Below are 57,671 nucleotides of genomic sequence, written 5' to 3' on the forward strand. Positions count from 1 at the left end.
CTCGCCGATAAGCACGGGGTTGTTCTTGGTGCGGCGGCTCAGCACCTGGATGGTGCGGCGAATCTCCTCAACGCGGCCGATGACCGGGTCAAGCTTGCCCTGACGGGCGAGGTCCGTGATGTTGCGGCCGTACTTGGAGAGGGCCTCAAACTCCGGCTTGGAGTCCTGGCTGGTCACGCGCTCGTCGCCGCGCAGGGCCTCGTAGGCCTCCTGCACGCGCTTGCCCGTGACGCCGGCGGACTTGAGGATGCTGCCGGCCTCGGAGCGATCATCCGCGAGCGCGCACAGCAGGTGCTCGCTCGTGACGTAGGAGTCGCCCATCTTGGTTGCGAGCTTCTCGGCGGCGTCCGCCACGCGCACGAAGTTGGTGCCAGCGCCCATCTGCGAGTTGTCACCCGTGACCTTGGGCGCGTTGGCGATGGCGCGGTCTACCTGCGACTCTATTGCGGCCGGGTCCGCGCCCACGCGCTCCACGATTGCCTTGATGTTCTGCTCACCGGAGCTGAGAAGGGCCTTGAGCAGGTGGACTGGCTCCACCTGGCCCGCCTCGGCATCCGTCGCGATGCCGACGGCAGACTGCAGCGCCTCCTGGGCGGTGACTGCCCACTTATCAATTCTCATATGCATCACTCCCTATGGTCCGCACGGCCTGAGGGGCGGCGGAATCTGTTTATCGTGAATGAGTATTCCCCCTTGAGAGGCGATATATACAGAATCTAAGTGTTCTTGTAGCAGATTTTCGTATGTGATGGCACGTAGGATTTGCTGCCGAGAAGAACCGGGGTCTTGCTTGCGGCTCTACCCTCTCGGCAGCCACACCCGCCAGCCCCTCTCGGCGGCCAGCCCTTCTCGGCGGCCAGCCCCTCTCGGCGGCCAAAGCTCAAAAGTGAACACGAAATCAATCCGAGGAAATGCGCAACAACGTTATCCAATATAACGTTTTAGCCCAACCGTTTTCGTGTTCACTTTTCAGGCGACGAGCGCGGCGAGAGACAGTCGCGAGGCCCGGAAGCGCACGGGGGCCTTGGCTCTCGCGAAAGCGTCCACCAAAAGCGAACACGAAATCAATCGCGGATGCCGTGCGGCCTCATTTTCACAGGAATCATTTAGCGGTCATTGTTTTCGTGTTCACTTTTCAGGCGACGAGCGCGGCGCGAGACAAGCGCGAGGCCCGCTAGGGTACTGGGCATCGCCCCGTTGCTGCGTCCTCGCACCCCCCGCGTCCTCGCGTCCTCGCACCCTCAAAAGTGAACACGAAATCAATCCGAGGAAATGCGCAACAACGTTATTCCATATAACGATTTAACCCGACCGTTTTCGTGTTCACTTTTGCAGCGTGGGTCGAGTCGATGTCGAGTGGAGGGGCGTGCCGGAGCACGCAGCGCCCGGCGGGGATACGCCGCCACCAGACGCGCGGCGCCCGGCGGACATGCGGCGGAGTTTATCGCTATTTTTAAACGACGATTGCGTTTGCCCAGGTCGCCGCAGCGAAAGTTAAAAAATAGCGATATTCTCTGCGGTTGGCGCAGAGGGATTGGGGGCTGCCGCTGGAACGCCGAGGCCGTCGGGACCGCCAGCACCGTCGGGACCGCCAGCACCGTCGGGACCGTCGGCGCCAGCGTCGGCCCAGAGGTCCGTCGGCCTCGCGCCCCAACGCTCGCCAAGCCACCATACCAGCGCGCAGCCAGCGACCAGCACGACCGCCGCCATCGCCGACCCCTCGATCCCAAAACCGGGGTCGTATGCAAATCTCGCCACGGGCGTGGTTCCCGGAGTCACGCCAAAGATCGCAAACGGCGTGGTGCCGCCGCTATTGGGCAGCCCAAACAGTACGGCCTGTGTGAAATTCCAACTTGCGTGCAGCCCAAACGCCATCCAAGGGCTATCGAGCTTCCACACGGCCAGGCCAAACAGGACCCCGCAGAGCGCCAGGTTAACGAGGGCAAGCGCCGTCAACACGCTGTTTGCCAGATGCAGCAGCGTGAAGAACACCGTGCTCAGCGCAATCGCAAACACATGGCTTCCCGTAACGCGAAACGTTCGCTCGTAGAGATAGCACCGGCAGACAAGCTCCTCGGCAGAGGACTGCACAAAGACGGCGAGAAAGACCGCGATGATGCCCGCCACGTTCACGCCAACAAGCGAGAGGGAAAAGCTGCCCTCAAGCACCGCGACCAGCACGCACGCGCCGTTGAGCACAAATCCCAGGAGCAGCCCCAGGCCAAGCCGCGCCGGAGTGTTTCCGTGACTGCACCCAGGATGGGCCTTACGCGCTTGCTTGCGCGCAGGTAGATGAGAAACACGATCCAAATGCCAATGAAGCTCAGGTAGAACGCCATCGTGTAAATCGCGGAGGCCGCGGAAGTAGAGTATTCGCCCTCCGCAAGCCCAAGCATTCCCAGACCGCCCTGGAGCGCAAGGACATTCACCATGTCCTGCACGCCCTCGCCCGAGGTCACAGCCCCGTAGGCAAACGCCGCAATGGAAATCGCAACAGCCCCGCCCACGACAGACCCCAGAACAAGCAACGCAAATGCCAGAGCATAGCTGCCAACCAGGCCAAGCACGCTCTTGGGGGTCGGACGTTCTCCTGCCATCACAGCCTCCGTTTCGGAGACGCCCCAGGCGAGAAGCACTAGCCCCTCTCGCCCGCGCCGCCACGCTCGCCCGCGCCGTCGTTGCTCTTGTCGCCCGCGCCGCCACGCTCGCCCGCGCCATCACGGTCCGGAAGCCTCCCGGCGCGCCGGAGCGCGTCTCGCAAAACCCACTCCACCTGTGCGTTGGCGCTGCGCATGTCGTCCTCGGCCCAGCGCTCGACCGCGGCCCAGATCTCCGGGTCGATGCGCAGGGGATATTGCTTGCGACGTGTCATGCGCAGATGCCTCCGCGGGCCTTAGTACAGCGACCCGGTGTTGAGCACCGGCTGCGCCTCGGACTCGCCGCAGAGAACCACCATGAGGTTGGACGCCATGGTTGCTTTGCGGTCCTCGTCAAAGTCGACGATTCCGCCGTCCGAGAGCTCGGAGAGCGCCATGTCAACCATCGAGACGGCACCCTCGACAATTTTCTTACGAGCGGCAATAATGGCCTCAGCCTGCTGGCGGCGAAGCATCGCGGGCGCAATCTCGGGCGCGTAGGCAAGGTGCGTAAGGCGCGCGTCGTCGACCTCCACGCCCGCGGGCGCCAGGCGCAGGCCCAGCTCCTCCTTCAGGCTGTTCGAGACCTCCTCGATGTTGGAGCGCAGCGTGATGCTGGTATTGGCCGCGTCGTCGTCCTCCATGTGGTCATAGGCGTAGATGCTTGCCACGTGGCGCAGCGCGGTCTCGGTCTGCATGGCGACGTAGGAGATATAGTTGTCCACGTCAAAGAGGGCCTTGGCGGTGTCGGACACGCGCCACACCACAACCGTAGCAATCTCGATGGGGTTGCCCTGCTTATCGTTGACCTTGATGCGCTCGCCGTTGTGCGTGCGCGCGCGGAGCGACACCTTGGTCGAGATGCCCGTTGCCGCCTTGACCGCGAGGCCACCCTTCTTGCCGCCCTCCTCGGCGACCTCCTCGTTCGGGCCGGACTCGCTCATCTTGCGGCTGTAGAAAGGGTTCGCCCAGTAGAAGCCCGACTCGCGGATGGTGCCAATGTAGTTGCCAAAGAGAAGGCAGACCTTCGCCTCGCCCGGCTGGAGGGCGATAAACCCAGAGCTTAGGACAAAGCCCAGCGCAAGCAGCAGGAAGCCGGCGAGCATCATGGGGCCGGCGTACGGCGGCTCCGGCAGCCCCGCGTCATCCGCCGTGGCGAGAAGCATGATGGACCACACCAAGCCCGCGCAGCTTGCCGCAAAGACAAGCACGGTGATAACGAGCATTGCCCAACCCGACTTAGCCTTGATGAGTTTCTCGGACGTCATCTCTGCCCCTTTCCGCTTCGGCCTCCATCATACGTGCCGGGCCGATTGGCCTCAATGTGATATCACAATAATATCCACATTGGACACATAGCACAATATCTGTTGGGGTAATGGGTTTGTAAGGACTATGCGAGAGCAGCCGCGCCCGGCGAGCATCTCACCCATTCGGCGTATTGAGTAAATTTACTCAGTATATTGAGTATAATTACTCAATAGCTACAAACTCTAACAGAAAGCGCAGGATGCACCGTGTTCCAACGCCACCAGGTCAAAACTATTGCCTCACGCATGGTGGAGGCCAACAACCCCCTCATCCAGGTTGTTGTTGGTCCGCGTCAGACCGGCAAAAGCACCGTGCTCGCCCAGGCCCTCGAAGCCGTGAACCTTGAGCGCTCGTTCGTCAGCGCCGACGACGCAATAACCCCCAACCCAGAGTGGCTCCAGACAGAATGGCAGCAGGCTCGCAACATGACAAGAAACGGCTTGCAACCTGTCATATTTGTCGTCGACGAGGTGCAGAAGGTTCCGCACTGGCCAACTGTCGTCAAATCTCTGTACGACGCGGATCGACGCACAAACACACCCGTTCGCGTTGTTCTCAGCGGTTCATCCGCCCTTCTTCTTCACAAGGGGTTGGAGGACTCCCTCATGGGGCGCTTCGAGCTCATACGTTCGCCGCACTGGAGTCTCGAGGAGTGCTCACAAGCATTTGGCTACAGCCTCGACGACTACCTCTACCTCGGAGGATACCCTGGTGCAGCACGCTTCGCGAATGACGAGAAGCGCTGGGGCGCCTATGTGCGCGACGCTATAGTGGAGCCCACCATCTCTCAAGACGTTCTGGCGCTCGACCAGGTAAGAAAGCCCGCCCTCATGAGAGCGCTCTTCAAGCTTGGGGCGTCCTACTCTGCACAGGAGCTCTCGTACACAAAGATGCTCGGACAGCTCCAGGACGCGGGGAACACCACAACGCTCGCACACTACCTCGACCTTCTCGACAAAGCGGGCATGCTGTGCGGGCTGCCTAAGTACGACCCCAAGCCAGTCACCCGACGCAAGAGCTCTCCGCGCCTCATGGTGTTTGACACGTCTCTCATGACCGCGACGAGCGGCATCGGGCGCATAGTGTACGAGTCGGATCCGGCGCGCAGGGGCCACCTCATTGAATCCGCCGTTGGTGCGCGCCTTCTCGCAAGGGCCCCCGAAGAGGGCTTCGAGCTCTTCTGGTGGCGAGAGGGGACAAGCGAAGTCGACTTCGTTGCTTCCCGCAACGGTTCGCTCTCGGCTATCGAGGTCAAAGGCGGCGGAGAAGCTCGACGGAGCGGCATGGCGGAGTTCCTCTCCCGGCATCCCGAAGCAAAACGCATTGTGGTTGGTGGAAGCTCCGCGGGAGCATGCAGCTTGGATGACTTCCTCCGCGACCGCGCCCCGCTGTTCTTCTAGCCCCAGCAGGCCGCATTTCTCGCCGCCGCCCCCACACAAAAAACGACCCCGCCTACTCGACGGGGTCGTTGCTGCCGTTACCGAGAAGCCCTCGCATGACCTGCTCGGGACTTTGCCCGTCGTAGCGGGCAAGCGCCGTGATCCTCTCGCGCATGTGGTACTCGTGGACCTCGTCCTCGAGCTCGCGCACGCGTGCGCGCAGGCGGTCGATCTCCTCGTCCCGCTCGCGGGCTCGCTCGCGCATGTCCATGATGCGCACCACGCCGGCCAGGTTGATTCCCTCGTCAGTGAGCTTGGAGATGAGGTTGAGCCGGTCGATGTCGGCTTGCGAGTACAGGCGCGTGTTGCCGCGCGAGCGGCCGGGCGTGACCAGGCCCTTCTGCTCGTACACGCGAAGGGTCTGGGGATGCATGCCCGTGAGCTCCGCGGCCACGCTGATCATGTACAGGGGCTTGTCCCTGTCGCGCGCGTCGCGACCCTCGGATGCGCCATCGCTACGACCCATAGCGCTCGACGTCCTTCCTGTAGTCTCGCTTGTCGGCATCCATCAGGGCGCCAAGACTGTCGCGCTCCTTCTTTGAAAGCGACGTAGGCACCTTTACGCGGATGGTCACGTAGAGCGCGCCACGCGTGCCCTTGCGCTTGACATTGGGCGCGCCCAGGTCGCGGAAGCGGAAGCGCTTGCCGTCCTGCGTCCCGGCGGGCACCTTGAGACGAACCTCGGTACCGTTTGGCGTAGGAACGTCGACCGTCGCGCCAAGCGCGGCCTCGTACATGCTTATCGGCAGCTCCATGCGGATGTCGGCACCGTCGCGCTTGAAGAGCGGGTGCTCCTCCACGTGCGTGGTGATCACGAGGTCGCCGCGCTGGCCGCCGTTCGCGCCGTACTCGCCGCGACCGCGGTAGCGCAGCTTGCCGCCATCCACGGCACCAGCCGGGATCTTGACGGTAAGCGTCTGCTCCTCGCCTGTTGACGGTACACGGTATGACACCTTGCGTGTTGCGCCGTTGAGCGCCTCGTCAAAGGTGACATCGATGCGCATGGTGAGGTCCCCGCCCTTGGCGGGCCGCTGGGCCTGCTGGCGAGCAGCGCCGCCAAAAATGGACGAGAAGTCAAAGCCACCAAAGTCGCCGCCCATGCCATTGAAGATGTCGGACCAGTCGCCGTTGCCACCAACGTTGGTGTAGGTGTACGTGCGCCTGGGACCACCGGAGCCGCCGAAGTCTGCGCCGGGAATGCCGCCAAACATGAGCAGCTGGTCGTACTCCTTGCGCTTCTTCTCGTCCGACAGCGTGGTATAGGCCTCGGAGATCTCCTTGAACTTCTTCTCGTCGCCACCGGCATCGGGGTGGTACTTGGCCGCAAGCTTGCGGAATGCCTTCCGGATCTCATCCTGGGTGGCGTCGCGCTTCACGCCCAAGATGTCGTAGTACGTTTTCTTACCATTGGCCATGGTTTCGCACGAGCCCCCTCTCATATCAATGCGCCCGGACCGAGCGGCCCGGGCGCCGTTATACTACTTTTCCTTTGCGGCGTCATTGCCCGAGCCAGGGCCCTTGTCGCCGCTGTCCTTAGCGTTGGCGTCCTTGTCGGCCGCGGCGTCCGCGGGACGCTTGGGTCCGCCGTAGGTCACGGTCACCATAGCGGTGCGGATGACCTTCTTGCCCATGCGGTAGCCCTTCTGGTAGACCTGGTCGACCGTCTCGTCGTAGGCGTCCTTGTCCTCGCGGCGGCCAACGGCCTGGTGCTCAAGCGGGTTGAACGGCTCGCCGGCGGGGTTGATCTCTTCGACGCCCTCCTTGGAGAGCACGCCCACCATCTTGTCGTGGACGGCCGAGACGCCATCGACGAACTGCTTGAACTGCTCGGACGTGGCGTCCTTCTCAACGCCAGAGGCGTGCTCGAGCGCGCGCTCCATGTCGTCGATAACGGGCAGCAGGTTCACCACGAGCTTCTCGGCTGCGCGCTCGCGCTCGTCCAGACGCTCCTGGGCCGTGCGACGGCGGTAGTTGTCCCAGTCCGCCTGGAGACGGACCAGGCGATCGGTGGACTCGGCGGCCTCCTTCTTGGCCTTCTCGATGTCCTCCGTCATGTCGCTAAGCTTCTTCTGCAGCTCATCGCGCTCGGAGCGAAACTTCTTCGCGTCCTCGACGGCCTCCTGCTCAAGCACCTCGTCGGCAGCCTTCATGGCAGCGGCGCGCATTGCCGCGTCATCGTCCGGGTCGATGTCACCGGGGGCAGAGCTGGCGGCGGCTGTGGCCGCGCCCACCGTGGCTGCCGAAGCGCCTGCGGGCGAGGGCTCGGCCTCGCTCGACTGCGCGGTGCCAGGCTTCTTCTCGTCTGCATCCTCGTTTGGCACTTTCACGTCACCCTCCTCATGCGTACCAGAGGGAGCGGCCTTCTCGGCCGCCCCCTAGACAGGTTATCTTGGAGATGCGGCGCCGCAGCGTGGCCGCGGCGCCAATCTCTGGGCTAGTCCTTCTTCTTGTCGTCGTCGACGACCTCGTAGTCGGCGTCGACCACGTCATCGGCAGAGCCGGAGCCAGCGTTGGACGCGCCCGCGTTGCCGCCTGCCGTCTGCTCCTGCGTGTTGGAGTACACGACCTCCGCCAGCTTGTGGCTGGCCTCCTGGAGCTTCTCGCCAGCGGCCTTAATGGCGTCGATATCCGTGCCTTCGAGTGCCTTCTTGGCAGCGTCAACGGCGTCCTGGACGTTCTTGCGCTGGTCCTCGGGCACCTTGTCACCAAGGTCCTTCAGGGTCTGCTCGGTGGAGTAGCAGAGGGAGTCGGTCTGGTTGCGGACCTCGATCTCGTCCTTGTGCTTCTTGTCCTCCTCGGCGTGGGACTCGGCGTCCTTGACCATGCGGTCGACCTCGTCGTCAGAGAGCGCGGTGGAGCCGGAGATGGTGATCTGCTGGGACTTGCCGGTGGCCTTGTCCTTAGCGGTGACCTTCACGATGCCGTTGGCGTCGATGTCGAAGGTGACCTCAATCTGAGGCACGCCACGCGGCGCGGCGGGGATGCCGGTGAGGGTGAACTTGCCGAGCGACTTGTTGTCGGCGGCCATCTCGCGCTCGCCCTGCAGGACGTTGATCTCGACGGACGTCTGGTTGTCGGCGGCCGTAGAGTAGACCTCGGTCTTGCTCGTGGGGATCGTGGTGTTGCGGTCGATCATCTTGGTCATGACACCGCCCATGGTCTCGACGCCGAGCGACAGCGGCGTGACGTCGAGAAGCAGGATGCCGGAGACGTCGCCGGTAAGGACGCCGCCCTGGACGGCCGCGCCGTCAGCAACGACCTCGTCGGGGTTCACGGACATGTTAGGCTGCTTACCGGTCATCTGCTTGACGAGCTCCTGCACGGCGGGCATACGGCTGGAGCCGCCCACGAGGATGACCTCGTCAACGTCGGAGATCTGCATGTTGGCGTCGCGAAGCGCCTTGGTCACAGGGGCCTTGCAGCGGTCGAGAAGGTCACGCGTGATGCGCTCGAACTCGGCGCGGGTCAGCGTGTAGTTGAGGTGCTTGGGGCCGGTTGCGTCAGCGGTGATGAAGGGCAGGTTGATGTCAGCCTGCTGCGCGGCGGAGAGCTCCTTCTTGGCGTTCTCGGCGGCCTCCTTCAGGCGCTGGAGCGCCATGGGGTCCTTACGCAGGTCGATTCCGTTCTCCTGCTGGAACTTGTCAGCGGCCCAATCGATCACGCGCTGGTCCCAGTCGTCGCCGCCCAGGTGGTTATCGCCGTTGGTGGCGAGAACCTCAACCACGCCGTCCGCGAGGTCGAGCAGAGAGACGTCGAAGGTGCCGCCGCCCAGGTCGAAGACGAGGACCTTCTGCTCGGCGCCCTTCTTGTCCAGGCCGTAGGCAAGGGCCGCGGCCGTAGGCTCGTTGACGATACGCTTGACGTCGAGACCAGCGATCTTGCCAGCGTCCTTGGTGGCCTGACGCTGGGCGTCGTTAAAGTACGCCGGGACGGTGATGACAGCCTCGGTGACGGGCTCGCCGAGGTACTTCTCGGCGTCGGCCTTCATCTTGCCAAGGATCATGGCGCTAATCTGCTCGGGCGTGAAGTCCTCGCCGTCGATCTCGACAACGGCGCGGTTGCCGGTGCCGCTCTTGACGGTGTACGGGACGGTCTTGAGCTCGGAGCCAACCTCGTCGTAGCGACGACCCATGAAACGCTTGATCGAGAAGACCGTGTTCTTGGGGTTGGTGACTGCCTGGTTCTTGGCGGCCTTGCCCACGATACGGTCGCCGTCGGCACGGAAGCCAACGACGGACGGAGTGGTGCGGTCGCCCTCGGCGTTCACGATGATGGTGGGCTCGCCGCCCTCGAGGACTGCCATTGCAGAGTTGGTTGTACCAAGGTCAATACCGAGAATCTTGCCCATGGTGTGCGTTCCTTTCCTTTTGCGCCGCCGCGGCATTTGCCGTGCTCAGCGCTTTGTTCGCTCTTGTACGTTATGTCTTATGCCCCCTGTGGTTTGACTTTATACATTATCTAAGTCTCAATACATGAGATTTTTTGACGTTGCGCGGCGCAAGGGGTGGGCGTGGGGCCGAGCGACATCCCGCAACCGCTCGGGCAGCCACCCCCGCCAGTGCTGCTGAGAAGGAATCGGACAAAATCCAGGCCGAGAGGGGCGAGAAACGTCGGGATCCTTCTCAACGGCACGTGAGAGCCGTCCACCTCCCCACCGGCGGCGGGCGGACTTCCGGTTGGCAGCAGTTTTGGTGAGAATCCTTATGTGGCCGCGGCGCAGGGGCAATTCGCTGACCTGCGGTTCATCAGCCCTCGAACCGCTTTGTACTTGGGGTACCCCTGGAAAACCATAGCCCAACCGTCGATCTCTGCCACCGGGCGCGCAGGGGGTGGAAGGGCCTACTGCCCGGGGCGACCCCAGGGCCCGACAGGTGTCCAAACTACGCACGGTGGGTGCCGAGAGATACAAAAGCCCAGGCCAACGCAAACCTTAACCGCAGCCGTGCGTAGTTCGGGGCAGATACAGGGCGCGAGAAGAGCCATCGGCACCACAGCGAGAAGAGCGGCCGCGCGCCCAAAGGCGCACGGCCGCAAGGAAAAAATCTGTTTCGGCAGGAGCAGCTAGTCCTTCTCGCCCGCATCCTTCTCGGCACGTTTGCGGTCGAGCTTTGCCTGCTTGCGCTTGCTGCGCCTGTAGAGCTCGGGGTGCTCGCGCTCGGCCTTGGTGCGCCGCGCGATAAGCGCCACGCCACCGGCAACCAGCGCCGCGGCAACAACATCTACGCCGCGGATGATCCCCCACCACGGAGACTCCGCCGTCTTCTGCACCGCACCGGGCACCATGCCCTGCATGGCGGAGGAGTTCGTCACCGTGTACGCCAGGTTGTGGATAGCCCTCCGCATGCAGGCACGCGCGGTGGGGCTGTCGTAATCCGAGATGGACCACATCGCGGGCACGCTCATGCACAGGTAGGTGTCACAGCCGGCGCGCATGGCCAGGTCACGATGGTTGTTGCCATTCCAGACCCAGTAGTCCGAGATAACCATGCCCTCAAAGCCCCACTCCTCGCGCAGGATGTCATGGAGCAGCGCGTAGCTGCAGTGGCCGATCATGGTGCCAACGCAGGTCTGGGATGCCATGACCGCCGTCCCTGCACGCATGACCTTCTCGGCAACGGCACCGGAGTCATCGGACGTGTAGCGCACGGTCTTGCGGGCTTCCTTGAGCGCAATCTCGAAGGGCCTGAAGTACAGTTCGCGCATGGTCTGCTCGTCAGCCCACGTGCAGATGAGCTGGGCGCGGCCAGTGTCGGTCTCGTTGAGCGCAAAGTGCTTGAGGTAGCAGTACATACCCTGGTCGCCCGCGCCGGAAACCACGCGCTCCGCCAGCTTGCCCGTAAGCATGGGGTCTTCCGAGTAGTACTCAAAGACGCGGCCAGAGAAGAACGAGCGATGCAGGTTGAGGCCAGGCGAGTACCAGCCCGAGATTCCGTGCGCCAGACCCTCGGTGCCGATAGCCTCGCCCATCTGGTAGAGAAGGTCCTTGCTCCACGTAGCCGCAGCCAGGGGCTCGTACCCGTAGGAGCAGCTCTTTGTCATGTCATAGCCGTTGTCGGAACCCTGGACCTTGAGGCCGTTGGCGCCATCCATGTCGATGGTCGCCGGAAGACCAATGGAGTCGATGGCTGCGGTCACATACGCGTCACCAGAGAAGTTCCGCACGATGCCAGACTTGTCTGCGACCCAGTCAATCTGGTCGAGAAGCGCGTCCCACCTGGGATCGTCGTACGCGGCGCCGCGCAGGTCGGAGGCCACGAGACCGTTCTTGGCGCCGGACGTGGGCTCGTCCGCGGCGTAGACCAGGCTTCCCTCGACGTTGCCGAGGCGTGCGTCCGTCGCGGGGTCGAACGTCACGAAGAGGTCGTGGCCCTCGGCGAACTCGTCGTCGATTGACTTGGTGGCCTCGTAGACGGGCTTGGTCCCCGCCCAGTCAGCGCGCGAGAGGATGCGCGACTGCGCGCGCATGTAGTCGCTGCTCGCCTGGAAGCGGTTGCTCGCGGCGACGTACGCCTGGCCGGCGTCCTCCACGGGGTTGCCCTGGTCGTCCAGGGCGGACTGCGCGTCGCGCTCGGAGCGGCGTGTGTGCTCGGCGTCGGATCCGTCAAACCAGAGGGTCTCGTCCTGCGTGACGGTCCCCCGGGCGATCACCGCGTGGCTGTTCTCGCGGAGGCTCACCTCGTAGTCCCCTGCCTCGAGCACGTAGCAGCCAACGGTCCCGTTGGGGTTCTCGCGCGTGTAGCAGTAGGAGGCCATGTCCTCGCGGTCGAAGGAGAGCTCGAGGGTCTGCGACTGCCCGGGGGCGAGAAGATCGGTCTTTGCGAAGTCCACCAGCTGGCACGCGGGCTTCTCGATGCCCTCTGCCTGGTCCATCTCGGTGTAGGGCGAGGCCGCGTAGAGCTGGACGACGTCCTTGCCGCTGACGTCGCCCGCGTTCGTCACCGTGACACGCGCAGTCACGTCCACCCCGTCATCCACGACGGAGTCGAGCGACTGCGTGAAGCTCGTGTACGAGAGGCCAAAGCCAAACGGGAACACCACCGCGTCGTCGTACGAGAAGGACGGGTCGACCAGCGCCGCCGTCTCGTAGTAGCGGTACCCCATGTACACGCCTTCCTGGTACTCGTTGAAGGTGCGCATAAATTCCCCGCCATCGGTCAGACTCCCGGACGTGATGGGGAGGTTGTCGTAGGTGTGCAGCCCCACGCTCACGTAGGAGGGGTCCGCCGTGAAGTCGCGCGACCAGGTGTCGACGGTGCGGCCGCTGGGGTTGACGTCGCCGTCGAGCAGCGCGGAGAGCTCCGAGAAGCCGCGCTCGCTGGGGTGGCCGTAGTGGATTATTGCATCAACCTCGAGGCTTCCGGACGTCAGGTCGCCAACCTCCATGGGGGCGGAGCCAACGATCACCACCACGACTGCGCCGCAGATGCGCTTGGCCGCCGTGATGGCACCCCGCTCGCTCTTGGAGAGCGCAAGGTAGTGGGGCGTGCCGTCGGAGTAGGCGTCCATCTTCTGGTCCTGCCCCTCCTGTCCGGAGCGCGTGACAAAGACGATGCCCGTTGCCTCGGGGCTCTCGGCGATGCCGTCGTAGATGGAGGGGTCGTACTCGTAGATGCGGCAGTCGCCGCCAAGCATGGAACCGGCCTTGCCTGCGGCGGAGGTGCCCTCCGCCTCCTCGAGAGCCTCGGGGTCGCCTGCCGTACGCATGGCGTCGACGGCGGATCCGTCGATCGAGAAGGCCGAAAGGCCCTGCTCGGGCGTCACCGGGTCAACCGACCACTTTGCCGAGCCGCCCGAGGTGAGCTGCCCGTAGATGGGGTCGAGGTATGCGCGGCCAAACGGCATGACCACAGAACCCTTGACGAGCGGCAGCACACCGGAGTTCTTGAGGAGCACCGTGCCCTCGTCCTGGATCCGGGCCGCGACCTTATAGGCAGCCTCCTTGGCCTGATCGGGGTCGGGGATCTGCGGGGTGGTTCTCGTCATTTCCACTCCCGTACCGGAGCAGCCGCTCAGGGCAGTTGCAGCCACGGCCCCAGCGGCAACAGAGCCAGCCGTGCCAAAGAGCTGGCGCCTGGTCATAGTTGTCTCTCGCATGGCTACTCCTCCCCCTGCGTGACCTGCACGTCGTAGTAGCTGGAGTCCCAGGACGTCTTATCACTTGGAGTCTCCACGTATGTCTCGCCCCTGCCTAGATAGGTGTCGAGCGTGGAGCCCAGCAGGTTTCCTGCCACGGTGGCGAGAATGGCAACAAGCGCCACAATCACCATCGGAATGATGAGCAGGACCCTGAACTTGGTGTTGGACATCTTGAGCTTTGCGGACCCCTTGTCCGCAGGCGTCATCTGCGCCTTTCTCGCACGTGGCATCGTGCCTTCCCTTCCCCATCTCGCCCATTTGGGCGGTACCTGACAAGCGCAGGGTATTGCGATCTGCACGACCGCGCGAGAAGCGTCACGTTTGGTGCACGAGACGACAAAACCGGGGAACCCGCACCGGTGGCGGGGGCTTGGTATTGCGCCAGCGCGACAACCGGTAATATGCCCATAGGGAGGGGCGCATGCATCGAATACTCATCGTCGAGGACGAGCCGGGCGCCGCGATGGCGTTACGCGATGCCATCGCGCGCTACGGCGCCGAGCACTCGGAGCAGTTCCAGGTTGGCTGGATGAGAAACACTATCGACCTCGATGGCCCCGCCTTCGACCTCATCTTCATGGACATTGACCTGGGCATCGAGAATGGCATGGATGCCGCTCGCGAGATTCGGGAGTTCGACCGGTCGACGCCCATCATCTTTGTCACCAACCTCGCACAATACGCCGTGCAGGGCTACGAGGTAAATGCCCTGGACTTTATCGTGAAGCCCTTCACGTATGGGAGCTTCGCCTTGCGCATGGACCGGGCGATGGAGGTCCTGCGCAGGCAGGAGGGCCGTTCGATCTCAATCCAGACACGAGACGGGCTGCGTATCTTTCCTGCCTCGAGTCTGGTACGCGTCTGGATGCATGGCCACGATGTCAACTATGGGCTCTCGGATGGCAGCGTAGTCGTGGCGAGGGGCAGCCTAAAAGAGACCGAGGCGATGCTCGGAGGGACCCCGTTTCTCAGGATTTCCTCCGGTTGCATCATCAACATGTCGCATGTTCGCGGCGTGAGGGATGCGGCCATCACACTCTCCGACGGGAGCGTGTGCTACATAAGCCGAGCCAATAAGCGTCGCTGCCTGGAGGAAATCTCACGCTACCTAGGCGGAGGCAGCGCATGATTCCCCAGGATTTCGCAACAATCGCAACGTCGCTGAGTGTCATACTCGTTCCGGTTGCAGAGACCCTTATGCCGGTTCTCATGCTTGCTGCGGCACGGCCGAGAAGGGAACCGTTCCCCCTTCGCGCAGCGGTGGTCTTTGGCATCGTCGCCGCGGTTACGCTCGTGGTGTCTCCTCTTGCTTACTTTGTCATCATGAACTCGGCAGATCCCGATGGGTACAACCGCGCCTATTCTCTCGTGAGCTCTGTGGTCATTCTGGTGGCCCTGGTCCCCGTTACCATGTCTCTCTACGAGACCTCCGTGTGGCAAGCGCTGTTCTGCGCTGGAGCGGGTTACACCATCCAAAACCTTGCGAGCGGGACAGGGGAGTTTCTTAAGCTGCTCCTCTCGCACTATATGGGCATCAGCGCGGGCTTCTCAATGAGGACGGGCATGAATGTGGAGAGCGTACCCGCTACCGTCTTCGTGACATTTTTTCCTCTGGCCCTTGTCTATACCGCTGCCTACCTCGCGTTTATTCGCCCTGCGCGACGAGAAGGCCTAGGTGACGTAGAGGATCACGGGATGCTTGCCGTTCTCATCCTGGTGGTTCTGGTTGTCATCTCGTTTGACGTGCTTATCAAGAGCCTGGTTGGCGTCGCCGGGTTTCTTGCGCTTGCCGCGCTACGCGGCGTGCATGGCGTTGTGTGCTGCTTTGTCCTGTTCGTTCAATTCGAGATCCTAAGCCGGCGCAGCCTTGAGCTTGAGCTGGCACAGAGCCAGCGCATTGCCTCCGAGCGCGAGCGGCAGTACCAGCTATCTCGCGCAAACATCGACGCCATCAACGTGAAGTGCCATGACATAAGGCACCAAATCCACCAGGCTGTCAGCGGTGGGAGCACCATCGATCCGGAGTTCCTCGCAAGCGTCGAGCGCGAGGTTGCGGTGTACGACTCTCAGGCAAAGACCGGCAACGAGGCCCTGGATACAATACTCACCGAGAAGAGCCTGCTCTGCGAGCGGGAGGGAATATCTCTCAGCGTTATTGCTGACGGAGGGGCGCTTGTGGCGCTCAGTCCTTCGGAGGTCTATTCGTTCTTTGGGAACGCGCTGGACAATGCCATCGAAGCCGTACGCGAGCTGCCCGACCCCAGCCAGCGCAGCGTCTCTCTAACCGTGAGGCGCGTTGGCAGCCTGGCGGTAGTGCACATAGAGAACTACTTCACCGGAGAGGCACGCCTCTCGGATGGAATGCCCCGGACGAGCAAGGCGGACACTCAGCGCCACGGCTTTGGGACACGCTCGATGCGCGAGATTGTAGAGCGGCATGATGGAACGCTTACGTTTGGTCAACGTGAGTGCACTTTCACCGTTGACGCAATGATTCCCGTGCCGTAGATCCGGTTCCCAAGGAGCGGCTGGCCCACGCCGCCATCCGCCGGACTGGCGCCGGTACTGTTGAGAAGGAATTGGACAAAAACCAGGCCGAGAAGACCGCGAAACGTCGGAATCCTTCTCAGCAGCGCCCGGTGACGATGAGGGCGCCCGCCGGCGGCCCCCCAACGGCCCAGCACGAGACGAAACTACGCACGGCAGAGGCAGAGACGGACAAAACCCCAGGTCGACACAAACCTTAATCGCGACCGTGCGTAATTCACGGGGCGGCGGCAAGGGGGCAGCCGCTCCTGTGCGCCGCGTCTACAATGAGATGAGACACGACCACGGGAGGTACCCATGAAGCTCCTCATCGCATCCGACATCCACGGCGCAGCCGATTGGTGCGCGCGACTCATGGACGCCATTGACGCCGAGAACCCCGACCGCGTGGTTCTTCTCGGCGATTTGCTCTACCACGGACCGAGAAACGACCTTCCCGAGGACTACGCGCCCAAGAAGGTCATCGGTATGCTCAACGGCATTGCCGAGAAGGTCATCGCCGTGCGCGGCAACTGCGAAGCCGAGGTCGATCAGATGGTGCTCGACTTCCCCTGCATGGCGGAGTACAACATCCTGCTTGATCCGGAGGCCAACAGCGGAGCAGGAATGACCATCTTCCTCACGCACGGCCACGTGTGGGGACCGGGGATTCACAACTCGGTTGACGTGTGGCCCGAGCTGCCACAGGGCTCGGCGCTGGTATACGGGCACACGCATAAGAAGGTTAACCAGATGAGCGACTCGCACCCCGGGATTACCGTGTTCAACCCGGGTTCGGTTGGCATTCCCAAGGACGGGACTCACAGCTATGGTATCTACGAGGACGGCCACTTTGAGTTCCGCGTGTGGGACGAGTAGTACGGACGCATACCCGCAAACGCAACGGCGCCCAGAGCGGATTCGCTCTGGGCGCCGTTTTCGATCGAGCTTCTATAGTCCTCTTCCTCTATGCTTGCGCTTTCTTGAGCTGAGAGTAGCCAACAAAGCACAGAATCATTTCGGCAATAACGAAGAAGAAGTACGGGATGAAGAGCACCATGGCCACTGCATATAGAATGCCAGCCGTAAGCGCAAAGGCCGACTTCTTCAAAAACGTCGCGAGAGCATTGAACACCACAGCAAGAGCAACCAATACCAGGTGCGGCATGACCATAGCTGTTGCAACTGCGGCTCCAAGCTGTTCAGACGAGGTTCCCGACCCAGCATTTGCCCCTGACCAGTAAACCAGGCTATACACCAGATACGCTGCTCCAATAATCAGGGCGATAAGCAGAGGCTTGTTGATCTTCTTCATGTGAACTCCAATCGTAGCTTGTTACAGATTGTCGACGGCGTACTGAGCCTCATCGGCAGTGAACTGCTCACCATACTCAGAGGTCAGCTGGTCGTAGATCGCACTTGGTGACATGTGCATATCATCCTGGTAGGACTTTGCCTTTGCCAGGGCGTTCGCATTCCAATCTGCCTGCACGTTGTCGACGGCGTACTGAGCCTCATCGGCAGTGAACTGCTCACCATACTCAGAGGTAAGCTGGTCAAAAATTCCCTGCTTAGACATGTGCATGCTGTCGGAATAGCTCTCCGCCTTGGCAAGCGCGTTGGCGTTCCAATCCGTCTGCACGTTATCNTAAGCTGGTCAAAAATTCCCTGCTTAGACATGTGCATGCTGTCGGAATAGCTCTCCGCCTTGGCAAGCGCGTTGGCGTTCCAATCCGTCTGCACGTTATCGATTGCGTACTGAGCAGCCTCAGCGGAGAACTGGCCACCGTATTCGGAGGTCAGCTGGTCGTAGACCCCCTGCTTGGACATGTGCATGGTGTTGGCATAGGAGTTTGCCTGCGCAAGAGCGGACGCATACTCCGCTGGCACATCATCCTTTGGAGCCGCTTCGGAAGTAGTCGCCTGAGACTCAGTAGTCGACGAGTCATCCGTACTAGACGTCTGTGACTCCGCATTCGCTGTCTCCTCCTGCGTCGTCTGCGAGGTAGATACAGACGAGCTACTGGTCGAAGACCCCTTTGAGCCCCCGCAGCCAGCGGTAGAAAAAGCTACCAGCGCAACCGCAACCATCAGAACGACCTTGACCTTGCCCTTCTTCTTTCCCTCTGCCATGGCTACTCCTGCCCACGAGTGACAACCTTCAATAACGCTGAACCGATGCTATGGCTGACTGGCAAAGCCTTCATTAGCTCCCAGCTAAATCACTGCGGACGGTCTTGCGAATGGCGGTCGCCACGGGGCTTCCCGGGCATGATGGTCCGCTCGCCGTGCTCCCAGAGGAGGTCGTCACACTGCTCGACGCCCATGCCGTGATGAAGCGCATACGCAACAATGAGGTCTCGGCGGCAATCCGGCCGCAAGCGGCACACGCCTCCGCGTTCAAGCAGCTCAGAGGTATCGGGGATATCCAGCCGCATCCCAAACGCAAGCTGAATTAGTTTGTCGCGCGAGGCGTGCCTGGTTCCCGCAAGAATCTGATATGCAAAGGTCTGGTTGAGTCGGCTGCGATGGATGGCTTCGTTTCTCGGCATGTCCTCCGCCGCCATACGCTCCGACGCCCAAGGGGCAAGGCCCCGCTCGTCAAGGGGCGCACGTGACAGCACCTTATCAAGGTCTGCACCGCGCATTAGCTCATGCAAGGAATCTTCCACGTCCGCCTCCATCCGCAATGGATGGTGGCAAAACGCTGCGTCGCTTTCATTAGCTTGCCGCTAAAAGACGAGACGACCGCGGGCAAGAAACCCCGCCTAGCCTCCGGGGGTCAGCGCCACGCAAGTGGCGAGAGCAGCAACAAACACAAAGAGCACGCCCAGCGCCATGAGCAGTCGCTTTGCCAGGAGAATCATCCGGGCAGAACGTTGTCTGTACTTCATCGCGGCATACGGACCCGCTCCTAGCATTGCCGCCGGAATCTCCTCGACCAGAAGAAGGACAAGGTAGACGCTAGCGCCTAGAACCACCAGAAGCGATTCCACCGGATGGTCGCCAACCATCGCGTTGGTGGTATAGACCGCAGCCGAGCCAAAGAGAATGCCTACGAAAACGCCGAGAACCACCAGGGCAACGGTAAGCACCTGTATCCACGGCTTGGCCTCGGGAAACGCCGCCACCAGTTGACCGGGCCTTGCCAGCGTACGGGGAATCTTCTCGCGCTTGCCGGTCTTTGCGTCCGCAGCCTTGTCGACGTTTGCAGCAGCCGCGTCCGGCACCGCCTGCAGCACGGCATCGCGCAGCGCACCCGCGCTCTGGTAGCGTTCGCTCGGCTCGAAACTGCAGGCCTTCTCGACAATGCGCCGCAGTTCAGGGCGCACGGCCGCCGAATCTGCAAGCATTTCCGCATACCCCTCGGCATCTGGCGTGACGCCCGTGAGCATGTAGCCCAGAAGGCAGCCCACGGAGTAGACGTCAGAGCGAACGTCCGTCTGGGCAAAGCCGTACTGCTCGGGAGACGCGAAGCCCCAGGTACCAAGCCGGGTGGTGTCGCGTTGCGCGCCCTCGACGTATGCACGCGCAATACCAAGGTCGATAAGGACGGCGCCGCGCGGAGAGAGAATCACGTTCCTGGGCGACACGTCACGATGAACAATGCCCTGCTCGTGGAGGGTGGCAACCGCATCGCACACGTCGGCGACCACATGCGCTGCCGCAATCTCGCCCATGCGGCCAGCCTCTGCCACGCACGAGGCAAGCGGCGTCCCATAGACGTACTCGCGGACAATAACCACCTGGTCCGGCAGGTCATAGGTCTCAACCACGCGCGGCAGGTGCTCGCCTCCAACAGACGAGAGACGCGAGAAGACCTCGACGTTTGCAACGTCACGCTTTACGCGCTTGCGCACCAGCGGCCCCTCGCCGAGGTGCGCCGCGCCCGGCCTGCTCACAACCTCGGTCGAGCCGGCCTCCCCGCAGGCAAGCACGCGCACCACGCGATAGGCCTCGTCCTTCTCGAGCGCAGCCATGAGCTGCACGTCTGCGGGCGTGTCCACTACGCCTCCCCGTCGAGCAGGGTCTTCTCGCCCAGGCCCCATAGCTCGTCATCCGTCTGCGCACGGTTCATGCCGTGCTCGAGGCAGAAGATGATGATGGCGTCGCGGCGGTTGCGCGACCACAGCTCGGAGGCGCCGGCAAGCCGCAGCAGGCGCTGCGCCTCAACGAGCGAGCAGCCAAGCCCAAAGGCCAGCATGATCGCGCTGTCGCGGCCGGGGCGTCGCGTGCCCTCGAAGATCTGGTAGCAGAACGTGGGATTGAGCCCAGACGCACGGATGACCTGCGACTTCTTGAGCCCATGCTCCTCTCGCACGGACTCCGCGTACTCCGCGAGCGAGCGCTCCTCCAAGCTTGCACGCGCAAGGTACTGCTCGGGCGTCGCCGATGCCAGCAGCTGCTCCAGAAGCTCCGCGGTAAGCCGCACGGAACCGCCTGCGGCTGCGCCCTGCTCGCCCGTGGCCTCCCCAGACATCAGAACTTGTCGACCATGCCATCAGCGTCCGCATGGAGCTGACGGATGGTCTGGGGAATGAGGTCCAGGTCGTAGGGGGTCATCTGGTAGACCCAGTTGAGCCAGTTGCGGTAGAGCAGGTTCGCGTGGGCACGCCACGTGAAGATGGGCTGGCTCTCGGGGTTGTCGTCCGGGAAGTAGTTCTCGGGCAGGCGGATGGGCAGCCCCTTGTGGAAGTCGCGCCAGAACTCGTCAGAGAGCGTGTCTCGGCCGTACTCGAAGTGGCCCGTCACGTAGACCTCGTGGAAATCTGCGGTGGCAATGATGGCCGGACCGCTGGTGAAGCCCTCCGAGAGCACGTGCAGCTCGGGGTGACGGGCGAGCTCGTTGGTGTCGATGGCGGCGTGGCGCGAGTGCGGCATGTAGTGCACCTCGTCGAAGCCGTTGGTGAGGAAGTTGTACTCGTCGCACAGGCGCTGCGGGAAGACGCCAAAGAGCTTGGATCCAAGCTGCTTCTTGGGGATGCGGTACAGGTGCCAGAGGCCGGCCATGGCGCCCCAGCACAGGTACATGGTGGAGAGCACGTGCTCCTGCGACCAGTCGATGATCCCGCAGAGCTCGTCCCAGTAGTCAACGTCCTCGAAGTCCATCTGCTCCACCGGTGCGCCGGTGATGATAAGGCCGTCGTAGTTCTTGTCGGCAAACGAGTCAAACGTGTCGTAGAACTTCACGAGGTGATCCTGCGAGACATGCGTGGCCTCATGCGTGGATACGCGCATGAAGTCGCAGCTCACCTGCAGCGGCGACTTTGAGATGAGGCGCAGAATCTGGGTCTCGGTCTCAATCTTGGTGGGCATGAGGTTGAGAATGGCCACCCTCAGCGGGCGGATCTCCTGGCGCTCTGCGACTTCTTCTTCGAGAGCGAAGATGCGCTCCTCGTGCAGAATCTTCTTGGCGGGCAGGCCGTCTGGGATGTTGATGGGCATGCGTGACTCCTTGGCTGGTGCAAACGGGCAAGACGGACGTGCGCCGACGACGACAGTCGCGACGCAGCTAGCGCATTCGACGCATTCGCGCCGTGAGTGGAGCCATGTTTGCCCTGTTCCAGCTCATACAAGGTCCTTCTCGCCACGCGCACCCCAACTGGCACGCACGCCATCACAGTATAGAGGAGAGCGCGCGGGCTGTCCCCGTTTTCATGCGGCGATATTGTCGTGATGGTGGAAAAGCGCACGTACATGCCCCATACTGTGCAGCATGAATACATCATTTGCCGAGCTCGGGCTAAACGAGCAGATTCTTGCCGGGGTGGATGCCCTTGGCTTTGACACACCAACTCCCGTTCAGGCACAGGCGATTCCCGTTGTCCTTGAGGGGCGCGACGTGGTTGCCTCCGCGCAGACGGGCACCGGCAAGACCGCTGCCTTCGCCCTGCCGGCGCTGCAGCTCATCCAGGGCCAGAAGACCGCTAGCAAGGAACCGCTCGCCCTGGTGGTAACACCTACGCGCGAGCTTGCCGCACAGATCGACAACGTGGTGAGCGTGGTGTGCAAAAAGACGGGGCAGCACGCGGTCATCGTGATGGGCGGCGCCAAGTTCGACAAGCAAATCGCGCAGCTCGAGAAGGGCTGCGACCTCCTGGTTGCCACGCCGGGGCGCCTGCTCGACCTCATGGAGCACAACCACGTGAGCCTCTCAAAGGTGCAGGTGCTCGTGCTTGACGAGGCGGACCGCATGCTCGACATGGGCTTCTGGCCCAGCGTCCGGCGCATCATGCACGCCCTGCCCGAGAAGCACCAGACGCTGCTCTTCTCGGCAACCATTCCACCCAGCATCAAGAGCACCATCGACGCGCTGCTGAGGGACCCCGCCTACGTGGAGATCGCGCGCGTGGGTCAGACCGCCGACACCGTAGAGGAGCATCTCTGCCCCGTTACGCAGGGCCAGAAGACGCAGCTTCTTGAGGCGCTCATCAGGACCGGCGGCGGCACCGGCGTGCAGCCGGAGCGCGTGCTGGTCTTCTGCCGCACCAAGCACCGCGTGGATGATGTCTCGAAGATCCTTAAGAGCGCAGGCCTCAAGGTGGACGTGATGCATGCGGACCGCCCGCAGAAGGCGCGCGAGAAGGCCCTCGAGCGGTTCCGCGAGGGCAAGGTCCAGGTGCTTGTCGCCACGGACGTGATGAGCCGCGGCATCGACGTCGAGGGCATCGACGCGGTGGTCAACTTCGACGTACCCATGGACCCCGAGGACTACGTGCACCGCATTGGACGCACCGGTCGCGCCGGCGCTACGGGCCACGCCTACACGTTCATGGCACCCGACGAGGTGAGCCCACTTCGCGAGATCGAGTACTTCACCAAGAAGCTCGTGCCGGTGTGGGACCTGCCTGGCTTTGCCTACGATGAGGGGCGCATCATCCCGCAGTCCGGACGCTCGACCACCAAGCCAACGCGCACGATGTTCTCGGGCTCCAAGGCCCGTGGGCGCGGCTTTGGCGGCGGGCGGTACGGCCGTCACTTCTAGGGCCGCGGAGAGACGCCGTCCGGTCCCGCCACGCCAACGAGTAATCCACGACTCACCCACAAGAAGGATCGCAATGAAGCAACAGCGTCCATATCCGCAGGTCATCGTCACGAGAAAGGCTGCCCGGGCGCTTGCCAGCGGGCATCCCTGGGTCTTCGAGGGCGAGGTCCGTCGCATGGAGCCCGCACCAGCGGACGGGCGCATGGCTCAGAACGGCGACGTGGTGGATGTGGTTGAGGAGAACGGCACCTGGCAGGGCGTGGGGCTTCTCTCCGAGCAGAGCAAGATTCGTGTGCGTGTGGTGAGTCGCAACGCAAACGACCGCATCAACGAGGCGTTTTGGGCACGCAAGCTTCAGTGGGCGTGGGGGTATCGCAAGGCCGCCATGGGCTCGCGCGCGCTACCCGGCTGCGAGCCGGACACCAACTGCTGCCGCGTGCTCTTCTCGGAGGCAGACGGGTTCCCGGGCCTTGTGGTCGACCGCTACGAGGATGTGCTGGTCTCGCAGGTGGGCACTGTGGGCATGCAGCGGCTGCGCCCCACGCTCTACCCGCTGCTTCTTGATGTTCTGCGCACCGACGGCCAGGACATCCGTGGCATCTACGAGAGAAACGACGCGCCTTCTCGCCTCAAGGAGGGCCTTGCGCAGGAGAAGGGCTGGTGGGCCGAGAACGGCCGGCCCGCGCCGGATAGCGCGCGCGTAATTGCGCACGAGAACGGCATTGCCTACGACCTTGACCTTGAGAACAGCCAGAAGACCGGATTCTTCCTGGATCAGAAGTACAACCGTCGTGCCGTGCGCGAACTGGCCCGCGGACGTCGCGTGCTCGACTGCTTCTGCCACGTGGGTCCGTTTGGCCTTAACGCCGCGGCGGGTGGCGCCGCGTTTGTGCGCGAGGTCGACGTGAGCCAGACGGCCATCGACCTTGCGCGCGAGAACGCGCGCCTCAACAACCTTGAGGCGACGATGGATTTCACCTGCGCAAACGTGCTGGAGTATCTGCCGGAGCTTGTCTCGGACAAGAAGCGCCTGCGCGAGGAGGGCGGCCCCTTCGACCTTATCGTCCTGGACCCGCCGGCATTCACCAAGAGCCGCGGGACCGTCGACCACGCCGCCCGCGGCTATCGCGAGATCAACGAGTGGGCCATGCGGATTCTGCCGCGCGGCGGCTACCTTGCAACGTGCAGCTGCAGCCATTTCATGACGCGCGACCTTCTCGCCCGCGCCATTGCCGAGGCTGCGCACAACGCAAACGTTCAGCTGCGCCAGATCGAGGAGCGCCAGCAGGCGCCGGACCACCCCATCCTTTGGGGCGTCCCCGAGACCCACTACCTGGACTTCTTTGTGTTCCAGGTGGTGTAGGGCTCTTACCTGCTGTTATATGGCTTGATGAGGGCTAAACCGCATATGGGAAAATTGGCTGTATGAGAGAATTCGTCAGTAGCAGTTGAAAAGATTCATCAGTACAAGCTGCAAAATTTCATCAGTAGAATCTGATAAAATTCATCAGTAGACTAAATTTTAGTGCCAATGGTCTGCAATTCTCGCCTTATCAGTCTCGCCGCAATTCTTCGAGCTCGCCACGGTTAGCGATAACGTACATGCAGCCCGATGGGAAGGAAACGCGTCGATGCTTATCCACAGAAACGTCCGAGACGCTCTTTTGGCAGCAGCCAAAGACTACCCCGTCGTATCTATAACTGGTCCCAGACAAAGCGGAAAAACGACGCTGACACGCGAGACATTCCCGGACTATGAGTATGTAAGTCTGGAAAATCCCGACGTGCTCCAAACGTTTCGGGATGACCCCAACACTTTCTTGCACGTCCACGGCTCTCACGTTATTTTCGATGAAGCTCAACGAGCGCCGCAACTTTTCTCATATCTCCAACAAGTTGTGGACAGCAGTCGGGAAACGGGTCGTTTCGTAATTACCGGATCGCAAAACTTTCTACTCATGGATGCCATAGGCCAGTCACTCGCAGGCCGTGTAGAACTGCTCACCCTTCTGCCGCTCTCGTATAACGAACTATCCCGGTCTCATCGAGAGCCGAGTAGTTTGGAAGAATGGTTATTCCAGGGCGGATATCCGCGCATGTATGATGCGTCCATCCTGCCCAACCGATACTTCCCAAACTACATTCAAACGTATTTGGAAAGAGATGTACGCAACGAACTGGGGGTAAGGAGACTTCACGACTTCCAGCTATTTCTTCAGCTTTGCGCCCTACGCACCTCTCAGCAACTCAACATTTCGAATCTCGCTTCCTCAGCGGGGATAGCATTCAATACCGCAAAGGAGTGGCTGTCGATTCTTGAGGCAAGCGGAATCATCTATCTTTTGGAGCCCTACTTTAGCAATCGCGGGAAAAGCCTAGTAAAGTCGCCAAAGCTCTACTTTGTTGACACTGGTCTTGCCGCAAGTCTAATGGGCATCAGGGACGCAAGCGAGCTTTCTCTGGGAGAGTTTCGAGGCCCGCTATTTGAGACTTATGTCATCTCCGAGGTGCTTAAGGCAGGTTACGAGCAAGGCCAGAGACCACAGCTGTCGTACTGGCGTGATACGCACAAGAACGAAGTCGACCTCATAGTTCGACGTGGTCTAAAGCCGGTCCAGGCCATAGAGATAAAGTCGTCCGCCACGTACAATACTCGGTACTTCGATATTCTCAACAAAGTCAGCCAAGACGACTTGGACCTCTCGCCAAAAGCGCGTGCAGTTGTGTATGGAGGCACATCTCCGCTGCACACGCAATGGGGAGATGTGGTCCCCTTTAGCGATGTCCACGATGCAGCCGTTGGATGGCTGAGCTAGGCAGCCGGGCTAGGCGGGTGCCGCGAGCGAGAGGCACTTCGCTTTCCTCTCTGTGGTTTTGCACCGTTTTACACGAACTTATACCGTCTTACACTGTCGCGCGGACCAAGGGCCCGCCGCGGCCTTCACGCCGCCGCTAACCCTTGCTCTTGCGGCGCGCGCGGAAGAACGCGCGCAGCTGGTCGGCGGCCTCGTCCGCAAGCACGCCCGACGTCACCTCAAACGCATGGTTGAGCCGTGGGTCATGGCTCACGTCAAAGAGCGTGCCCAGCGCGCCGCCCTTGGGGTCGGGCGCACCGTACACGCACCGGTCCACGCGAGCGTTCACCATGAGCCCCGCGCACATGAGGCACGGCTCAAGCGTCACATAGACCGTGCACCCCGAGAGCCGCCAACGGCCCAGTGCCCGGGCGGCGGCCTCCATGGCGAGAAACTCGGCATGCGCTGCAGGGTCCGCGTCCTCCTCGCGACGGTTGTGCGCGCGGGAGACAACCTGCCCGTCGCACACCACCACCGCGCCTATGGGCACCTCGCCCTCGTCTGCGGCGGCAGCGGCCTCCTCAAGAGCGATTCTCATGAACCGAAGGTCCTCCGCAGCGGCATCCGCGCTGTTGCTCTGCTCGTCTTGGTTCATCTCTCGCCCCTCTTGTTCAGTCGCAGGCCCAACTTTCCCAGCGTATGCGTTAGGATATATCCACGCACCCAACGGAGGGGTGGCAGAGTGGTTGATTGCAGCGGTCTTGAAAACCGCCGGGCGCCTTGCGTCTCGAGGGTTCGAATCCCTCCCCCTCCGCCTCATGCGTCCCGTCATGGAGCACCGCACGCCGCTCGCGTCCCTGGTACGTCCGCCACGGCCCGCCCGCTTGAAGGGAGCCCCTTATGATCGTTGTCATCGTCATCATCGCCATCGTCGTTGTTCTCGCCGTCTGGTTTGTGAGCATCTACAACGGCATCGTCCGCAAGGACAACCGCTGCGACAATGCCTGGCAGACCATCGACGCTCAGCTGCAGCGCAGGAACGACCTCATCCCCAACCTGGTTGAGACCGTCAAGGGCTATGCCGCGCACGAATCCGGCACGCTCTCGGCCGTCACGCAGGCTCGCGCGGCCGTCATGTCCGCGAAGACGCCCGAGGAGAAGATGGCAGCCTCCAACGTGCTCTCTGACACGCTGAAGTCGCTCTTCGCCGTCTCCGAGGCATACCCCGAGCTCAAGGCCAACGCCAACTTCCAGCAGCTGCAGTCCGAACTTTCGGACACCGAGAACAAGATCAGCTACGCGCGCATGAGCTTCAACGACTGCGTGCTCGAGTACAACAACGCCATCGAGACCTTCCCCGGCAACGTGGTTGCCGGCTCCAAGTTCAAGGAGCGCCAGGGCTTCGAGGTTCAGTCCGAGGCCGCTCGCCAGGCGCCACAGGTCAAGTTCTAGTCTTTTCTCGGCCGAGTCTCTTCTCGGCGACAATAGCAGGTCCAGCGCCGGTGGGGTAACGCCGTCCCACCGGCTTTTTTGCTGCCGCGGGGGCGAAGCGTCGAATCCTCGAACGACCCCAGGAGCCAACCCGGCGCCAGCCCTCCGCACCCTAACGTGGAGATTAAAGAATCGTTACGCAAACGCGATAGGGCCAACAGCCCCTCGTCGCGAGCCCTCGTGTACAATGACCTGTGCGCATGGCCAAGCGTGCCGTGCGCGGTCATCAAAGGTCAAAGAGAAAGGCTTCCATGAAACCCCGACCTCACAGTCGATGACCCCTCCGGCGTGCTATTGGCAGCCCGCCGCATGGGGTGCCGTTCCACCACATATGCCGTGTGCGCAGCCTTACCCGGGTGCACGCCGGCAGAGAAGGAGCACGCATGATCTACCTCTCCCAACTCCTGGGAAACCCGGTTCTCGACCTCAACGGCGAGAAGATAGGCACCGTTTCTGACCTGGGCATCGCCACCGGCGAAGTCTTTCCCCGCGTCACCAGCCTTGCGTTCATGGGCCCCGGCCACACACCGTTCATGATCAGCTGGCGCAAGTACGTCGACACCTACGACGAGCACGAGGTGCACCTCAAGGTCGTCGCCACCGACATCCGCTTCTCCTACCTGCAGCCCAACGAGGTCCTTCTCGCGCGAGACATTCTCAACAAGCAAATTGTTGATACCCGCGGCATGCGCGTAGTGCGCGTGAACGACCTCAAGCTCTCGGACACCAACTCCTCTCAGCTGCGCCTCCTTGGCGCCGAGGTGGGCATCCGCGGCATCCTGCGCTCGCTTTCCCCCGGCATCGAGCGGCTGGCGCTGCGCATTGCGCACACGTTTGGCAAGCAGCTTCCCGAGAAGATCATCGCGTGGAGCTACATGGACCTCGTCGAGCGCGACCTCTCCGACGTCAAGCTCTCGGTCTCGCACAAGACCCTCGACGACATGCACCCCGCCGACATCGCAGACATCATCGAGCGCCTTGACCCGCGCCTGCGCGGGCAGGTCTTTGCCCAGCTCGATGACGAGCAGCGCGCCGGCGCAATGGCCGAGCTGGACGACGATGCCATGGCCGCACAGATCATGGGCAGCATGGACGAGGCCGACGCGTCGCGAATCCTCTCCGAGATGGACCCGGACGACGCTGCCGAGCTCGTCTCCGAGCTCGATTACGACAAGGCCGAGAAGCTCCTCAAGCTCATGGGCGTCAACGAGCAGAAGGCCATTCGCCAGCTTTTGGGCTACCGTGAGGACACCGCCGGCCGCATCATGACCTCCGAGGTGGTCTCGCTTCCCGAGGACAAGACCGTTGCCGACGCCGTCGAGCGCCTGCGTGGGCTGGACGAGGACTTCGAGAGCGTGCGCTACGTCTATCTCACCGACGAGGACGAGAAGCTCTCCGGCGTGGTCACGCTCGGGCGCCTCATTGTGGCAGACCCCGAGACCCGCCTCGAAGACATTGCCACCACAGAGCTCAAGACCGCCAGCCCCGAGGACGACCAGGAGGACGTGGCGCAGGACATCGCCAAGTACAACCTGCTTGCCATGCCCGTTGTCTCGGACGAGGGCAAGCTACTGGGCATTGTCACCGTCGACGACGCCCTGGACGTCCTGGAGGAGGAGCACGCCGAGGATCTGCAGATTGCCGGCGGCACAAGCTCCGACGCGGACGGCACCGAACACGCGCACGACCTGGTGTGGCTGCTGCGCCGAAACGCCTGGTTCTTCTTCTGGATCGTTGCCACGGCCATCATTTCCTTTGCGTTCAAGACCGACACCAGCACCTTCACGGCGGCGCTTCTCGCCTGTGCGGCAATGCCGCTCGCCCTTGTGGTGGCCGACGACTCCGTGAGCTACGTCACCAACTTCTTCCTGGAGAACGACCCGGACGACGAGGACTCGCCCTCCACGCTTGGCTTTACGCTGCGCAGCATTGGGACTGGCCTTGTCTTTGCCTTCATCTGCACGCTGCTGGTGCTTGCATTTGTGAGCCTTGCGCTGCCGGACGCCTCCGACGCCGCGCTGGCACATGCGCTTCGCCTGGGATTTACCGCCGCGGCCGTCTCGGTGCTGGTCTCGTTCGCCCTTACGCCCATCTACCTGGTGATTCTTCGCAAGCGTGACGAGAGGAACCAGGAGACCTCGGGCTTTGCGCTCGCCCTCATCTCTATGATCGTCGCCGCCGTGGTGTTCGCAGTCGCCATCGCCGTGACCGGCACGACCGGAATCGTCCTGGGGTAGGCCCATGGCAGAGGCAAAGAGCAACACCAAGAAGACAACCAAGAAGGCCGGACGCCTTGCGATTCTCGCCGCCATGGGGCCGGGTCTTCTCACCGCCATGGCTGGCAACGACGCTGGCGGCATCGCGACGTACTCCTCGACCGGTGCCACGTACGGCTACGGCATGCTCTGGACCGTGCCGCTCATGTGCGTCCTTCTCATTGTGGCGCAGGAGACCGCCGCGCGCATGGGCTGCGCCACGGGCAAGGGCTTTGCGGCCCTCATCCGCGAGCAGTTTGGCGTGCGCGTCTCGGCAATCGCCATGCTCGCGCTTATCATCTCAAACTTCACGGTAACGCTCTCCGAGTTTGCCGGCATTGCCTCGAGCATGGAGCTCTTTGGCATTCCGCTGCAGGTGAGCGTACCCATTGCGGGCATCGCCACGTGGCTTCTCACGCAGAGCGGCTCTTATCACCGCGTCGAGAAGATCCTGCTGGCGCTCTCCTGTGTGTTTCTCACCTACATCGTGAGCGGCTTTATCTCCAACCCCGACTGGGGCCTGGCGCTCAAAGACACGGTAATTCCGCAGTTCTCGAGCGACCCTGGCTACGTATCGCTGTTGGTGGCAAACGTTGGTACCACCATCTCGCCGTACATGCTGTTCATGGTGAGCTCCAACGTGGTCGAGAAGAACCTCAAGGGCTCCGACATCCCCGGCCAGCGCGCAGACAACGTCTCTGGCGTGATTGCGGCAGAGATCACCACCTGGTTCATCGTCCTCACAACCGGTACCGTGCTCTACCCCGCAGGCGTCACCGTGAACAGCGCAGCCGACGCAGCGCAGGCGCTCGTGCCACTCGCGGGCCAGTACGCCTCGGCGCTCTTTGCGGCAGGTCTTGCGGGCGCGTCATTCCTGGCGGCGTGCGTGCTGCCCAGCATCACGGCGAGCGCCGTGTGCGAGGCCTTTGGCTGGGAGCGCGGCGTTGACCGCAGCTGGAACGAGGCACCGGCGTACCGCGCCATCATCACCGGCATCACCATCCTCTCGGCGGGAATCGTGCTTATCCCCAACGTGGACCTCTTTGGCGTCATGATGCTGGCGCAGGTCATCAACGGTGTGTTGCTACCGGTGCTCATGGTGTGCATGGTTCTTATCGCAAACGACAAGCGCGTCATGGGGCAGTATGCGAACGGTCGCGTGTGGACGGCGCTCACATGGTTCACCATTGTGGTGGTTATCGTGCTCACGATCATCATGTTTGTGCTGCAGGCCATGGGGCTGTAGGGGCCAAACCTTTGACGCAGCTTTGCCGCTCGCATTGCGAGCGAGTCGCCGAAAGCACCCTTTTGGCAGCAAATGCAACGTAGAGGCCTCTCCGGCGATTTATTGTCGCCGGAGAGGCCAATTTGACGCAATTTGCAACAAACGGGGCCATCTGGCGACAACAAGGAGAAAGCATTTCCGCCCCACAGATTGTGCCCCCGACGTCGGCAGACGCCGGGGGCACAGCCAGGACACATTGCGCCGTGGCTAGCGCTCTCCCGCGTCGTACGGCATGCCAGCCGCTTTGGGCGGGTGGTTCTTGCCAGAGAAGAACACCAGCAGGATCATCGTGAGCACGTACGGCAGCATAAGGAAGAGGTCCGAGTAGTTGCTCGAGAGCCCCATGGAGAGGCAGAGCTGGTAGCCGCCGGAGCGCGCCAGGCCAAAGACGAGGCACACCACCGCGGTCGAGGGGATGTTCCAGTTGCCAAAAATCATTGCGGCGATGGCCAGGTAGCCAAAGCCCATGTAGATGCTGGGCGAGAAGTTCGCCGAGATCGAGTACGCATAGCAGATGCCACCAATGCCGCAGAGCGCGCCGGAAATCACGACGGCAATGAAGCGCGTCTTGTTCACGTCACCGCCCGTGGCATCGACGGCCTGGGGGTTCTCGCCGCACGCGCGCAGTCGCATGCCAAAGCTCGTCTTGTACATGAGGTACCAGGCCGCAACGGCAACTATCGCAATGAACCACTCGTACGGGTACATGTCGGTGAAGAACCAGCCCAGCACGGGGATCTGGCTCAGCACGGGCACGGTGACCTGGTCAGAGACGCCCAGCACGAACTTGTTCGAGGCGGCACCGGTGAGCACCTGGTTGGCAACGCTCGTGAAGAACGTGGTGAGTGCCGCTGCCAGGATGTTCACCACCACGCCGCTGATTACCTGGTTGGCGCGGAACCTCACACAGAGAAACGCATGCAGAAGCGAGTAGACAGCGCCGCCGATCATGGACGCCAGCATGGCAACGACAATGACCATCTGGTTATCGCTGCCCATTTGCGGCATGAGGATGACGGCAATAAGCGAGCCGATGAAGGCGCCAAAGCCCTGGAAGCCCTCGACGGCGAGGTTGGTGACGCCACTCTTCTCGGAGTAGATGCCGCCAATGGCCATGATGAAGAGGGGCGCCGCAAAGGCAAGTCCATCGATGAAAACGGTATCCATGCTACTTCTCCCCCTCTTCCGTCGTGGCTTTGGCCGCAGCCGCAGTCTTGGCTCTGGCCTCGAGCTTAGCGTCCTCCTCGCGCTGCAGCTTGCGGTGGGCAAGGTACTTGAAGTACCCGCCACACGCGGAGAAGAGCAGCATGATGCCAACGATGAGCGACGCGATCTCCTTCTGGACGCCCAGGGTGGAGCTCATGAAGTTGCTGCCGTTCTGGAAGATGGAGACCAGGATGGAGGCAAAGATGCTGCCGATGGGGTTGCCGTTGCCAAGAAGCGCGACGGCAATGCAGTCATAGCCCATCTGCGGAAGCGTCTTGGGGACGATCGTCGTGTAGTAGCCGCAGTAGTACGCCACGCCGGCAAGGCCCGCAAGCGCGCCCGAGAGCGCCATGGCCTGGATGAGCCGCTTGCCCACATTGATGCCGGCATACTTGGCCGCCTTGGGGTTCTGGCCAACGGCCTTGAGCTCAAAGCCCACCACGGTGCGCTTGAAGAGCCAGTCGAAGAAGAACGCCAGCGCCACCGCCAGGAAGATGCCCAGCGGAATGGTGCAGTTGATGCCACCTATCTGGACGTTGTAGATCATGAGCGCCGCATCGGTCGAGCAGGGCAGCGACGAGCGCGTGAGGCCGTTCACGAAGTACATGTTGATGAAGAAGCCCACGATGTAGTTGAGGATGTAGTTAATCATGATCGTGGAGACGACCTCGTGCACGTTGAAGCGGTACTTGAGGAAGCCCACAAAGGCACCGAGAAGAGCGCCCACCACGGCGCCGATGATGATGACCAGCGGCTTTGAGAGTACGGCAGGCAGGTCGCTGTAACCCACGAGCACTGTTGCCGTGAACGCAGACGCCACCATCTGGCCAGAGATGCCAATGTTGAAGAGGCCTGCGCGGAAGCCCACCACAAAGCCCAGCGATGCGAGCAGCATGGGGGCAAGGTAGCCCAGAAAGGTAAAGAAGTCCGACTGGATGCCGGCACCTCCGCCGTAGCTACCCTTGGGCGCAATGCCCGAGCCCTGCAGGAAGCTGTAGAAGCCCACAAATGGGTCCTTGCCCAGTATCACGAGCAGAACGCCCGAGACGAGCAGCGACAGCAGCACGCAGAAGACGGGGACCGCGATGTGCGACCAGCGCCCGTCCAGCAGCCGCTGGAACCAGCCCGTCCCTCCCTTTTTCTTCTCGGCGTCAGTCATTGTCCGCCACTCCCATCATGTACCTGCCCACTTCCTGCGAGGTCATGGTGCTCGCCGGGGCTGTCTTGAGAAGCTTGCCGTTATAGATAACGCCAATAGTGTCGGCCAGCTGCATGACCTCGTCGAGCTCGAGCGAGATGAGCAGCACGGCGGCCCCGCGGTCGCGCTCGGCAATAATCTGCTCGTGGATGTGCTCAATGGCGCCCATATCCATGCCGCGGGTTGGCTGCACAAAGATGAGGAGCCGTGCATGCTGCTCGATCTCTCGGGCAACAATGGCCTTCTGCTGGTTGCCTCCGCTCATGGAGCGCGTGATGGTACGGCCACCCTGGCCCGAGCGGATGTCATAGCGCTCGATGAGGTCGTCTGCAAACTCGCGGATCTTTACGTGGTCGAGCACGCCGCCCTTGGAGAAGGGTTCCTTGTAGTAGCGACGCAGTGCGAGGTTCTCGTCAAGCGGCAGGTTCATGAAGACGCCCATGCCCTGACGGTCCTCGGGGATGTAGGCCACGCCGTCCTCAATGCGATTGCGCACGCTCTCGCTGGTTATGTCCTTGCCATCCAGGGTGACTGTGCCCTTGTAGGCGTCCTGCATGCCCGCGATGGTGTTGGCGAGCTCGCCCTGGCCATTACCGGCAACGCCTGCCACGGCAAAGATCTCGCCCTCGTGGATGCTCAGCGAGACGTCCTGCACCACCTCGAACTTGTCGGCGTTCCTCACCGTGAGGTGGTCGACCTTCAGGACCTCCTTGCCAAAGTGCGGCTCGCCCTTGGTGGTCTCGAGCTTGACCTCGCGGCCAACCATGAAGTTTGCCATGTGCTGCACCGACGTGCTGGCAACGTCCAGGACGTCGACGAGCTTGCCGCGGCAGAGAATGGCGCAGCGGTCTGCGACCTTCTTGATCTCCTCGATCTTGTGGGTGATGAGGATGATGGTCTTGCCCTGGTCACGCAGGCCACGAATGATGTCGAGAAGGAATTCGATCTCCTTGGGCGTGAGGACGGCCGTGGGCTCGTCGAAGATCAAGATCTCTGCGTTGCGGTAGAGCATCTTGAGGATCTCGACGCGCTGACGCTGCGAGACGGCCAGGTCGCCAACCATGTCCGTTGGGTTCACCGCAAGGCCGTACTGCTCGGATATCTCCTTGACGCGCCTGTTGGCCTCCTTGATGTCAACGCAGGGCAGGAAGCCGGCAAGGCGCTTCTTGGGCTCGACGCCCATCACAATGTTCTCGGCAACGGTGAAGTTGTCGACCAGCTTGAAGTGCTGGTGCACCATGCCGATGCCCGCGGCCACGGCGTCGTCTGACGAGCCGAACTTCACCTCCTCGCCGCGCAGGTAGATCTTCCCGGCATCGGGCTGGTACATACCAAAGAGCACGCTCATGAGCGTGGACTTGCCCGCACCGTTCTCGCCGAGAAGGGCAAATACCTCGCCCTTCTTCACACGCAGCGTGACGTCGTCGTTCGCCACGATGCCCGGGAAGCGCTTCGTGATGTGACGCATGTCGATGATGTAGTCGTCCTGCATTGCTTCCTCCCGTGCCTCTCGCAGGGATGCGCTTGCCGAGCAGCACCTACTCGCCCGCGACGGTCCAGGCGGTCTCCAGGCCAAGGCGCATCATGGTGTCGAAGGAGTTCTGGCGCTCCTCCGCCGTCATGGCCTCGTGCGTGAGGAGGCTGTCGGACACCGTAAACATGGCAAGAGCCTTCTTGTGGCAGCCCTGGGCCGTCCAGTAAAGGCCGGCGGACTCCATCTCCACTGCAAGCATTCCCAGGTCCGTGAGGCGCTGGGGCAGATCCGCGTTTGCCTTGGGATAGTAGAACTGGTCAGACGAGTAGACCTGGCCCACGTGCGGGTGCACGTCGAGCTTCTCGGCGGCGTCCATGCAGGCCTTGAGCAGCTCGTAGCTGGCAACCGGCGCAAAGGTGCCGGGCAGGCCGTAGATGTCGCCGTAGGAGGAGTTCGAGGACGAGCCCATGGCCACCACCACGTCGCCGAGCTTGACGTTGGGCTGCAAAGATCCCGTGGAACCAATGCGAATGATTGCGTCGACGTCAAACTGCTCGTAGAGCTCGGTGGAGTAGATGCCAATGGACGGAATGCCCATGCCGTGGCCCATAACCGAGACCTCGCGACCGTTGTAGGTGCCCGTGTAGCCGAGCATGTTGCGCACGTTGTTGAAGCACACCGGGTTCTCGAGGTACTTCTCGGCAATGCGCTTTGCACGAAGCGGGTCGCCCGGCATAAGGACAACCTTGGCGATCGAGGTTCCCTCGTTGAGCGCGATGCTTGCGGAAATAGACTCCTTACCCATGGTCACACACCCTTCCTTGCGGCCGTGCCGCCTCCCTGTACAGCCCAGGCGGAAACGATTCCACCCGCCGAAACCAAAGGGGCCGCGGCGCCTTGCGGCGCCGGGCCCCATGAAGCACGCGGTAGGCGCGCCCCGACGCGCCGCCTACTTGAGGCCGGGGAAATCGTCCGGCTTGTAGTCGTTGGTCGCCGCAGCGGGCACGATGGTACCGGCCTTGACGGCGTCATAGCACTCGGAGAGCTTAGAGAGGGCGTCGTCGGAGAGCTGCTGGCGGCCGGCCTCGGAGACGTAGCCGGTGGAGTCCGTGTCGGCGCCGAGGAGGTCGTCGTGGCCCTTGAAGGTGCCGTCGTAGATGGCGGTGAGCTGCTTGTCGACGTTGGTGTCCATCACCTTGAGCGTGGAGGTGAGGATGATGTTGTTGCTACCGTTGGCACCGTCGTCGTACTGGTCAACGTCGCAGCCGATGGCGTAGACCTTGAGTTCGGAGCCGTCGGCCTCCTTGATGGCGGTGAAGGTGCCGTTGCCCGCAGCGCCCGCGGCGACGAAGATCACGTCGCAGCCCTGGTCGATGAGGGCGGAGCCCACGACCTTGCCGCCCGCCTCGTCGGTGAAGTCGCCGATGTAGTTGCCGCCCACGTTGTTGCCGGAGAGGTCCGTGCCAGCGTAGGAGGGAAGCTCGACGCACTCGGCGGAGGTGCCGTAGTGCGCATTGGCGTAGTTCACGCCGGACATGAAGCCGTACTGGTAGTTGACGTTGGACTGGAACGCCATACCGTTGACCACGGCGACCTTGTTGGTCTTGGTGGAGAGGGCGGCGGCGACACCTGCGAAGAAGCCGCCCTCCTGCTCCTTGAACGTCATGGTGTAGACATTGTCGAGCGACATCGGGTTGCCGTTGGCGTCGGTGATGGTGGAGTCGACCACGATGAACTTGTGATCGGGGTTGGAAGACGCGACGTCACCCACGGCAGCGAAGTTGTAGCCGGGGAGCACGAGGGCGTCGTAGTCGCCAACGACCTGCTGGACGGTGGGAACGAGGTTGTTGTAGTCAGGCTCCTTGATGTCGTTCACGGAGCAGTCGGAGTGGTCCTTGAGGAACTCCTGGATGCCGTCGTAGCAGTTCTCGTTGAAGGAGCCGTCATCGATGCCCGAGGAGGTAATGATGCCGATCTTCAGCGCCTTGCCGGCGTCCGAGCTGGAGGAGCTGGAATCGGAGCTCGAGGAGCTCGAGCTTGAGGAGCTGGAACCACAGCCAGCGAGCCCCAACAGGGTGATGGCGGCTGTGCTCGAAGCCATCCCCAAGAAACCGCGACGCGAAATCTGAGCAGTCATAGCGCACTCCCTTTTCCCATGGACTTGTCCCCTCCGACTGGGCCTTCCCACCCAATGTGCCGGATGCTTAACAGCTTAACCGTTGCCGAAGGCCACGGTAGCTTCTACGAGCCTATTCTCGACCATCGGTAACCAAATGGTTAGTAACGGAAATTCTCGCGAGACAAATCGCTCAACTTTTATGGACATTTTGAGATGAGAAACGCTATGCCCGCGGCGTCGCTGGCACTCCTTTTGGAAGGTCGCCGGAAGAGCAGTTTTGTCGACGATTCTCGCCATAGAAAACCCTCCGGCGACGAATTGTCGCCGGAGGGCCGAATTGGCGAGCATTGCATCCTTCCGAGCTTACCGGCGACGAGCCGCCGGTACGCCACCTACAGGTTGTACGGAGCCGAGAGCAGGCCGTTCTCGGTGATGATGCCCGTGATTAGGCTGTGGTCGGTCACGTCGAACGCGGGGTTGAAGACGTCCACGCCCTCGGGTGCCATGCGCTCCTTGTACCACATCTCGGTTACCTCGTCGGGGTCGCGCATCTCGATGGGAATCTGCGCGCCGGTGGGGGTGTCGTGGTCGATGGTCGAGCTGGGGGCACACACGTAGAACGGAACGCCGTAGTGCTTGGCGAGAATGGCCACGCCCGAGGTGCCGATCTTGTTTGCCGCGTCCCCGTTGGCCGCCACGCGATCGCAGCCAACGAAGACCACGTCGATGCGACTCTGCTGCATAAGCATCGAAACCATGTTGTCGCACTGGAGCGTCGTGGTGATGCCGGCGTTGTAGAGCTCGAACGATGTGAGCCGCGCGCCTTGCAGCAGCGGACGGGTCTCGTCGCAGTAGACGTGCATGTCGGTACCGGCCCAGCCCTGCTCAAGCGCCGTATACATGGGTGCCGTAGCCGTTCCGTACTTGGCGGTAGCAAGCGTGCCTGCGTTGCAGTGGGTGAGAATGCCCACGGGCTGGCCGGGCTTTCTCACCTGCTGCATGACCTTAAAGCCAATGGCGCCGATGTTGCGGCTAATCTGCACGTCCTCCTCGCGGATGCGGCGCGACTCGGCGACAAGCTCCTGCTTGAGCTGGTCCACGGGCAGGTCGAGGCGGGCGTGGCAAAACGCGTCCATGCGGTTGAGCGCCCAGAAGAGGTTTACTGCCGTGGGACGGGAGGTTGCCAGGTAGTCCGCAATCTCTTTGAACTGGCGGTAGAACTCCTGCTGGTCGGTAGTGTCGATTTTGTTGGCGAGCATGGCCAGCCCCTCGGCCGCGGCCACGCCAATGGCCGGGGCACCACGCACGCGCAACTTCTTGATGGCTTCCCAAAGCTCCTCCTTGGTACGAAGGTTGATGCGCTTCACCGTACCGGGAAGAAGCGTCTGGTCGATGATGTCCAAAGACTCGCAGTCCTCCGGCAGCTTCACCGAGATAACGCGGTCGAAGAATTCCTCTACGCTCATATGGTGCTCTCCCCTCTCCCTTCGTATGGGCGCCCGGGGCGAGCAGTGCCGCCACAGGCTGACCCAATGCCTACTTGCTTGCCTTATCAAACTCGTCCTTAAACGAGCCAAACATCTTACCCATGCTGTTGAGGCCACGTCCAAGGGCGCGGGCCGCCTCGTCACCGGCACTGCGGTTAGCCGCGGACTTCTTGGCCTTGGTGGCAGTTGCGGCGGGCTTGCTCTTGGCGGCGGGCTTTGACGCAGTGCCGGCCGCAGGCTTCTTGACGGCGTAAGTCGTGGGTCCAGACGACGTGGCCGCGCGCTCCTCGGCACCGGCCTTCAGCGTGGCCGTGGGCTCGGACACGCGGACGTCAGCTGCCTCGGTTGCGGGAAGCTGGTTCTTCTCGGCAGTGGCACGCAGCTCCTCGGCCTCCTCGCGGGCACGCTCCTCCTCGTTCTCGGTGCGGGCGTCGTCTATGGCGCGCTTGGCCTTGCCTAGCGCCTTACCCAGCGCAAACGAGCCCTTGTCAACAGCCTCGCTGGTGGCCTTGCCGGCCTTCTCGCCAAACTCTGCGCCGCGGATCTTTGCCTTTGCCGTGGCCTCGCCCGCCTTGGCGGCAAGGCCGCCGTTGAGTTCCAGCTTGGAGGCCTCGTCCTTCACGATCATGCGACCCTTGGAGTAGCCCACTAGCATGCTGGGCGGAATCTCCACCGAACCCACCAGGGCCGTGGCCATGCCGCCATCGCCCACCAGGAACTTTGTCACCTTGCCCGTGGCGTCATCGAACTCCGCGTCGCCCACGTAGCCCAGCTCGCGGCCAGACTCGGTGCGGGCGTCCATGCCGGCCCACATGATGCAGGCGTCCCAGTCCACGCCCAGACGCTCGCGCGCCTTGTCGTCGAAGGCCTTGTCCTCGTCCACAACGCGGAAGCCCTTCTCGCAGGCTGCCAGCGAGTCATACGCCACAAAGACGTCTTCGCGCTTGACCATGCCCGCCACATCCGGACGAGCCACCAGGTAGCCCACCATAGAGCGGCCGTTGGGCGTGAACACGGCCATGTGAATCTTACCGAGCTTGGAGAGGCGCTCACCGCTCTGCTCGCCCTCGGGTGCCTTCTCGCCCTTCTTGGGCTTCTTGGCGCGGGCCTTCTTGGTGATGAAGACCTTCTTGCCCTGCATGTCGCTGATCTTGGTCACGGTATCTCTCCCCCTACCGCCCGTGTGCCTAAGGCGCGCGGTGACTGTGCCGCTCGGCAGCACGGGTACCAAACAAGGTAGCGGGGCACCCTCCGGCACCCCGCCATGTTACGCACTCATGCGCCGCTCTCGCGAGCCTAGCGAGATGAGCAGCCTACTCTGCAGGCTTCTCGGCGTTGTCGACAACCTCGACGTGCACGGACTGCGCGGCGGACTCGTTGGCGGCGGCTGCATCGCCGGCCATGCTCGAGACGCGGTCGGTCACGGTGTTCACGGCATCGGAGACCTGCGCGGACGTGCTGGAGACCGCCTCGGAGAGCGAGTCGCGAAGCTGGTCCATGCGCTCGCGAGCAAGGTCGACCTTGGCGCGGAGCTCGTCGGTCTTGGCGTCGACGCCAGGACGGACGTCGCCCAGGCGGTCCGAGACGCTGCGCGCGCCGCGCTCGTAGGTGTCAACGGCAGAGTCCCACGCGTCGTTCATGGCGTCGGCGGCCATAGCGCGGCTCTCCGCACCGGGGCGAGGAGCCAGCATCATGCCGGCGACGACGCCTGCAGCAGCACCAAAGATGCTGCCAAGGATGAAACTAGCGGTCTTGCTCATGACATCCTCCTGTCGTTTTGGGACGCAGATGCGACCCTCTTGCTTCCAACCACAAGTTCGGCCAGCGAGTGGCGCGAGCGAAGTACCTTTTGGAGCGTACTACCTCACCGGACGGGGGCGCGGCATGTTGTCCATGTCCCAGTCGCCCTGGTCGTGCAGGTCGGCATCGGGTGCCGCGGGCTCGGGCTGAGCCTCGGCAGCAATGTCGTCCGGCTCGTCGAGCTCCTCGTCCTGGGCGGGAGCGCCAGGTGCGGGCACCGGGGCGGGCGAGACGAGCGTGGACTCGGGGCTTGCGGGGGCCTCGGGCGCTGCGGCGGGCGCGGGCTCCTCGGGGGACACGGGTTCCTCGGCAAGCGTGGCCTCATCCGGCACGGGGTGCTGGTCCGGGGCGCCGTCCTCGGCAGCGCCCTGCTCGGCAGCCTCGTCTCCGCCATCGGCCGGCTCCGAGACGCTCTGTACCAGGTTGACGATGCCATCGACAATGGCGTCGACGTCGGGCTCGGGCTCGCCACCGCCGGTAAACGCCCACTCCATGATCCACACGGCACTCGAGAGCGCGGAGGTCACCAGGACGTCATCGGGGCACGGGAACACCACGTCAAAGGCACGCTCGTTGCCGGGCACGGGATAGGTGCGGCCGCAGGTGATGTCGCCGGCAATGTTGGTTCGCGCGAGAAGCTCGACCGTCATGTGCTCGAGAAGGTGCGCGAGCTCGGTGTTACCCATCGAGTCGCGGAAGCGGCGACCAGCGTCACCCATGCACACGTGGTCCGCAATTTCGGGCATGAGATGAAAGACGCGCGCGGTTGCCTCGATATCCTCGCTGGTCATAAGCGGGGCATCGGGGGCCATCTCAACAAGGGCGTCGAGGTCCCTCGGCCCTACCGTGACCTTCTTGATTTCCACGAGCTGGGCCATCGTGCGGCTCCCCTTCTTTTGCGCCCGCGAGTGCGGACAGGCGGTCTAGTCTAGGCTCCATTGTAGTTAAAACCCAGACTGAGCCGTCGGCGCATGGCCGGACGGCGCGCGCCGGGCGGCAACGCGCAGGGTAGAGCCCAACCAAAGCGCGGCCAAACGCTGCCCTTAGGCGCCTTGTTCCCCTTCTTCGCCGCGCGATTCGCCCGAGTCGGCCTGATGTTGCGACTTTTCACGCAATTTAGCGACGCGGGACTGGAGCTGCGCGGCAGGGGCGGGCTTCTCGGCGGGCTCTGAAGCAGGCGCGGTGGCCTCGTCCTTCTCGGGCGCCTTGTCCTTGCTGTCTTCGGGGGCCTCGGGCTGCTCGTCTTGCGCGGGCGACTCCTCTTCCGTGGGCTCGGGCGCCGTCACGCGGAGCATGGCCACGCGGCGGCCGCGCATGGACTGCACGCGGAAGGTGTAGCCGTCCTTGGTGATGACGTCACCGGGGTGCGGGAGCTTGTCGGCCGTGTCGGTGATGAAGCCGGCGATGGTCTCGTACTCCTCGTTGTCCTCCACGGGCCAGCCCAGGTCGATGGCGTCGTCCAGCGAGAAGCGGCCGTCGACAAGCCACTCGCGGTCCGAGAGCTTGGTGAGGTACTTGTTGTCGGGGTCGAACTCGTCCTCAATCTCGCCCACGATCTCCTCGACGATGTCCTCGATCGTGATGACGCCGGCCGTGCCGCCGTACTCGTCCACCACGATAACCATCTGGTCGTGGCTCGACTGCATCTCGGAGAGCAGCGGGATGATGTCCTTGGTATCGGGCACGAAGTCCGGCGTGCGCATGTGGCGCGAGATTTTCTCGGTGCCGCGGCCGTCATCGATGATGGGCGAGATGAGGTCCTTGATGTGGGCGATGCCCACGATGCGGTCGACGTTGCCGCGGTAGATGGGGATGCGGCTGAAGCCGGTGCGACGCATGACGGAGAGCACCTCGTTGAGCGTGGCGTCCTCGCGCATGGCGCACATGTCCACACGCGGCACCATGACCTCGCGGGCGATGGTGTCGCCCAGGTCGATGACCTCGTGGATCATCGACTTCTCCTCGTCGGAGAGCTCGTCGGAGTCGGTGACCATGTACTTGATCTCGTCCTCCGAGACCTCCTGGCGATCCTCGGTGGACTTCACGTGCAGCAGACGCGCGATGCCGTTGGCGCTTGCGGAAGTGAGCCAGATCAGCGGCTTGACGGCATGCGAGAACCCGCGCAGGAAGCCGGCGACGCGCTTGGAGACGCCCTCGGCGTCGGCCATGGCGATGCGCTTGGGCACGAGCTCGCCCACCACGATGGAGAAGTACGACACGATGAGGGTGATGAGTACCGTGGCCAGGCCGTTTGCGATGCTGACGTCCATGCCAAAGCTAGAGAGCCACAGGCCAAGCGGTTCGGAGAGGCTGGTTGCGGCAAACGCAGACGAGAAGAACCCAACAAGCGTGATGGCAACCTGGATGGCGGCGAGGAACTGCGTGGGGTCCTCAATCATGTCTGCCGCAGTGGCCGCCCTGGCGTCACCCTCCTCGGCGTCATGGTCTAGCAGCACTTTCCGCGCTGTAGAAAGTGCCATCTCCGACATCGAGAAGTACCCGTTCACAAGGGTAAGCAGAAACGTGACGAGAATCGATAAGGCTATGTCCATGCGCGAGTGCGCAACCTCCTTGGACGACGCGGGTGCGGCTGCAGGCCGGGTGGCGGCAGCCGCGGCTGTTTTCTAATTCTATAAGAAATACCCGTTGGACGCGGAGTTACGCACGAGTCTTAACCCAATGGTTCGTATCGGCTTTATGCGTTCGCGAGGGTGCCATATGCGGCTGGTACGATGTGTGGCCCAAAGGCCGACCAGCGAAGGGAGCGCCGTGGCCGAAGACACCGACAGCACGCGGGATCCGCTTGATCCCATTCCCGACGTTGACTGGGCAATGGAGATGGGAGACGCCGAAGACGGACTTGGGCCCATATCGTATGACCAAGCAAGCACCAGCGCAGAGGCGGGACATACCCGCGTCATGCCTGTTGCTGCTCCCGGGGCCCGCATGGATGGCACGCAGCCCAGCCTGTATCGGAGAGATTCTCCCAGTGCAAAGCACGGATATGCGACAGCCAGCGAAAACGGATATGCCGGGTATACCGGGAGGCCCGATGCGCGAGCTCAAAAGCCGAGGCGCCGCCCAAAACGGGCCCGGCACGGGTTTCTGAGCTTTATCTTGTGGCTGGTGATGCTCGCGTGCCTGGGGTTAATGGCAATCAGGTGCCTTCCGGCATCGTACTCCGATGGTCGCGCGGTGCCGGAGCTCGTCTCATTTGTTCCGGCTCTCTTTGTGCCGGTGCTCGCATGCCTGGTTCTGGCTGCGCTGTGGCGACGCCGGGTTTTGCTCGTTGTGAGCGCAGCGGCTCTCGCAACCATTGCCGCCTGGCACATCGGGTACTTTGTCCCAACGTCGCGCGTGAGCTCTTCAGCGATAACGAGTGTGCAGGCGTCGGCCTCTACCAGCGATAACGCCGCGCGCATCATGACGCTCAACACGTACAACGGAAACGCCTCCGCGGCAGAAATCGTCGCCCTGGTCAAGAGCTACAACGTGGAGGTCCTCTGCCTGGAGGAGCTTACGGATGCCGAGGTGCAGGCGCTGAGCACGGCGGGGCTCGATACCGTCCTGCCATACCACGTGATTTCCGATGCGGCGTCAGAAATCAACAACGGAGGGCGCAACGGCATCTGGACGGCGGCGCCCATGTCGAATGTGTCCACCAACCTACTCCCCATTAACACGAGCTCGATGCCAGCGGCCGATATTGTGGTGGGTGAGACAACGGTGCGCATCGTGGCGGTGCACCCCAACTCGCCCGTGCGCGGCGCCCAGAACGAGTGGAGCCAGGGGCTTTCTGTCATCCAGTCGCTTTCTGGGTACAACCACGCCTACCTGCTGTGCGGTGACTTCAACTCGACGTGGGATCACGCGCGCTTCCGCGAGCTTCTTGGTGATACGTTTGTGGATGCCGGGGAACAGAGCGGACAGGGGTTCCACATGACGTACCCCTCAAGCGGCAAAGTTCCCTCGCTCATCGAGATCGACCACTTTGTGTATTCAAAGTCCTCGGGCATTGTGGTGAGCAACCTTGAAGCGGTGGCTGTCAGCGGAGCGGACCACCGAGCGCTGATAGGAATCCTCGAAGCGTCCTAGGGCGGGGCACCGCAGGTGCCCCGCCCCCTCCCGCGCAACGCGCGGGAGGGATTTGCATCGAACTCGGCTCCGTTACATAAAAAGCCTCTATCGGACGGAATTCTTGCTGTCCCCGCATAAAAAGCCTCTATCGGACGGCAGCAACGTTCGCTCGAAATCAAACTATTAACTACATTTTCAAAATTTTGCAATTTTAGACGATTATATCCAGAACCATGTATGTTTATTTAGATGCTTGATGTTTCGGCTCCAAGGCGGCCGTCCGATAGAGGCTTTTTATGCAACGGCATCGATTTGACCGTCCGATAGGGCGTTTTTGTGCAAGAACCACACGCAGCACGTATGGAAGGCCCCAGCATTAGCCCGCCAACGACCAGGCTTACATCGTGGTGCCGAACAGCCTTTCGCACAAATCTCGGCGCCGGGCGAGCATGTTCGCGTTCATGGGGTTGCGACGAATACCAAGTTGTTGCTCGAGCTCAGCAGTAAATGCATTGAGCGCTTCCCCGTTCTTAAGAATGCCATTTGTAAGAGTCATTACCTTATAACCCATGGCTTCCAGAGTCGCACGACGACGCTCGTCTTTCGTCTTTTGGCTTGAATTGAGGTGGTTGTCGTCGCTGTCATATTCGCAGGCGACTCTAGCGTTCTTCCAACAGAAGTCTGGCTTAATGGAACGCTGGCCTGCGAGGGGCCAGTACTCCTGAGGCACGAGTAATTTCCGATTCATCTCAAATCCGCCAAGGCCCGCACCGCCGCTTGGCCTTCCCAACTGGAAGTAGATTGCGATGTCGGTTTCGCGAGGAGAATTTGAATCGGGGACAGCAATTTGCAGTGCGTCGCTTGCTCCCGTTGCCCCGCGAACTCGGAGCGCACGGGCAGCCGATATGTATTCTCGACACTCAGCGTAGCTTACAAGTGGGTCAACATCCCAAACAACGCCCTCATCTGTCCACGGAACCAAGCCGTATGTCCCCATAAGCTCACAGGCAACTTGCGCCAGAGATACCGTATCGAGGGTAAGGCCGAGCTGAGCAATCACCACAGGGGCTCGGCATATATAGATGCCATCCCCCGCTTCAATGAGCTGTTTGGACCCAAGAGGTGCTCGCCATTTATGAATGTCTACATTTGCAACGAAGCATCGACCAAAGGAACCACCAAATACAAGATCTAGGGGCTGATTTTCCTCGCACAGACATAGGTCGCGGGCGCGAGCGACTTGTCGTGTGATATCAAAAGCTCGCGACCCAAAAGCCGAAGCGATTTCATCCTCGCGCACGGTACCGCCCACGGAACGCGCTGACCGCCAGAAGCGAAGCGCCGAACTCGACCCCACACAGATTGCCTTGGTGTCCATGTTGCCCTCCCCTAGCGATGTTCCTTGGCATTCCCTTGGGATGAATGTATCACTAATTACATCAAGTAATTTTTCTTATCCCCATCTCTCGTTAAGCAATATTTTGGAAAATACAAGGTAGATGCTACTGCGTGACAGCTATGTGTCAGAAAGTGGTATGTGCACAGTCAGTAAGATGCAAGTGCCATCCCCTATGCTTGGACCATCGTAAAGCCAAGAGTAAGGAGGAATTACCATGGCGCTCTATTGGCCGGAAGCAAGGGTCGCGTTGGAAATAGTGGACGATCCCGCATCAAAGCCGTACGAAGGCCCGGATGACTGGACCGTACTGCACGTGACTTGCGCAGACATTTATGATGTCCATAGATTCCAGAAGATTGGACGAGAGCTCGGGAGGCTCCTCGGAGAAGATACCTCATTCATGGATGACCCGTTGTGGCAACGAAAGAACGCCGAGCTTCATGCCCAGCTCACGGGAGGAATTCCACCTTTCGGCGTCTATCGTTAACGAGTGACACACCCTCGCATGCACACAAAACAGCCGGCCAGCAAATTGCTGGCCGGCACTGAGTTCAAATATTGTAAGCGTACGAGCCTACTACTTCTCCCCGGCGGCGCGCTTCTCGGCGTACTCGGCAGCAAGCTTTGCCTGGATGTCATGCGGCACCTGCTCGTAACCCGAGAGCTCCATCTCGAACTCGCCCGTACCACGCGAGAGCGAGCGCAGGCGCGTGGCGTAGTCCGTGACCTCGGCATACGGGATGGTTGCCTCGATGGTAGTCTCGCCCGCGGCAACGCCTGTACCAGTGGACATACCCTCAACGCGACCGCGCGAGGCGGAAACGTCGCCCATCACGGAGCCAGCGTAGCTGTCTGGCACGGTGATGCGCAGGTGCGCCATAGGCTCGAGAAGCACCGGCTCGGCCTGGGCAACGGCCTTCTGGAAGCCAATACGTGCCGCCGTCTTGAACGCCATCTCGTTGGAGTCCACGGGGTGATACGAGCCATCGTACACGGCAACCTTGACGTCGATCATGGGGTATCCAGCCAGCACGCCTTCGCGCATGGTCTCCTGCACGCCCTTGTCGATGGCCGGGATAAAGCCGCGCGGAATGTGCCCGCCCACGACCTCGTCCACAAACTCGTAGCCGTTACCGGGGTTGGGCTCGATGCGCAGCCAGCAGTCACCGTACTGGCCAGCGCCGCCGGTCTGCTTCTTGTGACGACCCTGGGCAGAAGCCACGCGTCGAATGGTCTCGCGATACGGAATCCGCAGAGCCACGGTGTGTGCCGTCACGCCCGCGCGATCCTCGAGGCGATCAAGCAGCACGCTCACCTGTGCCTCACCAATGGCCGAGATAACCGTCTGACCGGTGTCCTCGTCGCGCTCAACCTTGAGCGTGGGGTCGGCATCGGCTGCTTTCTCGAGAAACGCGTACAGCTTGCCCTCGGTGCCGCGCTTATCGGGCTCGATTGCGATACGGTAGAGAGAGTTGGGGAAGCGGAACGCCGCAGCCTCGACCTTGCCGGTGACGGAAAGCGTGTCGCCTGTCATGGCCTCGAGCTTAGGCACCACCACGATGTCGCCGGCCGCCGCAGAAGGAACCTCTTCGGTCTCACGACCGCACATGAGATAGAGGTGCCCCAGGCGCTCGGTCTTGCGCGTGCGCGCGTTGGTGAGCTCGATGCCCTGCGTGAGGGTGCCAGCCAGCACCTTGAGGAAGGAGAGGCGTCCGTTCTGCGGGTCGTTGAGGCTCTTGAAGGCAAAGGCAACGGGGCGGTCGTCGTCCGGTGAGATGTCAAGCTGCTCGCCATTGACCAGCGGGATGCGACCAAAGTCCGCCATCGTGGGGAACCAGCCAACAATGGCGTCCATAAGCGAGAAGAGGCCCTCCTCGCGCACGCAGGAGCCAGCAAAGACGGGGACAAACACGCGCTCGGCCATGGCCTTGCCGAGAAGTCCCTCGAGCTCGGCCTGCGTGATCTCTCCACCCTCGAGGTAGCGCATCATGAGCTCATCGTCAGCTTCGACTACAAGCTCGGTGAGGCTGGCGCGAGCCTCGTCGGCGGCGTCCTTGTACTCGTTCGGAACGTCAGTCACCACAGGCTTGCCGCCCTCGAGGTGGCGTGCCTTCATGTGGACCACGTCGATGACGCCGCCAAACGCGTCGCCGGTGCCCATGGGAATGGTGACCGCGCCCAGGTTGTTGCCGTAGTGCTCGCGCAGCGCCTCAAGCGTCACGTCGTAGTCCGCGTCCGGCCTATCGCAGCGGTTCACGAAGATGGCGCGGGCAAGCGAGAGGTTCTCGGCCGCATACCACAAGCGCGTGGTCACGGTGCCAAGGCCGCCCGCCGCATCAACCACAAAAAGCGCCGTCTCGCACGCACTCATGGCCGCATAGGCGTCACCGACAAAGTCGGGGTAGCAGGGCGCGTCAAGCACGTTGATCCGGGTATCTCCCCAGACGACGGGGGCAATGGTGGTGGAGATCGAGAAGCCGCGCTCGCCCTCCTCCGCGTCGTAATCAAGCGTGGGCTTGGTGCCGGCGTGACCGCCCAGACGGGTCGTCTTGCCCGTCAGGTGCAGCATGGCCTCGGCCAGCATGGTCTTGCCCACGCCGCCTTGGCCCACAAGGACCACGTTCTTGACCTTCTCAGTGCCCTTTGTAGCCATGGTTCCTCCTCGAGCCGCATGCCAGGGCGGCATCGCCGAGGATAAGCGCAACGGCGAAGCCACCGTGCCTTTGTCATTGCGCGGCATCCGCCACGCGTTGGATTCACCTTACCCGCGCGAGCTGCGACGGATTCTCACGCATCGGGCAGCGTGGGCGCATGCGCCGCAGACGCGATGCAACAGGCGTAAATAACGGCGCAATCGACCCGCGCCGCCGCGCCGCCGCAAGAAAAGAGCCCCGGGCGCGAAGCCCGGGGCCAGCGATCACAATGCGCGAGAAGCAAACCAACCGCAGCTAGTCCTGCTTGACGGCCTCCTCGGCCTTGGCGTCCTCCTCGGCGATGAGCTTTGCCTTGAGGGAGATCTTCTCGTTGGACATCTTGTCTGCGTAGATCTTCTTGCCGGTGGGGTGCTCCTCAAGCCACAGGCGCTCGGCCTCGGGCGCCCACTTCTCGGCGTAGGGCGTGGTGCGCGCGCAAAGGTGGTCGACGTCCTCCGGCGAGATGTACTCCGTGGACTTGGCGTCTGCCGCGTGCACGATCTTGGGCAGCATCTCGGGGTTCTCGAGCATGGGGCAAGGACGCAGCATGTTGTCGTTCCAGGGGTAGTTCTCGCGATAGGCCTGGAAGACGGGCTGACGCAGGCAGTCGAGAAGGTCCTGGTCCTTGATGTTGGCGTTGGAGTAGTGGATGAAGACGCACGGCTCAACGTCGCCCTTGGCGTTAATGTGGCAGAACACGCGGCCGCCGGCGATGCAGCCGCCAACATACTCGCCGTCGTTCTGGAAGTCCATCGCAAAGATGGGCTTGCCGCTGGTGATGCCGCGCACCTCGCGGATGCGGTGCAGCATGTACTCACGCTGCTCGACGGTGGGCATGAGGTCGGCGTTGGCGCCCTCGCCCACGGGCATATAGTGGAAGTACCAGGCCCAACGGGCACCCTTGCTGATGATGAGGTCGAGGTACTCGTCGGACGTGACGGTCTCGGTGTTGGCGCGGGTGTAGGCCGTGGAGGTACCAAAGAGCAAGCCGTTCTTGTGGAGGAGGTCCATGGCGCGCATTACCTCGTCATAGGAGCCCTCGCCACGGCGGGCGTCGTTGGTGTTCTCGTAGCCCTCGAGCGAGATGGAGAACACGATGTTGCCCAGGCGCTTGACCTCGTCGCAGAACGGCTGGTCGATGAGGGACGCGTTGGTGAAGATGTTGAAGAGGCAGTCGTTGTGCTCCTCGGCAAGGCGCAGGACGTCCTTCTTGCGCACCAGGGGCTCGCCGCCGGTCAGCATGTAGAGGTGGCAGCCAAGCTCGGAGCCCTGCGTGATGATCTTGTCGCACTCCTCGTACGTGAGGTTCTGCCACTTCTCGTAGTCAGCAGACCAGCAGCCAACGCAGTGCTTGTTGCAGGCGCTGGTGGGGTCAAAGATGATGATCCAGGGCACGTTGCACTGATACTTGTCGGCATTGGCGGTGGTGTTGCGCAGGCCGCGGAAGGCAGCCTCATAGCCGCCGTTGAGCACGACGGTCTTGAGCACGTGCGGGTCGGTCTCGTCAATGACGCTCCAGAGGAACTGCTCCCACTTGGAGCCCGGGTAGAGGCCTGCCTTCAGGCCGCGCGTGGCACCGGGGGCGGTGTCCTTGAGCAGGTTGCCGGCCATGTTGATGAGCTTGTCGAGGTTCTTCTCGCGATCATCGCCAGAGGCTGCCTTGATGATCTGGTCGAGCGCGACGCTGAACGCCTTGCGCTCTGCCGCGTGAGCAATCTTTGACTGCATTACGTGCTCCCTTGCTAATGCGCCTTCCTGTACGCAGATTTTTGACCTGCGTTTAAATCTGAAAGAACTATACGCCCGGCGCGGCAAACATACAAGGAAATTTTGGCCCCTGCGCTGGGATTACGTAGTTGGCGAGGCGCGAGAACCCAACGCGTTTGGTGCGTGTATGCTGAGAGTCACGCATAGCGCAGACCGCCCTCGTTGACTGGAGACCCATGGGATATCGCACCTACACCTGCCCCATCGCAAAGTCCTGCGGTGGCTGCGAGTGGCTCGCGGTGCCCTACCCCATCCAGCTTGAGCGCAAGCAGGCGCTGGTCGAGGAGGTCTTGGGGCAGGCGGTGCGCCGGGACCACGCCACACTCGAGAAGATCTGCGGCATGGACGAGCCGCGCGGCTACCGGCACAAGGCCGCAACGCCGTTTGCGCCTGGCTCGCGCGGGCGCGTGCGCTGCGGTTTCTATGCCGCCGGGTCGCATCGCATTGTGCCCTGCTCGTCGTGCCTGGTAGAGGCCCCCGGCGCACGAGACGTGCTCAACGCAGTGGCGCGCGCTGCCGAGCGCTGCGGCATCCCAGCCTACCAGGAGGACCGCGGGTGCGGCGTGCTTCGCCATGCCGTGGTGCGCATGGGCTACGCCACCAAGGAGTGCCTGCTCACCGTGGTTACCAATGGACCAAGGCTTCCACGCGCCGAGAAGTTCGTGAACGACATACGTCGCAACAAACCGCAGGTCACAAGCATTGTCCAGAACATCAACGAACGCCGGACCAACGCGATTCTCGGCCGGCAGTGCATCACGCTGTACGGTCCAGGCGTCATGCACGACCGGCTGCTGGGCTGCTCGTTTGAGATTGGGCCCACGAGCTTCTACCAGACAAACCCAGCGCAGACCGAGGTGCTGTACCGGCTTGCCATTGCCGGGGCGGGCATTGTGCCCGGAATGCGGCTGCTTGACGCGTACTGCGGCACGGGAACCATTGGCATCTGCGCCGCGCACGAGTGCCCGGACGTGGAGGTCGTGGGCGTGGAGCAGGTTGGCGGCGCGGTCGCAGCGGCGCGGCGCAACGGCATTGCCAACGGGCTGGACAAGCGCTGCCGCTTTGTGCGGGCGGACGCCACGGAGTACCTGGTTGCCGCCGCGCGCAACGGGCGTGCCGAGCGCTTTGACGCGCTGATCATGGATCCGCCGCGGGCTGGCTCGACGCCCGAGTTCCTCTCGGCGGTGTGCGCGCTTGGGCCCGAGCGCGTGTCGTACGTCTCGTGCAACGTGCTCACGCAGGCGCGCGACATCGAGCTGCTGCGCGAGGGCGGCTACCGTCTTGAGCGCTTGCAGCCGGTGGACATGTTCCCGCACACCAAGCACGTAGAGTGCGTCGCAACGCTCGTGCGAAGATGAGACAAAGGGACTGTCCCTTTGTCTCAAGAACAGTTGGCGCCACACAGCGCGGCGCCCGTCCCTGGGGGTCAGGGGCGGGCGCCGTTTGACACCGTGCTACTGCGTGCCGGGAGTACCGCTACTTGCTGCGGCGACCCCTCCTCCTCACCATTACGGCAGCTGCGAGCACTGCCGCTGCGGCAACCGCAAGACCAACGGGCAGGGCGGTCTGCGTGGCGTCACCGGTGTTGGGGATGGCCGGCTTCTTGGGCTCCTCCTTTGCCGGCTCGGGATCCTTCGCAGGCTCGGGCTCAGGCTCGGGCTCCGGCGCGGGCGCGGTGTAGACGTTCTCGAAGGTCACTGCGTCGGCAGCGGTTCCGTCGGAGGTGGAGATGGACGTGCTTGTCCCCAGGACGCCAGCGCCGTCATCGGTCACCGTGTAGGTCACGTTGTAGACGGTGTTGTCGTACGTCCAGCCCTCGGCGTTGCCTGCGACCTCGTACGCCTTGTAGGAGTACGTGCCGGCCTGATCAAAGGTGACCGAACCCAGCGAGACCGCGCCATCGCCGTTGATGATGCCCGTGGTCACGCCGTTCTCGCCGGCGCTATCGGGCAGGATCGAGCCGTTCAGCGCCTCCAGCGCAAAGGTGAACGTAGGGTACGCGTCGGGCTTGTCACCCGAGACGATCTTGGTGACGGTGGGCAGCGCGGTGGTCACCGCAGCGGCCTTGTAGGTGTTGGTAAAGGTGGGCGCGGTGGCCGAGCCGTCGTCGTAGACCGGATCGGAGACGCTCAGCGTGCCATCGCCGTTGTCGGTCACCGTGACAGAGGCGGTGTGCTTGGTCTGGTCGTAGGTGACGCCCGCCTTGCCATTTGCGACCTCGGAGATGGTGTACGTGAAGGTCTTGGAGGTCTCGCCAGCAAGATCGCCCAGGTGGTACGTGATGGGCGAGAAGGCCACCGTGCCATCGGCAGCATTGGTTGCCGTTGTGGCCTGGGGCATGGGCGTGCCCTCGGCGGCGGTGAGCTGGAACTCGAACTCGCCCTCGGCCAGGCCACGACCCTCAAGGGCCTTGGTTGCCGAGAAGGACTTGGCCGTCACGGGCTGCGCCTCGTAGTTGTTCGTGAACGTGGTGTTCACGGCCTCCTTCAGCGTTGCCGTGATCTTGCCGTCATGGGAGTCGACAAGCTCAAGCGTGTAGGTGGCGACGTTCTGGGAGTACGTGTAGCCAGCCGCGCTGCCCGCAACCTCGCGCGCCGTGTAGGTAACGGTCTTGGTGCGAGCGCCCGTCGTCTCATCGGGCTCGATGCCGTTGAAGTCATCCTGCGAGTAGCGCAGCGCAGGGAACTGGATGGAGCCAGAGACGTCATTGGTCACCTGCTCGCCCACGGGCTGGTTGTTCTCGTCAAAGAGGTGGAACGAGAACTGCCCTGCCTCGAGCCTGCGGCCCTCGAGGACCTTCTCGGCGGTAAGCATCACCGGATCGTCAACACCGGACTTATAGCTGTTGTTGAACGTGGGCGCCAGGCTGGTGACAGAGGCGTGAATCTGGCCCGTGCCGTCATCGGTGGCCACAACGGTAACCGTGTGGACGGTGGAGTCGTAGGCCATGCCAGCGTTGGTTCCAGCGACCTCCTTGAGGTTGTAGGTGTAGGTGCCGGGCTTGGTATAGGTGATGGGGTCGAAGGTGATGGAGCCGTCGGCGGCATTGGTCGTCTCGCGAACCACCTTGCCATCCGCATCGATCAGCTGGAACGAGAACTCGCCAGCCATGAGCGGGGAACCGGTGAGCACCTTTGTGGCCGTGATCGTGACGCCATCGGACTCGGCGGCCTCGTAGCTGTTCTCGAACGTGGGGTTGTTGCTCGCAACGGTGGCAACCAGCTGGCCCTTGCCGTTGTCGACCACATTGACCGTGATGGCATGGGTGCTCTTGTCGTAGGTCCAGCCATCCTTTGAGCCTTGGGCCTCGGTAACGTTGAAGGTGTAGGTGCCGGCCTTGGAGAAGGTCACGTCACCAAAGGAGACGGCCTGGGTGGCACCGTCCGCGATAGAAGCAGACGTCGTAGCCGTGGTCGCGCTGTCCGCGTAGCTGACGCCAGCGGAATCGCCAGAGGCGAGCGCAAGGTTGAAGGAGTACGCCTCGGAGCTGTTGAATCCGGTCACGCGCTTGGTCACCGTGAGCGCCGTGTCGCCGGTGAGGATAACGGGCTTGGCGGTGTAGGTGTTATTGAAGACCGGCACGTCCTTGGTAACGGTGGTGCCATCACTGTTTGTCTTGGTGGCGGACTTGGTAGCAGTCAGGTTGCCCTGGCCGTCGTCCTTGACGGTCACCACGATGGTCCACTCGCTCTGATCGTATGTGACACCATCCTTCACGCCGTTCACGGCATCAGAAGGCACGAGCTCCTTGACCGTGTACGAGAAGGTCTTGGTGCGACTGCCGTCGCTGGCGGCGTCAACGCCGGCAAGGACGTCCACGGTGTAAGTGACGGAGCCAAAGCTCACGTTGCCGTTGGCATCGTTGTGCTTGTCGACCGGAATACCGTCAATATTGGCCTGGAACTCGAACTGACCGTCCTGGAGCGTGGCGCCCGAGAGGACCTTGCTCGCGGTGAGGTCAACGGTGGGTTCGTTGGTCGTGTAGGTATTGGTGATCGTGGGGTTGTTGCCCGTAACGGAGGCCTCAAGCTTGCCTTGACCGTTATCGGTAACCGCAACTGTGATCACTCGTGCGGCGGTGTCGTAGGCAACTCCGCCCTCGGTGCCCTGGACCTCAGTGATGGAGTAGCGATACGTGCCCGGGGCGGTGTACGTGATGTCGCCAAAGACCACGTTGCCGTTGGCGTCATTGGTGACCGTTGTGACTTCAGGCATGGGTGCGTCGGTCTCTTCAGCGGTCAGCGTGAAGGTAAACTCACCAGCCTTGAGGCCGCGACCCTCAAGCACCTTGGTAGCGCGCAGAGCGGTATCGCCGGTAAGCGTGGTCTGCTGAGCCGAGTAGGTGTTAGTGAAGGTGAAGTCCGGACCCTGAACTACGGCGCCCTCGGAGTCGACCTTCTTGGCGACGAGGTGCCCCTGGCCGTCATCCGTCACCTGGACCGTCACCGTCTTGGTGCTTGCATCGTTGGTCACACCGGCAACGGTACCGGACTCGGTGATGGTGTAGGTGTAGGTGCCCGGCGCGGTGTAGGTGATTGCGTCGAACGTAACGGAGCCGCTGGCGTCGTTCTGGGCGGTGCCGATCACGTCGCCCGAGGCATCCTTGAGCTCGAACGTGAACTTGTCCTTGATGTCTCCAGGACCAGAGAAACCGTTGTTGTCGAGCACCTTGCTGCCAGAGATCACTAGACGCGCGTCATCTGCGTCGTAGACGTTCTGGAACGACAGCCCCGTGGCGTTGCCGGGATACTCAACCTGCGTGCTGAGCGTACCCTTGCCGTTATCGATAATCACGACGGTGACCTCGAAGGTGCTCTGCACGGCGGTCACCTTTGTGGGCAGATCCGCGGTGCTCTCGGAAACCGTGTAGCGGTAGACGTAGCTATTGGCAGCCGAGCCGACCTGGGCCACGCCGCTCGCAACGTCCTGCTTAACTTGGTCGATGGAGTAGGTCAGCGTGCCAAAGTCCAGCGTTGCGGCCTGGCCGTCGCTGGCAGCGGGATTTTGTGCCGTAGCAACAACGCCACCCTTGGCGTCCGTGATGTTGAACGCGAACTCGTTGGCATTCATGTCACGCCCGCTGAGGGTCTTGGTTGCGCTGATGGTCGCAGTACCCGTGGCGGAGTAGGTGTTGTTGAACGTGATGTCCTTGCTGGTGCTGTCCTTGACGGACCACGCCACCTCGAGGGCGTTGGTGTCGGCGTTGGCCGTCACCGTTGCCACCAGTGTGTAGGTGTGGGTGTCGTAGGTGTAGCCGTCAGCGCCGGCGTTGGTCTCGGCCAGAGTGTACTCGTAGGTGCCAACCTCGCTAAACGTAATGTTGCCAAAGCTCACAGAGCCGTCTGCCGCGTTGGTCGCCGCTGTCGAAGCAGGCGCAGGTGCGCCGTCAAGCGCTGTGAGCGTGAACGAGAACTGCCCGGCCGTCAGGTCGGTAGGGTTGAGGGTCTTGTTGATGGTGATGCCGCCATCACCGGTAGGGCTGGACTCAACCGGCGTGAACTTGTTGGTGTAGGTCACGGAGTACTTGGTGTTGCCCTGGTCCACGCTGCCAGAGACAGTGTCTCCAGAGGTGGTACCAGCGCCGCCTGTGGCCACGGACGAGAAGATCCAGCCAGCAGGCGAGGTCTTCTCGTCAACCGTATACGTAGTGCCAACGGGAAGGTTCTCGAGGAGGATGCTCTGCCCTGCCGTGAGGGAAAGGGTCGTGGCCTGACCGCTTGTAAGCGTGCCCTTGGTGTCGCCGATTGCGTAGGAGACGCCCGAGCTATCCGGAGTGGTCACGGTGACGTCAAAGTCGAAGCTGGCGTCCGTGGGGTACGTGCCGTCATCGGACGTGGCAACCTTTGCAATCTCGACCTGGCTCTTGAGGGTGTTGGTAGCGGTTATGGTAGTGGACCCGTCATCGGCGTAGTTGGGCACGCCATCCACCATCATGGGGGTGAAGGACTCGTAGCTCAGCTCGTAGCGGGAGTCGATGGTAGGCTCGGAGAAGGTCACCTCGCGACCGGCAGTAAGCACCTCGCCGTTGGCCTCGATGCCGTACGGCACGTGTACCTGGGCCCGGTAGTTATTGTCGGAGTTGAGCGTCACCGTGGTGAACTGTTTGCGGTCAAGGAGCACGCCGAGCGAGACGTCACCGGTAGGACGATTGACCGCGTTGTCAAGCGAGTCGACCCATTCCTTACTAACGGTGATGGTGGGAGTGTCCACGGTCATGGGGTCGGGGTCGGCAAGGGCCACGCTGCCAGTATCGGATTTAGTCGCTACATACAGACCCGAGGACTCTTGGGTATAGGTAAGGCCGGTGGAGGGCGAGGTCCAGGTACCGTCAGCCTGCGGCACGGCATCAGTTGGCAACACGTTGGTGGTCGTAGTGCTCGTCTGGTTGTAGGACACGTTGGCCGTAGTGTTGGTCTTTATCCCATAAGTACCAGCGGTCGAATCATAGACAATGTCTGTGGGCAGGCCGGTGGTAGTTCCTGCGTTCTGCAGACGGGCTACCTCAGTGATGGCTTCCTGGCTCGGCCAGACCTTGAAGCTCACGGTATACGTGACACCATGCTCCAGCGAGCCAAGCGAGGAGAGGTCCCAAGTCACGTTCTTGTTTGTCTCGTCATATGTAGCCGCGGGAGCATCGAGCCAGTCGCTCGTCTCGCCGTCCTTGGTCTTGGTGTACGTAAAGGCGTCAGCCGACCCCTCCAGGGAAGTGGCAGTAAGCGCCGTGATGCCGTCGGTCACCTTGACGTTGCTGTACGTGAGGTTGTTCGTGATGGTGTTGATGATGTTGTCGAAGGCAGCATTAAGGGCGGTGCTGTCGGCAGCGTTGTAGTAGTTGCCCGTCTGGCCAGTAGCGGCAGCGAGGTCCTGCATGTTGGAAACGGTGCCAAAGGCGCCAATGGCAAAGAACGACTTGCCCTCACCGGCTATGGCAACGGCCTGGTCCCTGGCGTAGTCGTAGTTAAGGTCATAGGCGTCGGAGTTGCCGGTGCCATAGTAGGTGTGGCCATTCGAGTAATGACGTTCAAACTCATCCCGGTCCTGCCCCCAAGTATACGTTCCCCGCGTTTTGCGGAAGGTTGGGTCGCCATCGGAAACAAAGATGATGTAGACATCGGCGCCGTCACGCGTCTGAATTGCGCTGGCGGTCGCCAGCGCGTCCTCCCAGTTGGTGCCACCAGTGGCGGTGAGGCGGTTCACCTGGTTCTGGAAGGTCGAGAGGCTGCTCGTGTTGGTGACGCGCGTGGTTGCGTAGTTTGCGAACGTGACGAGTGACAGCTGCACGGCATCGGGGTTCTCGGTCGTGTTGTTGGAGAGCAGCTCCTCGGCAAGCGAGTTGACCGCGGACTTGGCCACCGAGAGCCGGGTGCCACCCGTAGCGGAATAGCTCATCGACCCGGACGTGTCGAGCACCACGATGACGTCGGCCTTGCTCGAAGACGACGACGCCTGCGACTTGCCCGTCACGCTGAGGCTCAGCGTGTACGTGCCGTCGTCGTTGCTCGTCACGATCTTGCTGGTGGCAGGCGGCTCGGCGGCAAGCGCCGGCGTCACGCCAAACGCAATGAGCGCAGCAAAGACGGCCAGTAATGCTC

Annotated in this window: 45 protein-coding genes, 1 tRNA gene and 1 pseudogene (2 of these 47 cut by a window edge); 14 read left to right on the plus strand and 33 right to left on the minus strand. The window is 62.3% G+C overall.

What is annotated here, in order from left to right:
- From clpB to NVS32_RS09770, 5 genes are all read right to left on the minus strand, one after another.
- Positions 1 to 621 carry the start of an ATP-dependent chaperone ClpB gene (gene clpB / locus NVS32_RS09750; protein WP_258499639.1) on the minus strand. 2,085 nt of this gene lie to the left of the window's left edge, so only the first 621 of its 2,706 coding nucleotides appear in the window; it begins with the start codon at positions 619 to 621; the stop codon falls past the left edge of the window.
- An 873-nt stretch (positions 622 to 1,494) separates the two neighbouring features.
- Positions 1,495 to 2,181: a CPBP family intramembrane glutamic endopeptidase gene (locus tag NVS32_RS09755; RefSeq protein WP_258499640.1), complete on the minus strand. Its 687-nt coding sequence runs from the start codon at positions 2,179 to 2,181 to the stop codon at positions 1,495 to 1,497.
- Positions 2,130 to 2,597, minus strand: a complete 468-nt coding sequence (locus NVS32_RS09760) for a hypothetical protein (RefSeq protein WP_258499641.1) — start codon at positions 2,595 to 2,597, stop codon at positions 2,130 to 2,132. Before NVS32_RS09760 ends, NVS32_RS09755 begins: the two co-directional genes overlap by 52 nt.
- Before the next feature lie 38 nt (positions 2,598 to 2,635).
- Complete coding sequence (locus tag NVS32_RS09765; protein WP_258499642.1) at positions 2,636 to 2,872, minus strand: type II toxin-antitoxin system antitoxin; 237 nt, start codon at positions 2,870 to 2,872, stop codon at positions 2,636 to 2,638.
- Between the two features lie 21 nt (positions 2,873 to 2,893).
- Positions 2,894 to 3,904, minus strand: a complete 1,011-nt coding sequence (locus NVS32_RS09770; protein WP_118110804.1) for an SPFH domain-containing protein — start codon at positions 3,902 to 3,904, stop codon at positions 2,894 to 2,896.
- A gap of 249 nt (positions 3,905 to 4,153) precedes the next feature.
- On the opposite strand from NVS32_RS09770, the gene NVS32_RS09775 reads away from it, so the two are divergent.
- Positions 4,154 to 5,347, plus strand: coding sequence for an ATP-binding protein (locus NVS32_RS09775; RefSeq protein ID WP_258499643.1), 1,194 nt, complete (start codon positions 4,154 to 4,156; stop codon positions 5,345 to 5,347).
- Between the two features lie 52 nt (positions 5,348 to 5,399).
- On the opposite strand, the gene NVS32_RS09780 is transcribed toward NVS32_RS09775, so the two are convergent.
- From NVS32_RS09780 to NVS32_RS09805, 6 genes are all read right to left on the minus strand, one after another.
- Positions 5,400 to 5,852: a heat shock protein transcriptional repressor HspR gene (locus NVS32_RS09780; protein ID WP_258499644.1), complete on the minus strand. Its 453-nt coding sequence runs from the start codon at positions 5,850 to 5,852 to the stop codon at positions 5,400 to 5,402.
- Entirely contained in the window at positions 5,842 to 6,801 is a 960-nt protein-coding gene (locus NVS32_RS09785) for a DnaJ C-terminal domain-containing protein (protein WP_258499645.1), read from the minus strand. Before NVS32_RS09785 ends, NVS32_RS09780 begins: the two co-directional genes overlap by 11 nt.
- Before the next feature lie 63 nt (positions 6,802 to 6,864).
- Positions 6,865 to 7,713 carry a nucleotide exchange factor GrpE gene (locus NVS32_RS09790; protein ID WP_258499646.1) on the minus strand — a complete coding sequence of 283 codons (849 nt, stop codon included), beginning with the start codon at positions 7,711 to 7,713 and terminating at the stop codon, positions 6,865 to 6,867.
- Positions 7,714 to 7,820: 107 nt separating this feature from the next.
- Positions 7,821 to 9,734, minus strand: a complete 1,914-nt coding sequence (dnaK, locus tag NVS32_RS09795; RefSeq protein ID WP_032110033.1) for a molecular chaperone DnaK — start codon at positions 9,732 to 9,734, stop codon at positions 7,821 to 7,823.
- A gap of 713 nt (positions 9,735 to 10,447) precedes the next feature.
- Positions 10,448 to 13,480 carry a glycoside hydrolase family 3 N-terminal domain-containing protein gene (locus NVS32_RS09800; RefSeq protein WP_258499647.1) on the minus strand — a complete coding sequence of 1,011 codons (3,033 nt, stop codon included), beginning with the start codon at positions 13,478 to 13,480 and terminating at the stop codon, positions 10,448 to 10,450.
- Between the two features lie 2 nt (positions 13,481 to 13,482).
- A complete protein-coding gene (locus tag NVS32_RS09805) occupies positions 13,483 to 13,752 on the minus strand; it encodes a hypothetical protein (protein ID WP_258499648.1) in 270 nt (89 codons plus the stop codon).
- 191 nt (positions 13,753 to 13,943) lie between these two features.
- Between NVS32_RS09805 and NVS32_RS09810 the strand changes: the two genes are divergently transcribed.
- The 3 genes from NVS32_RS09810 (at position 13,944) to yfcE (ending at position 16,927) form a co-directional block, all read left to right on the plus strand.
- A complete protein-coding gene (locus tag NVS32_RS09810) occupies positions 13,944 to 14,651 on the plus strand; it encodes a LytR/AlgR family response regulator transcription factor (RefSeq protein WP_258499649.1) in 708 nt (235 codons plus the stop codon).
- Complete coding sequence (locus NVS32_RS09815; protein WP_258499650.1) at positions 14,648 to 16,030, plus strand: ATP-binding protein; 1,383 nt, start codon at positions 14,648 to 14,650, stop codon at positions 16,028 to 16,030. Before NVS32_RS09810 ends, NVS32_RS09815 begins: the two co-directional genes overlap by 4 nt.
- Before the next feature lie 336 nt (positions 16,031 to 16,366).
- Positions 16,367 to 16,927, plus strand: coding sequence for a phosphodiesterase (gene yfcE / locus NVS32_RS09820; protein WP_258499651.1), 561 nt, complete (start codon positions 16,367 to 16,369; stop codon positions 16,925 to 16,927).
- A gap of 88 nt (positions 16,928 to 17,015) precedes the next feature.
- On the opposite strand, the gene NVS32_RS09825 is transcribed toward yfcE, so the two are convergent.
- From NVS32_RS09825 to NVS32_RS09850, 7 genes and pseudogenes are all read right to left on the minus strand, one after another.
- Positions 17,016 to 17,363 (minus strand): hypothetical protein, encoded by a 348-nt coding sequence (locus NVS32_RS09825; protein ID WP_258499652.1) that lies wholly within the window; start codon positions 17,361 to 17,363, stop codon positions 17,016 to 17,018.
- Positions 17,364 to 17,384: 21 nt separating this feature from the next.
- Positions 17,385 to 17,690 carry an Ltp family lipoprotein gene (locus NVS32_RS09830; RefSeq protein ID WP_258499653.1) on the minus strand — a complete coding sequence of 102 codons (306 nt, stop codon included), beginning with the start codon at positions 17,688 to 17,690 and terminating at the stop codon, positions 17,385 to 17,387.
- A gap of 17 nt (positions 17,691 to 17,707) precedes the next feature.
- Positions 17,708 to 18,181: pseudogene (locus tag NVS32_RS11085) on the minus strand (Ltp family lipoprotein); the annotation flags it as partial.
- Between the two features lie 89 nt (positions 18,182 to 18,270).
- Positions 18,271 to 18,720, minus strand: coding sequence for a hypothetical protein (locus tag NVS32_RS09835; RefSeq protein ID WP_258499654.1), 450 nt, complete (start codon positions 18,718 to 18,720; stop codon positions 18,271 to 18,273).
- 96 nt (positions 18,721 to 18,816) lie between these two features.
- Positions 18,817 to 20,055 (minus strand): serine/threonine-protein kinase, encoded by a 1,239-nt coding sequence (locus NVS32_RS09840; RefSeq protein ID WP_258499655.1) that lies wholly within the window; start codon positions 20,053 to 20,055, stop codon positions 18,817 to 18,819.
- A complete protein-coding gene (locus tag NVS32_RS09845) occupies positions 20,055 to 20,528 on the minus strand; it encodes a class I SAM-dependent methyltransferase (RefSeq protein ID WP_258499656.1) in 474 nt (157 codons plus the stop codon). Before NVS32_RS09845 ends, NVS32_RS09840 begins: the two co-directional genes overlap by 1 nt.
- Complete coding sequence (locus NVS32_RS09850) at positions 20,528 to 21,493, minus strand: homoserine O-succinyltransferase (protein WP_032110039.1); 966 nt, start codon at positions 21,491 to 21,493, stop codon at positions 20,528 to 20,530. Before NVS32_RS09850 ends, NVS32_RS09845 begins: the two co-directional genes overlap by 1 nt.
- A gap of 271 nt (positions 21,494 to 21,764) precedes the next feature.
- On the opposite strand from NVS32_RS09850, the gene NVS32_RS09855 reads away from it, so the two are divergent.
- From NVS32_RS09855 to NVS32_RS09865, 3 genes are all read left to right on the plus strand, one after another.
- Positions 21,765 to 23,033, plus strand: a complete 1,269-nt coding sequence (locus NVS32_RS09855) for a DEAD/DEAH box helicase (RefSeq protein WP_258499657.1) — start codon at positions 21,765 to 21,767, stop codon at positions 23,031 to 23,033.
- 73 nt (positions 23,034 to 23,106) lie between these two features.
- The gene (locus NVS32_RS09860; protein ID WP_258499658.1) at positions 23,107 to 24,396 is read left to right on the plus strand and encodes a class I SAM-dependent rRNA methyltransferase; all 1,290 of its coding nucleotides are present in this window, start codon (positions 23,107 to 23,109) and stop codon (positions 24,394 to 24,396) included.
- A gap of 268 nt (positions 24,397 to 24,664) precedes the next feature.
- Positions 24,665 to 25,849, plus strand: coding sequence for an ATP-binding protein (locus NVS32_RS09865; protein WP_258499659.1), 1,185 nt, complete (start codon positions 24,665 to 24,667; stop codon positions 25,847 to 25,849).
- 136 nt (positions 25,850 to 25,985) lie between these two features.
- Here the strand turns inward: NVS32_RS09865 and tadA are convergent, their stop codons facing one another.
- Complete coding sequence (tadA, locus tag NVS32_RS09870) at positions 25,986 to 26,483, minus strand: tRNA adenosine(34) deaminase TadA (RefSeq protein ID WP_258499660.1); 498 nt, start codon at positions 26,481 to 26,483, stop codon at positions 25,986 to 25,988.
- A 73-nt stretch (positions 26,484 to 26,556) separates the two neighbouring features.
- Between tadA and NVS32_RS09875 the strand changes: the two genes are divergently transcribed.
- From NVS32_RS09875 to NVS32_RS09890, 4 genes are all read left to right on the plus strand, one after another.
- Positions 26,557 to 26,642: transfer RNA gene (locus tag NVS32_RS09875), tRNA-Ser, on the plus strand.
- An 86-nt stretch (positions 26,643 to 26,728) separates the two neighbouring features.
- Positions 26,729 to 27,280, plus strand: a complete 552-nt coding sequence (locus NVS32_RS09880) for a LemA family protein (RefSeq protein ID WP_258499661.1) — start codon at positions 26,729 to 26,731, stop codon at positions 27,278 to 27,280.
- 422 nt (positions 27,281 to 27,702) lie between these two features.
- The gene (locus NVS32_RS09885) at positions 27,703 to 29,556 is read left to right on the plus strand and encodes a magnesium transporter (RefSeq protein WP_258499662.1); all 1,854 of its coding nucleotides are present in this window, start codon (positions 27,703 to 27,705) and stop codon (positions 29,554 to 29,556) included.
- A 4-nt stretch (positions 29,557 to 29,560) separates the two neighbouring features.
- Positions 29,561 to 30,820 carry an Nramp family divalent metal transporter gene (locus NVS32_RS09890; protein ID WP_258499663.1) on the plus strand — a complete coding sequence of 420 codons (1,260 nt, stop codon included), beginning with the start codon at positions 29,561 to 29,563 and terminating at the stop codon, positions 30,818 to 30,820.
- 246 nt (positions 30,821 to 31,066) lie between these two features.
- On the opposite strand, the gene NVS32_RS09895 is transcribed toward NVS32_RS09890, so the two are convergent.
- The 10 genes from NVS32_RS09895 to NVS32_RS09940 all read right to left on the minus strand — a co-directional run bounded on the left by NVS32_RS09895 (position 31,067) and on the right by NVS32_RS09940 (position 42,695).
- Positions 31,067 to 32,026 carry an ABC transporter permease gene (locus NVS32_RS09895; RefSeq protein WP_258499664.1) on the minus strand — a complete coding sequence of 320 codons (960 nt, stop codon included), beginning with the start codon at positions 32,024 to 32,026 and terminating at the stop codon, positions 31,067 to 31,069.
- 1 nt (position 32,027) lies between these two features.
- A complete protein-coding gene (locus tag NVS32_RS09900; RefSeq protein ID WP_258499665.1) occupies positions 32,028 to 33,224 on the minus strand; it encodes an ABC transporter permease in 1,197 nt (398 codons plus the stop codon).
- Positions 33,217 to 34,755, minus strand: a complete 1,539-nt coding sequence (locus NVS32_RS09905) for an ABC transporter ATP-binding protein (protein ID WP_258499666.1) — start codon at positions 34,753 to 34,755, stop codon at positions 33,217 to 33,219. Before NVS32_RS09905 ends, NVS32_RS09900 begins: the two co-directional genes overlap by 8 nt.
- A gap of 46 nt (positions 34,756 to 34,801) precedes the next feature.
- Positions 34,802 to 35,542, minus strand: a complete 741-nt coding sequence (gene deoD / locus NVS32_RS09910; RefSeq protein WP_258499667.1) for a purine-nucleoside phosphorylase — start codon at positions 35,540 to 35,542, stop codon at positions 34,802 to 34,804.
- A gap of 144 nt (positions 35,543 to 35,686) precedes the next feature.
- Positions 35,687 to 36,874, minus strand: a complete 1,188-nt coding sequence (locus tag NVS32_RS09915) for a BMP family lipoprotein (protein ID WP_258499668.1) — start codon at positions 36,872 to 36,874, stop codon at positions 35,687 to 35,689.
- A 374-nt stretch (positions 36,875 to 37,248) separates the two neighbouring features.
- Positions 37,249 to 38,322: an S-methyl-5-thioribose-1-phosphate isomerase gene (gene mtnA / locus NVS32_RS09920; protein ID WP_258499669.1), complete on the minus strand. Its 1,074-nt coding sequence runs from the start codon at positions 38,320 to 38,322 to the stop codon at positions 37,249 to 37,251.
- Between the two features lie 70 nt (positions 38,323 to 38,392).
- Complete coding sequence (locus tag NVS32_RS09925; protein WP_233519124.1) at positions 38,393 to 39,502, minus strand: PRC-barrel domain-containing protein; 1,110 nt, start codon at positions 39,500 to 39,502, stop codon at positions 38,393 to 38,395.
- Between the two features lie 154 nt (positions 39,503 to 39,656).
- A complete protein-coding gene (locus NVS32_RS09930) occupies positions 39,657 to 40,103 on the minus strand; it encodes a YtxH domain-containing protein (RefSeq protein WP_032110046.1) in 447 nt (148 codons plus the stop codon).
- Positions 40,104 to 40,202: 99 nt separating this feature from the next.
- Positions 40,203 to 41,021 (minus strand): cyanophycin synthetase family protein, encoded by an 819-nt coding sequence (locus NVS32_RS09935; RefSeq protein WP_052009753.1) that lies wholly within the window; start codon positions 41,019 to 41,021, stop codon positions 40,203 to 40,205.
- Between the two features lie 165 nt (positions 41,022 to 41,186).
- Complete coding sequence (locus NVS32_RS09940; RefSeq protein WP_258499670.1) at positions 41,187 to 42,695, minus strand: CNNM domain-containing protein; 1,509 nt, start codon at positions 42,693 to 42,695, stop codon at positions 41,187 to 41,189.
- Between the two features lie 598 nt (positions 42,696 to 43,293).
- Here NVS32_RS09940 and NVS32_RS09945 point away from each other — a divergent pair.
- On the plus strand, positions 43,294 to 44,238 hold the full coding sequence (locus tag NVS32_RS09945) for an endonuclease/exonuclease/phosphatase family protein (protein WP_258499671.1): 945 nt from the start codon (positions 43,294 to 43,296) through the stop codon (positions 44,236 to 44,238).
- Positions 44,239 to 44,617: 379 nt separating this feature from the next.
- Here the strand turns inward: NVS32_RS09945 and NVS32_RS09950 are convergent, their stop codons facing one another.
- Positions 44,618 to 45,598 carry a DUF559 domain-containing protein gene (locus NVS32_RS09950; RefSeq protein WP_118156523.1) on the minus strand — a complete coding sequence of 327 codons (981 nt, stop codon included), beginning with the start codon at positions 45,596 to 45,598 and terminating at the stop codon, positions 44,618 to 44,620.
- A 235-nt stretch (positions 45,599 to 45,833) separates the two neighbouring features.
- On the opposite strand from NVS32_RS09950, the gene NVS32_RS09955 reads away from it, so the two are divergent.
- Positions 45,834 to 46,106: a hypothetical protein gene (locus tag NVS32_RS09955; protein ID WP_118343191.1), complete on the plus strand. Its 273-nt coding sequence runs from the start codon at positions 45,834 to 45,836 to the stop codon at positions 46,104 to 46,106.
- A 90-nt stretch (positions 46,107 to 46,196) separates the two neighbouring features.
- On the opposite strand, the gene NVS32_RS09960 is transcribed toward NVS32_RS09955, so the two are convergent.
- Entirely contained in the window at positions 46,197 to 48,272 is a 2,076-nt protein-coding gene (locus NVS32_RS09960; protein ID WP_258499672.1) for an elongation factor G, read from the minus strand.
- Positions 48,273 to 48,567: 295 nt separating this feature from the next.
- The gene (locus tag NVS32_RS09965) at positions 48,568 to 50,040 is read right to left on the minus strand and encodes a radical SAM/SPASM domain-containing protein (protein ID WP_258499673.1); all 1,473 of its coding nucleotides are present in this window, start codon (positions 50,038 to 50,040) and stop codon (positions 48,568 to 48,570) included.
- Positions 50,041 to 50,255: 215 nt separating this feature from the next.
- Here NVS32_RS09965 and rlmD point away from each other — a divergent pair, with 215 nt between their 5' ends.
- Positions 50,256 to 51,437: a 23S rRNA (uracil(1939)-C(5))-methyltransferase RlmD gene (rlmD, locus tag NVS32_RS09970; RefSeq protein WP_258499674.1), complete on the plus strand. Its 1,182-nt coding sequence runs from the start codon at positions 50,256 to 50,258 to the stop codon at positions 51,435 to 51,437.
- A gap of 118 nt (positions 51,438 to 51,555) precedes the next feature.
- Here rlmD and NVS32_RS09975 read toward each other — a convergent pair whose 3' ends face one another.
- Positions 51,556 to 57,671, minus strand: the 3' portion of a protein-coding gene (locus NVS32_RS09975) for a Spy0128 family protein (protein ID WP_258499675.1). Its footprint extends 28 nt past the window's final position; 6,116 of the gene's 6,144 nt are visible here — the last part of the coding sequence; the start codon falls outside the window, past its right edge; it ends in the stop codon at positions 51,556 to 51,558.

It is taken from the genome of Tractidigestivibacter montrealensis (assembly GCF_024741235.1).
GTDB classification, from domain to species: Bacteria; Actinomycetota; Coriobacteriia; order Coriobacteriales; family Atopobiaceae; genus Tractidigestivibacter; species Tractidigestivibacter montrealensis.

Excerpts from the sequence above, each read along its gene's own strand:
- NVS32_RS09855 (WP_258499657.1), top strand. The coding sequence starts at position 21,765 with ATGAATACATCATTTGCCGAGCTCGGGCTAAACGAGCAGATTCTTGCC.
- NVS32_RS09895 (WP_258499664.1), bottom strand. The coding sequence starts at position 32,026 with ATGGATACCGTTTTCATCGATGGACTTGCCTTTGCGGCGCCCCTCTTC.
- NVS32_RS09930 (WP_032110046.1), bottom strand. The coding sequence starts at position 40,103 with ATGAGCAAGACCGCTAGTTTCATCCTTGGCAGCATCTTTGGTGCTGCT.
- NVS32_RS09935 (WP_052009753.1), bottom strand. The coding sequence starts at position 41,021 with ATGGCCCAGCTCGTGGAAATCAAGAAGGTCACGGTAGGGCCGAGGGAC.
- NVS32_RS09770 (WP_118110804.1), bottom strand. The coding sequence starts at position 3,904 with ATGACGTCCGAGAAACTCATCAAGGCTAAGTCGGGTTGGGCAATGCTC.
- NVS32_RS09805 (WP_258499648.1), bottom strand. The coding sequence starts at position 13,752 with ATGCCACGTGCGAGAAAGGCGCAGATGACGCCTGCGGACAAGGGGTCC.
- NVS32_RS09765 (WP_258499642.1), bottom strand. The coding sequence starts at position 2,872 with ATGACACGTCGCAAGCAATATCCCCTGCGCATCGACCCGGAGATCTGG.
- NVS32_RS09860 (WP_258499658.1), top strand. The coding sequence starts at position 23,107 with ATGAAGCAACAGCGTCCATATCCGCAGGTCATCGTCACGAGAAAGGCT.
- NVS32_RS09880 (WP_258499661.1), top strand. The coding sequence starts at position 26,729 with ATGATCGTTGTCATCGTCATCATCGCCATCGTCGTTGTTCTCGCCGTC.
- NVS32_RS09865 (WP_258499659.1), top strand. The coding sequence starts at position 24,665 with ATGCTTATCCACAGAAACGTCCGAGACGCTCTTTTGGCAGCAGCCAAA.
- deoD (WP_258499667.1), bottom strand. The coding sequence starts at position 35,542 with ATGGGTAAGGAGTCTATTTCCGCAAGCATCGCGCTCAACGAGGGAACC.
- NVS32_RS09890 (WP_258499663.1), top strand. The coding sequence starts at position 29,561 with ATGGCAGAGGCAAAGAGCAACACCAAGAAGACAACCAAGAAGGCCGGA.
- mtnA (WP_258499669.1), bottom strand. The coding sequence starts at position 38,322 with ATGAGCGTAGAGGAATTCTTCGACCGCGTTATCTCGGTGAAGCTGCCG.
- rlmD (WP_258499674.1), top strand. The coding sequence starts at position 50,256 with ATGGGATATCGCACCTACACCTGCCCCATCGCAAAGTCCTGCGGTGGC.
- NVS32_RS09955 (WP_118343191.1), top strand. The coding sequence starts at position 45,834 with ATGGCGCTCTATTGGCCGGAAGCAAGGGTCGCGTTGGAAATAGTGGAC.
- NVS32_RS09885 (WP_258499662.1), top strand. The coding sequence starts at position 27,703 with ATGATCTACCTCTCCCAACTCCTGGGAAACCCGGTTCTCGACCTCAAC.
- NVS32_RS09800 (WP_258499647.1), bottom strand. The coding sequence starts at position 13,480 with ATGCGAGAGACAACTATGACCAGGCGCCAGCTCTTTGGCACGGCTGGC.
- NVS32_RS09900 (WP_258499665.1), bottom strand. The coding sequence starts at position 33,224 with ATGACTGACGCCGAGAAGAAAAAGGGAGGGACGGGCTGGTTCCAGCGG.
- tadA (WP_258499660.1), bottom strand. The coding sequence starts at position 26,483 with ATGAACCAAGACGAGCAGAGCAACAGCGCGGATGCCGCTGCGGAGGAC.
- NVS32_RS09960 (WP_258499672.1), bottom strand. The coding sequence starts at position 48,272 with ATGGCTACAAAGGGCACTGAGAAGGTCAAGAACGTGGTCCTTGTGGGC.
- NVS32_RS09845 (WP_258499656.1), bottom strand. The coding sequence starts at position 20,528 with ATGTCTGGGGAGGCCACGGGCGAGCAGGGCGCAGCCGCAGGCGGTTCC.
- NVS32_RS09760 (WP_258499641.1), bottom strand. The coding sequence starts at position 2,597 with ATGGCAGGAGAACGTCCGACCCCCAAGAGCGTGCTTGGCCTGGTTGGC.
- NVS32_RS09940 (WP_258499670.1), bottom strand. The coding sequence starts at position 42,695 with ATGGACATAGCCTTATCGATTCTCGTCACGTTTCTGCTTACCCTTGTG.
- NVS32_RS09780 (WP_258499644.1), bottom strand. The coding sequence starts at position 5,852 with ATGGGTCGTAGCGATGGCGCATCCGAGGGTCGCGACGCGCGCGACAGG.
- NVS32_RS09915 (WP_258499668.1), bottom strand. The coding sequence starts at position 36,874 with ATGACTGCTCAGATTTCGCGTCGCGGTTTCTTGGGGATGGCTTCGAGC.
- NVS32_RS09965 (WP_258499673.1), bottom strand. The coding sequence starts at position 50,040 with ATGCAGTCAAAGATTGCTCACGCGGCAGAGCGCAAGGCGTTCAGCGTC.
- NVS32_RS09785 (WP_258499645.1), bottom strand. The coding sequence starts at position 6,801 with ATGGCCAATGGTAAGAAAACGTACTACGACATCTTGGGCGTGAAGCGC.
- NVS32_RS09945 (WP_258499671.1), top strand. The coding sequence starts at position 43,294 with ATGGCAATCAGGTGCCTTCCGGCATCGTACTCCGATGGTCGCGCGGTG.
- yfcE (WP_258499651.1), top strand. The coding sequence starts at position 16,367 with ATGAAGCTCCTCATCGCATCCGACATCCACGGCGCAGCCGATTGGTGC.
- NVS32_RS09850 (WP_032110039.1), bottom strand. The coding sequence starts at position 21,493 with ATGCCCATCAACATCCCAGACGGCCTGCCCGCCAAGAAGATTCTGCAC.
- NVS32_RS09950 (WP_118156523.1), bottom strand. The coding sequence starts at position 45,598 with ATGGACACCAAGGCAATCTGTGTGGGGTCGAGTTCGGCGCTTCGCTTC.
- NVS32_RS09905 (WP_258499666.1), bottom strand. The coding sequence starts at position 34,755 with ATGCAGGACGACTACATCATCGACATGCGTCACATCACGAAGCGCTTC.
- dnaK (WP_032110033.1), bottom strand. The coding sequence starts at position 9,734 with ATGGGCAAGATTCTCGGTATTGACCTTGGTACAACCAACTCTGCAATG.
- NVS32_RS09825 (WP_258499652.1), bottom strand. The coding sequence starts at position 17,363 with ATGAAGAAGATCAACAAGCCTCTGCTTATCGCCCTGATTATTGGAGCA.
- NVS32_RS09810 (WP_258499649.1), top strand. The coding sequence starts at position 13,944 with ATGCATCGAATACTCATCGTCGAGGACGAGCCGGGCGCCGCGATGGCG.
- NVS32_RS09815 (WP_258499650.1), top strand. The coding sequence starts at position 14,648 with ATGATTCCCCAGGATTTCGCAACAATCGCAACGTCGCTGAGTGTCATA.